Below are 46,341 nucleotides of genomic sequence, written 5' to 3' on the forward strand. Positions count from 1 at the left end.
TCGGCGCGGACAATGGACAAGGGATGGGGGACCCGGCGCAGAGCCGCCGCGGTCCGACTGCCGGTCCACCGGGCGGCAGTCGTCTGTCTGGGGCGGACATGACGGCGCACAAGAGTACAGAAAGCCTGTTCCGGATCATCGGAACAGGCTTTCTGCGGTTTCTCGTCCGGGCATTATGTCCGGGCATTATGACTATGCGGACAATGAGGCGGGACGATTACAGTGTTGAGGATATGGCGTGTGATGATAGCACGCAGGCACGCAAATTGCGATGTGGGCCGCCCCTGTCAGGCAACGGCCGGACAGCCCGCGGCGTTAACGGACGGCGCCCGCACCGGCCCGGGCTTTGAAGACCGCCGCAGGCTGGGGCATCGCCTTTCCCGCCGACAGGGCAGCGCACTCCCGGAAGGCGGCATGACGGCAGCCGGCGCAGCGGTCTTTCGGAATGGCGCGGAGCGCCTCGTCGATCGCGTCGCCGGTATGCTCATAGAAGCGGGACGAACCGATCACATCGTACAGTCCCGTTCTGCGAAGCAGCTCCAGCGGCTGCGGCTGAATGCCGGAGACCAGCAGCCGGCCGCCCGACGCTTCCAAATCCGCAACCAGCTTCGCCAGATTCCCCTCGCCCGTCGTATCCAGGAAGGGCACCCGGCTCATCCGCAGCACGACGACGCCCGGCGGCTCCGGCCCAAGCCCGGGCATCGTCCGCTCGAACCGGTAGGCCGCACCGAAGAACAGCGGCCCCTCCACCGTGTAAATGCCGATCTGCGGGCAGTCATGGTCCTCGGAGACCATATGCGGCCCGACCTTCACCGATTTCGGATCAGGCAGCACCTTGGAGATCAGATGCGCCTCGCCCATCCGCTTCACGAACAGCACGACGGCCAGCCCGAGTCCGACCTCTACGGCAGTCGTCAGATCGGCGAACACCGTGAGTACAAAGGTGACGGCCAGAACCAGCGAGTCCCCCGTTCTCAGCTTGAGAAGCCGCATGAAGGAGCGGCGCTCACTCATGTTCCAGGCGACGACCATCAGAATCGGCGCCATCGCAGCCAGCGGAATGTTCGATGCCCAGGGCGCGAACAGCAGCAGAATCAGGAGGACGGCGGCGCCGTGAACGACGCCCGACAGCGGGGAGACCGCACCGCTGCGGATGTTCGTGGCTGTCCGGGCAATGGCGCCCGTCGCCGGAATGCCGCCGAACAGCGGGGCGGCGACATTCGCGATGCCCTGGCCGATCAGCTCGCGGTTGCTGTCATGCCGGCTGCCGGTCATGCCGTCGGCCACAACGGCCGACAGCAGGGATTCGATCGCCCCCAGCATGGCGATGAGAAGCGCAGGCCGCAGCAGCAGGTGAATCCGGTCCCAGCTCAGGACCGGAACATGAAAGCTCGGCAGCGTGTTCGGGATTGCGCCATAGGCCGAGCCAATGGTCGCCACCTTGCCGCTGAAGAACAGCGCGGCGACGACACTCGCCGCGATCAGGCCGATCAGCGAGGCCGGCACCTTGGGGGCGTAACGCGCCCCCAGCAGCACGACGGCGAGGCATACTGCCGCCGTGGCGATGCTGTACGGATTCGCCGTATAGAGGTGAACGCCGATCTCGCGCATGTTCGCCACGAAGCTCTCATGCCGGACAATTCCCTTCAATCCGAGGAAGCTGGCAATCTGGCCGGTAAAGATCGTGACTGCGATGCCCGCCGTGAAGCCGATCGTGACGGGCTTCGGAATGAATTGGATCAGCACACCGAGCCTGAGCAGGCCCATCAGAATCAGCAGGACGCCGGCCATCATGCCGGCAATCAGTAAATTCTCGTATCCGTATTCCGATGCGATCGCGAACAGAATCGGAATGAACGCCCCCGTAGGCCCTCCAATCTGAAACCTGGAGCCGCCGAACAGCGAAATCAGAACGCCCGCAACAATCGTCGTATAAATGCCGTATTCAGGCTTGACCCCCGAAGCGATGGCGAACGCCATGCCAAGCGGAATGGCGATCACCCCGACAATCGTTCCGGCGACAAGATCCTTGCGGAGCGTGCTCCATGTGCAGTCTGAATACCGTCCCCACCGTGCCATTATCCAAAACCTTCTTTTCTCTGAATATTTGATTATTTGAATATATTGGTCACGATACTCCTGTCACGTCTCCTTGTCAATCCAAAATCCTTCCCCAAAACGCAGGAAACCGCAGCGTTATTCGCTGCGGATTTCTTCGAGCAGGGAAATGGCATTCACCAGGTGGTTGTCAAAAATGCGCTTGGCCACCGCCAGCAGGTCCTTAATCAGAGGATCGCGGAGCGAGTAGATGACCGACGTGCCCTCCTTCACGCTGTTGACGACGTTCTTGGCCCGCAGGACGGCAAGCTGCTGGGATACCGCCGATCCCTCCGATCCCAGAATCGCCTGCATCTCGTTGACGGTCTTCTCGCCCTCGCTGAGCAGTTCCAGAATGCGGATGCGCATCGGATGCGCCAGCGCCTTGAAGAATTCACTCTTGAATTGCTGAATATCATTGTTCATATCGCTAGGCTCCTTACAGCTCTCTTCACTCTTCGAATCAAGTGTTCAGTACGCGTTCAGATCCGGAAGTACGGGATTCAACCCTGCCGGAGCGAACAACATCTCTTGAAAATTCTACAGAATAAGCGTTGCAGGCGTGCTTGTTCCTATAAGCATACCCGCCAAGGCCCGGACGCACAAGAGCGGACGCAATCCATCCTTCGCACGCTTCCCCGTGCATTTGGACAAGATTCGGGCTACAGAGAAGCGTGAAGCGCGGGATACAGACGCAGAGCGCCAGTCCTGATTTCCACCGTTCCCCCTACCGCCATCGGCTCCCCGATGCACTCGAACGGAATCTCCGATTCGCCGATCGTCAAATAGGCCGTTCCGTCCTCTTCAATGTCTTCGAGCGTCCCTCTCAGCACCGTCAGCCCTTCTTCCAGAGCAATGATCGGCCTCTCTCCGGGCGCGGGAGCGACGTCGACCCAGCGGATCAGCAGCCCGTCAAGCTCAAGCTCCACGTCAAGCTCTTCGCCGGGAGCCGGAACCGGCCCCAGCCACCAGCCCTTGCCCTCTCCGTAAGGCGAGCGGAAATGAACCTCAATTGGACGATGCTGATCGCGTACGGAGACGGACAGCACCGGCGGAGGGGAAATAATCGTAAGTTTCATAACCGGCTTCTCCTTTCCGTCATATCTTCTTTTTGTACTTCCATGAACACGCTTTGTCAATGTCAAAAAAGGGCACCCGGAAATCTCCGACAGACCCGATCATGCGAAAAAAGCCCCTCAGCCGCACTTAGCGGCCGAAGGGCCTGTTGCTTGTTCGTTTATTTACTTACCGGCTCGGCGCCGTATACCTTAACGTCCAGCGGGGCCGACAGGAATTCGCCCGCCTTGCCCGCAAAAGCCTGGAAATGGCTGCTTGCGTTATGCGCTTCAACGGCAGCGGAATCGCGCCAGGTTTCCACCATGATGAATGAATTGGAGACTCCCGCATGTTCGTACAGCTCGTAGGACAGGTTGCCTTCCTCCGCATGTGTAGCGGCAAGCAGATGTTGGGCTTCAGCCAGAAAAGCCTCTCTCTTCGCCGGATCGACCTGCATCAGTGCATGAATAATAATCATTGGATTATCTCTCCTCCTGTTTGGGCTGGTAATGTGTTGCGGCAAGGAACGGAATTATTTCCACTCCGCTACCCGGTCAACGGGCAGACGGACCGAAGCATAGCCTTCATCGGCAGCTTTGCCGACGGAGAGAAGCATAACCGGCACGTAGCGGTCCTTGTCCAGACCGAATGCTTCGGCAATTTGATCGCGCTCAAAGCCGCCGATCGGGTTCGTGTCGTAGCCATGCGCACGGGCGACCAGCATAAGCTGCATCGATACCAGACCGCCGTCGATCAGCACCGTTTCCCGTGTTACTTCAGGAGGCATAACGGAGAAATATTTGGAGAAGGAGGCCAGCTGTTTCTCCTTGACTTCAAGCGGCATCAGGCCGCGCTCGACAGCCGCACCGTAAATTTCTTCGGCGTAATCGAAGTTGTTCATGTCGCCGAATATGGCGATAACCGCCGCCGAAGTCTCGACCTGTGTCTGGTTAAAACGGGCCAGAGGAGCGAGCTTGGCTTTGCCTTCAGGGCTTTCAATAACAAGAAACCGCCAAGGCTGCATGTTGACGGAGGATGGAGCCAGCGTTGATTCCTCCAGAATCTGCGTCATTTCTTCCTTGCTGATTTTGACGGATGGATCATATTTGCGGATCGAACGGCGTCCAGCGACAACTTGCGTGAAATCGTTGTTAATCGGTGTTTTCATCAGTACAGCTCTCCTATCCAATGGTTTTTGTTTATAAAGCTTTCATATTGTGCAGCAGACGGGTCAGCACAGCCTCCGCCACCCTCTTGTCATCCTCGGGAAATCCCGCCAGCAGCGAATTCATGAAGCGTACCCTCTCCCCGCGATAGTGTCCGATCGTGGCGCGTCCGTGGTCGCTCAGCGAGACAAGCGTCGCCCGGCTGTCATCCGGATGGGTTCTCCGGACAATCATGCCTTTCTCCTCCAGCCCGCGAAGATGGCGGGTTACCGCCGCGGGATCGATACCGATCTTGCGCTGGAGAACATTCTGGCTGACGCCGTCCACGCGGTACAGCTCGTCCAGCAGACGGAGACGGGTGGGACTGATGCCCGCGCATTGTTCGAATTTCGGGGCCAGCGCCTTGTTAAGGTCTTGAAGCAGTTCAAAGATGCGGCGATCCGCCGGCTCGTAATCGGTCAAGGCGTACCTCCTCCCAAGAAAGGTTGTGCACAATCAATCTAGGCATACTCATCATACACGCGAATAATTGACCCGTCAACTATAAATTCGAAGAGGGTTATTTGCTGTGATTCAAAACAGCAATGCTCCGATTTGATCCGGTCGAGTCACTAGTGTAACCGCTGCGGAAACTGGATATTCACCGGCGGGATTCTCACTAACCAGCCTCATCAGCCGAGTTCTCATCAGTCGGGTTCTCACCAGCGATTTCTCATTTGTTGGCTATTGCGAATTCTCATTTGTTGGATATCACCAGTGAATTCTCACCGGCAGAGTATCCACTGATGGTAAAATCCACTGGCAGGGTATTCACCGGCGGGATTCGCCGTTAACAATTAACCCTGTTATTCATTGCGCGGTATCGCGGGAATGATAGCCGGGCGTGGGTTCGCGATTCGATCCTCTTCCGCTTCCTCTTCCTGACGAATCGGCTCCCGAGACCCGGCAAGCCTTTTCTCTTCGCGGCTCCACGCTCCGCACCGGCGAAGCGGCGAAGCGGTGCGCGGGCTAGCCGGCGTACCGCTTACGCAGCATATCGGCCGCCTCCAGCACTCGGCTGTCGCCGTAGCCGAGTCTGTAGCCGGACGCCTCCGCAAGTCCGGCTTCCGCCAGCAGGCGCGTGCCCCGCGCCTCCACAGCCGTCCGGACGCTGCGCGCGAATACGGCGGCCGAGTCCGGGCCGCCCAGCTCGCCGAGTCCGGCGATCGTACCTGGGCGCACGCGGGGATAATCCAGCTCCGCGTGCCCGCAGGCCGCTTCCTCATAGAAGCGGCGCACGATCTCGCCGCGCTCCGAACCGGAGCCGGCAACCACAACGAAGGCGTGGACGAAATAGGCATAGCTCTGCCGCCGCTGCGCGATGCCGCAGAACTTCCGTCCGCCGATGGAAAGGTCATATTCGCCGGGACAATAGGACCCGGCGATTTCTCCGGCCATGACCTGCGGCGCGGCGGCCGGATGGGAGAGCCCGACGGCTTCGGCGATGAGCGAAGCCAGCAGCCGGAAATCGCGGTGGAAGTCCAGCGTCCCCCGGCTCTTCGGCAAAATCAGCGAGACGTTGACGACCCCGCTGTCAAGGGGTACGGCGGCCCCTCCCGAGTGCCGGACCGCCGCGCGCAGACCCGCCGCCTCAAGGCTTGCCATCGCGCCTTCCGCGCACGGAAGGCGGCTGTCCCGGAGGCCCAGCGCCACGCCGCCCGTATGGCTCCATATGTGCAGCGAGGGCGGCACGAGTCCTGCGCCGACATCCCGGCACAGCGTCTCCTCATAAGCGAAAGGTAGCAGCATGTCCCCGCCCTGCATATGTTCAAATAATGCCATCTCGGCAGGAAGCTCTCCGCCTGCCTCCCGCTCTCTTCCGGCCCATTCCAGGGCCGGTGTAAATTCGCTGTTTCGTTCCATTTATCCGCGGACCACCTCCGGGCAGCCCTCCGCCCGCCTTCCTGTATGATCGCCAGCCCTTCTTCGTCAGGGAAGAGGCCAGCAAATCTTCTTCGTAATCGTATTCAATCGCCCGGTCAACCGGGTAAAATTAGAGTAACAGGCCATATTCCTACTGTACCAATGGTCACATTGTAGCGGATTTGCAGCCACGCCGCAAAACATTAGTGACCGTCCATACAGTCAAGGGAAAGCCCCAGCATAAATCGCCGCCCCGGGAATATATCAGGGGAGAATCATGGCGTGCCCCTCTGAGCGGCATCCATTTAGGAGTGATACCAATGACAACCGGCATAACCATCCAAAGTACGCGGACCAAAGGAGCGGAGCAATGGGAGCAGGCGCTGACGGAGCTGTACGACGAGTTTCTCCAATATGGGCGTCAGGCAGTGGAGGACTACGACAAAGAGGCCGTTCATCAGGCGCGCGTAGGCAGCCGGAAGCTGCTCACGCTCCTCTCGTTTCTCAATCCCGAAGACGTGACCGGGCTTCGCGGAGACTTCAAACGCACGCAGAAGGCGCTGGGAAAGGTCAGGGATGCCGATGTGCTGATCCCGGACCTCCGCATGCGCCGCAAGACCGCTCAAGAGGACGGCGAACGCAAAACCGCCAAGGTGCTAAAGGCGGTCCTCCGCCGCCAGAAGGCCGAGCGCAAGTCTATGCGGCGCAAGCTGTCCAAGAAGCTGCCGCCCCTGCTTGAAAGCGGGCAGGACATCAAATGGAACGCCTTTGTGAAGGAGCAGCTGCCTTCTCTCCTTCAGAATAAGGACGTCAACATTTCCCTGCGCGAGCTGGAGGTTGCCTTCGAGCAGCAGAAAAAGCGCTGCCGGGAGATTCTTAGAGGAGCACAAGCGGATTCCGGGGAAGCGATGGACGAGCTTCACCGGCTGCGTATTATCGCCAAACGCATCCGCTATATGGCAGGCGCGGCGTCCTTTGCGCTGGACCGGAAATTCTACGCATACGAAGAAATCTATAAAGAGATTCAATCCAAGCTCGGAGAAATCACCGACAAGCACGTAATGCTGAAGACGATGAGCAAGCTGGAACCAGACGAGCTGGAGGTGTCGCCCAAAGCCTGGGACAAGTTCCTGCATTCGCTTCACGATGAGCTTGAAGACGCGCTTCGGAACAATACAATCATTCCCTTCTCGCCATCTCCGGGCAGCGGACTGGCCCAGGAGCCGCCACAGCCAGAGCGTTGAAGGAGCAAGCATCCATTTTATCCTTACAGGTTGTTCAGACGGCTAGGCTATGAGCAGATGGCTTGAGGCTGGAGCCGCTATCCGGGGAAGTTAATCGCTTTCGGGTGTCAGCCGCCGATTTATAGACAAAACAAGGCGAAGGAACGCCGCTAAACGTTCCTCCGCCTTATTGTTTATAACCGTGCTCTCCGGCACCTGGCCCTGCGGGCCTCAGTCCTGATCGCTCCAGCCTTGCATGTATTTGTCCAATGCCCGTTTGGCTTCATGAGACCTGGCCTAATATGCCTCGGCCCCTTGCGGCCCGCCCTGCCCCTTAGCTCAAATAACGGCTTATTACGCCGGTATAGACAGGCTTAGGACTCAGACCGACAAGCTTCTCCACAGGCTGTCCGCCCTTGTAGACGACGACGGTCGGCAGCCCCATAACGCCCGCTTCGGCTGCAAGCTCGGGCAGCTCATCGCAGTCCACCTTCACGACCGATACCGCGCCGTTGTATTCCCGGGACAGATCCTCCAGAATCGGCGTCAGATTCCGGCAGGGCGCGCACCATTCCGCGCCATAATCGACCAGAACGAGACCGCCGCTTTTTACTTTTTCCCGCAGCCCTTCGGCACTTTCCGCATGTTGAATTGCCATTTGTCCATCATCCTTCCCTTGATTCCTCCTGTTCCTTCCGGATGGAGGCTATTCGCTCTTCCAGATTGTGCTTGATCTGCGTCAACTGATGCAGCTGGCGCTCAATATCGGCAAGCTTCGATTCATAAAGGGGCATCACTTCCGTGCAAAATGCCTCCTTGTTCTTCAGAACGCAGTTCAGAAACCCTGCGATTTCCTCCGTTGACAATCCCAGATTCAGGTACAGCTTGATTGTCTCCACCGTCTCCACGGCAAGCGGCGAATACTCCCGGTAACCGTTGGCCTGACGGACCGGGACAAGCAGACCTTGCAGTTCATAGTATCTCAGCGACCGGACGCTGACGCCGGTCTTTTGCGCGAGCTCGCTTATTTTCATAACAGTTCTCTCCGGATTCAATGAGAATGTTGGGATGCGAATGCCGTTTCATGCCTCAACCTGCGCCAGGCAAACGGCATCTTGCGAACAATTCCTGAGCAATGCGATAAGCAATCGATCAGGATACGGTTATTATAAACCCTGACACTGGTGTCAGGGTCAATCCTTTTTTTATCGAGACGAGGAGGTTATTATTCAATTGCTAAATGTCGCTGCTAACTCTGACTCTGTTGCTTCGGGATCAAGCCATTGCCCGATCACATCATGCGTATGTTTGACATCGTTCTCATCCAGAATGTAATACCATTGATCTGTATTCCTGCCTTCCCCTTGCAGCATATGACTTGTAATTGCAGGCGAGCTCCCTTCAAGTATTGCCTGTTGGGCAAGAGCCAGAACAAACTCCGGCTTCATGTTGGTTTTGAAATTTTCTCCGGCCATTTCGATGATTTTGGGGATATTGGCTAAATTGTTGAGCTTTCTCATCCGCTCCAGCATTGCCTTAAGAAAAATTCTCTGCCGCTCTGTTCGATTAAAATCCGAGTCCTCGCGGTATCTGACATACATTAACGCTTCTTTTCCGGAATAGATCGGTTTATTGGGTTCAACCCTGAGCTTCTCATGCAGCGGGTTTTTATTCTCAAGAAGCTTGGTTACCGGAAGTTCTACTCCCCCAACGGCATCCACGACTTCCACAAGTCCATTGAAATTAATAGTCGCATAGTAATTTACAGGCTCATTCAACAAATTTTCAACGGTATCCACAGCCATTTGCGGACCGCCATACGAATGTGCGGCATTGATCTTCGTATTTTTCCGCGCGCCTTTAACCTTATCCGCTCCTATAATTTCTGTGTATGAATCACGCGGAATCGAGATGAACAGAGCCTTGTTGTCTTTGGGTCGAATAACGGTGTAGATAATAGAATCAGATAGCCCGTTTTCATTCTTCCGCTGATCGGTCCTGAGCAATCCTGGAAGCTTGTTTATGGAAAATGTCAATTTGACAAGATCGCTATTTCTGATATACTTGTCATAACAACTATTTATAGAGAAAGAAGCGAGGAATTTGGAGAAAGAGCGTTTGTGGAACCGTCATTTTCTGTCGATATGCTTCAGCAGTTTTTTTATTTTTACCACCTTCTACATTCTTGTCGTGACACTGCCTTCCTTCGTGTTGGGAGAGCTTAAGGGAAGCGGGCAAAATATCGGGCTAGTGACGACCGTATTCGTCATCGCCGCCGTCATCGTCCGTCCGCTTACGGGTCGCTGGCTGGACGAAATAAACCGGAAGGGCCTTATCGCGGGCTCGCTGCTGCTGTTCGCCGTCTGCTCCGTGCTGTACCTGCTGGTGCACAGCTACGGGGCGCTGCTCGCGCTGCGCTTCGTCCACGGCATCTCCTTCGGCATCGCCGCCACCTCCACCTCGGCCGTCGTGCTCGATCTCATTCCGGAGAAGCGCAAGGGAGAAGGGATCGGCTACTTCACGCTGTTCATGAGCCTCGCGATGGTTATCGGCCCTTATATCGGCCTGACAATTACCGAATACCTGAGCTACCGGGTCCTGTTCGCTGCGATCAGCGTCTTCGCCGTGCTTGCCGGAGTCTTTGGCCTGTTGGCTCAAATTCCTGCCCACGTCCCTCGGCCGGACACACTCGGCAGCTGGAATATCCGGCGGTATTTCGAATTTAAAGCCATTCCGGTGTCGCTGTCGGGCTTTGTCCTGGCCTTTGCCTACGGCTCCATGTCGACGTTTATTTCCGTCTATGCCAAATCGATAGGGCTGGGGAATGTCGCCAGCTATTTCTTCATCGTGTTCGCGGCGCTGGTGCTGATCTCCCGCCCCTTCACCGGACGTCTGTACGACCGGAAAGGCGCGCATATTCTCGTGTATCCCGGCATCCTGCTGTTCATGATCGGCATGCTCTGGCTGAGCCAGGCTACGACGGCCCCCGCTTTTCTGGCAACTGCCGGTCTGGTCGGCCTCGGGTACGGTGCCATCCTGCCGAGCTTCCAGACGCTGGCCATCCAGTCCGCTCCGATGCATCGGCGCGCGCTGGCCACCAGCACTTATTTCGTGCTGTTCGATCTCGGCTTCGGACTCGGTTCCTATCTGCTCGGCATCGTCGCCGCCAAGACCGATTACCGCACGATGTATCTGTGCGCAGGCCTCATCACTTCGCTGGCGTTGATTTTCTATTACTTCCTTCATCACCGCCTGCAGAAGCCGGTTAAGGAATCCGCTCTGGAGAGCTTGTCTTAAAAGAGCCGCACCACGCACAGGCGCCTTTCCTTCGGTAAGCAGTCCGTGAAAAGCACATCGATATTCATACCGATACCATCATATTCAGTTGTTATGTGACGCCAAAGTGTGCGATACGTTCATATTTCAAACTCAGCATCCATCTTAAGCCTTATTCGCAAGGAACCAAAAATGGTGTCCTCCGCCATCAGTGATGACGGCAGGACACCATTTGCTTGTTCAGGCCGTAGCCATAGCCTTCAGCTCTTCTTCCCGCCTTTGATGAATCTCCACATCGCCAGCAGGCAGCCGATCAGGCCGACGCCGAGCAGAAGCTGCTGAACGACGCCGAGCATGGCAGATTTCTCCGACGGGATCTGGCTGCTGATGACAATCAGCAGGATCGAGACGGCGACGGCAAGCACATTTTTACCCTTCATAATTCTCTCCCTTGGGCGGTCCGGAAGCCCCTCTGCTTGATGTTCCCATTATAAAGGAATTCAGGAACAGAACAAGAAAGTCTTCGCGAGGCGATCGCTGTTCCCAGGGAAATCCGCCCTTAGCGAATCAAGCCGTCCGGTCAGTCGCCCCGGTAATAGGCGTTGAGCGCAGGGTAAATCCGGCGGTAGCGTTCGTAAAGCCCGTTGTACGCCTCATGCCTGGACGCGGACGGCTGCAAGGTCCGATCACCATCGGCCAGCTTCTTGGCCGCTTCCTTCAGCGATCTGAAACATCCGGCTCCCGCGCCGGCCAGCAACGCGGCTCCCACCGCAGCAGCATCACGGGTCCGCAGGACTTGCACATCCTTTCCGAGAACATCGGCGAGCATTTGGCACCACACCGCATTCCGGCTGCCCCCGCCTCCGAGTTGAATCCGCCTGATTTCGCCGCCTGCGGACTCGAACATCTCCATGCTCTCCCGGATATTGTAGGCGACTCCTTCCATAATGGAATGCAGCAGCACCGATTCATCCTGCCCGGTGGACAGCCCGAGCCAGGACGCCCGGTCCCTGGGGTCGAAATAGGGCGTTCCGCTGCCCCCCAGGAAGGGAAGGAACAGCAGGCCCCCGCTGCCCGGAGGAATACCCTCCATCTTCTCCGACCAGGCCGACAGCTGCGCATAATCGTCTTCGCCCATCGTCTTCTTGCCCGTAAGCAGCCGGTATCCCCAATCGACGCCCAGACCTCCTGTAAAAATACTCCCCATCGCGTACATCGTGTCCGGCAATGCGGAAGGATGGTAGGTTACGCCTCCGGGCGATTCCCCGGGCAGCTCGCCGACGCTCCGGACGACCTGGGCCGAGGTGCTCAGCGTAATAGCCAGAACATCCAGCTCCACCGCCCCCGTTCCCAGTTGGCTGCAAGCCATATCGGCTCCGCCTGCGATGACTGGCGTTCCCTCGGGAATACCAGTCAGCCGGGACGCCTCCGCCCCAACGCGCCCGGCAACATCGGCGGAAGCGTGAAGGACGGGGAAGCAGCCGGGGGAGAGTCCCAGCTCGGCGATCAGCTCCGTATCCCACGCCTTGCGGCGCGGATCGAACAGCAGGCTGTTGCCGGCATCGGTATAATCGGTGGCGATGGACTCCGTGAACAGCAGGCGGACATAATCCTTGGGAAAAAGGATCGCCCTCGTTCGTTCAAGCTCCTCCGGGTGATGGCGCTTGATCCATAGAAGCTTCGAGGCCGCAAAAGCGTCGATCGGCTCATTGCCGGTCATTGCCTTCATCCGGGCGCCGAATTGACTGCGGAGATAGGCCGTCTCCTCGGAGGAACGCCCGTCAGCGATGAGAATGCTCGGCATCACCGGCCGGTTATCTTCGTCCAGCAGCACCGCGGCGCTCATATGCCCCGAGAAAGACAGAGCAGCGATTTCCCTGCCGCCTGCCGCTGCAAGGCATTCCCTCACGGCACGGACCGCAGCCGTTCTCCAGATGTCCGGGTCCTGCATGACCCAGCCCGGCCGGGGAGTCAGCGTCTCGGTCAACGCCGACGCGGAGGCGGCGATGACGCCTTCCGCCGTCATCAGGATCGCCTTGACCGCCGTAGATCCGATATCAATTCCGAGCAGCAATCTCTCTTCCGCCATCTTGTTTCACTCCTTTGCCCATCCGTCTCTTACAGATGCTTGATCCGGCTCCGGTACTGCTCGATATAGCCGAGATTCCGTTCGGCCCCGCCCGGGATATTGCCGCTGACGAACACCGGCGGCTCAATGCCGCGCTCCACCAGCTTCTCCGCCGCGCCGGCCATGACCATATTGAGGATGACGCTGCCGACAACCGTGGAACCGGATGACATCTTCATCGTTGAGGAAGGAATCTGCACCAGCGCGTCTCCATGGGGAAGATGGTTGTCGATCACCAGGTCGGCGATTTCCGCAAGTCTGACGCCGGACGGGTGGCGCGGCGGGTCCGTGAAATACGATGAGGAGCAGAGGGCGATAACCTTGAGTCCCTTCGTCTTGGCGGCTTGTGCCATCTCCACGGGCAGGCTGTTGATGCCAGAGTTCGAGATGATGATCATCACCTCGCCCGGCACAACCGTGTAGTTGTCCAGAATATGCTCCGCATAGCCCTGCATGCGTTCAATCTTCGAGCTCTTGACCGCCCCTTCATGCAGCATGACGCTGGTCTCGAAGATGGCGTTGACGGGCACCATTCCGCCCGCCCGATAGAACAAATCCTCCACCAGCAGATGGGAGTGGCCGCAGCCGAATAAATGCACCAGCCCGCCCTGGGCGATCACCTCCGCGATCCATTCTGCGGCGGTGCCGATGCTGCCTTGCTCCTGAGCCTTCACCACCTCAATCTGTGCAATAATCCGGTTAACAAATTCATCCGCGAGTACAGTCATAATGCAAGTCCCCTCTCTCGGTCGGTTATCTGGTACTCGTTAAAGCCTGTTATCGTCTTGTGGTTCTGGTTCTGGTTCTGGTTCTGATTCTCGTTCTGGTTCTCGTTCTGATTCTGGTTCTGACACTGGCAGCGCAACACGCCGCTTTATTTACAGAGTCTCCGCCCCCTTGGCGTCACTCTTGTTCTTCTCATTATCCGATATTGTCCGGTATCCCCAGCCGGCCGAAAATGTCGTCTGCCTTCCGGACATGCCATGCGGCTCTCGCAAGCGCCGGCTGGCCGTGTCCGGGCAGCAGCAGTTCCGGCGACAGCAAGGCGAGCCGTCCGATGCTGGCCTTCAGCTTGTCCAGACGAAAGTCGGATGTGCCCAGCATGGAGATTCTGCCGCCGTACATCACCGTATCTCCGCTGATGAGAACCGGCGGCCGTCCTCCCCTCTCCATGTAGAAGCACATATCATAGCCGGAGTGTCCCGGCGTATGCAGCGCGGTGAAGGTGCACTCCCCAATGTGCAGCCTTGCGCCGTCACTCAGCAGAATGTCCGGGATGCAGGGCTGCCAGCGGTAATCGGGCGGATAAAAGCCCGCCGCCCTCGCCTGCGGAAGGTCGATGGCGTCCTCGTCGGCCGCCGCAAGCGACGGTGCCGCCGTGTCCAGCACGCATAGCTCAGCCCCGGTGATACGCTTCAGCTCGGCCGCGCCTCCGGAATGATCCGCATGAAGATGGGTCAGCAGAATATGCGTAATTTCACCCGGTTCAAAGCCGCAGGCGCCGATGTGGCGGACGATCTGCTCCGTCTCGAGCCCTGTCCCGCTGTCGATCAGAATACCGCCGCTGCCCGTGCCGATCAGGTACAGGTTGCAGTCGGCTTCATGCGTCCAATCGAAGCCCAGACGACCGCTCCCAACCAGATAAATATCGTCCGAAATCCTCATCCTACGGCTTCACCTGCACAATCATCTCCAGCTCCACGGGAGCGCCGAACGGAAGCTCGCTCGTCCCCAGCGCCGCCCGGGCGTGGCGCCCGGCTTCGCCGAATACCTCGATCAACAGCTCGGAGGCGCCGTTAATAACGAGCGGCTGCTCGCCGAACCCTTCCGCCGAGCGGACATAGCCGATTACGCGCACGATCCGCTGCACCCGCTCCAGCGATCCAAGCACCGCCTGGATTTCGCCGAGACAGTTCAGCGCGGCGAGCCTGGCGGCTTTTTTCCCTGTCTCCACATCCATGTCCGCACCGAGCCGACCAACATAGTGCATGACCCCGTCTATCTCGGGCGTCTGCCCCGAAATGAACAGCAGCTCGCCGGCCTGAACCCCGGGAACGAACTGAAACCTGGGCGGCACATCCGGAATTTCTATATTCAGCTCTTTCAGTCTTTCGGCAATGGTGGAGGCTTCCTTCATAGGTTATCCCTCATTTCCCGTATATGTTCCGGACTCTGAACGCCTGATGCCCCGAGCCTTGCTTGCGCCTGATAGTCCGATTGCCGGATTGAACGGAGCCCGATGCTCCGGACGACTCTCATTGCCGCCAAGGCGGAATTTCAACCATGCGCCGGGTCCGGGCCGACTCCGCTATGGCGTCGGCGATTTCCAGCACATGCACCGAATCTTCAAGCGGCATGACCGGCGAAGGCTTACCTCCGCCGATCATGGCGGCGAAATGCTCAAGCTCGGCCCGGATCGCCCCGCCGATCCCGTCATGCGCCGTCGGCCAGAGTGTTGTCTCCGGCTGCTGAATGCCCTCTTGCAGCCAGAGGGACAGGCCGGAATGGGCGAGCTGATAGCTGGCCGTCCCGGCTTCGCCGATCACCTCGATCCGGGCGTCGATCGTCCCGTCCAGCTCCAGCGTCTCGGTCAGGTTCTGCGGGGCGCTTCCCGGAACCATCCAGCCGGAATCCAGCGAAGCGATTATGCCGTTCTCAAATTCCAGCACCGCCGAGAACAAATCCGGATAAGTATAGCCGCCCGGATGACTCTCCATGGCGGATACCCGGATGCACCGGCAGCCGGCGTACCACACCATCAGATCAAGCTCATGCACACCCGATTCATAGACGGGATGCACCCGGTTCCCGAAGCCGTGGAACCAGCTCCGGCTGAAATCGCGCTTGCTGCGGATCGCTGCGATCCGACCCAGCCTTCCGGCTTCGATGCTCCGCTTGATCGTATAGTAGGGCTGGCTGAAGCGCGATATGTTCCCGACCAGCACCTGCCGGCCGGACGCTTGCTGCGCCGCCAGAATCGCCCTGGCCTCGTCCGCCTTGACGGACAGCGGCTTCTCAACAATGACGTGCTTGCCGCGCCGGAGCGCTTCGAGCACGAGCGGGCCGTGCGAGCTCTCGTCCGAGACGATATCGACCGCATCGAGATCGTCCCGCAGCAGCAGCTCCGCCGGATCTGCGAAGCAGCTTTCAGGTGCGAAGCCGAAATCGGCTCCCAGCGCCCGCAGCGTCTCCGGGTTCACATCGGCGGCTGCCGCCACGGTGACGCCCGGTATCTGGCGCAGAACCCGGAGATGAAGCCGCCCGAACCGCCCGGCGCCAATGAGTCCTATCCGCATCGCAGCACCTCCCTGTTATGGCGTCTAGCCAGCATCTTTTTTATCCCGAAGCGATCACTTCTCACCGTTCTCTCCGTTCTCTGTCTGCACATATTCCTCTGACTGCTTGGGCTGCCCGTACTGCTCTTACTACTAACTACTCCTGTCACTGCTTCCTCTGTTCAGCAGCTTCCGCCGGCTCAGGCAGCCATCCCCCGCAAGCCGTCTCATTTCACCGCCCCGGCCGTCAGCCCCTTGACGAAGAAGCGGCCGACAAAGGCGAAGAAGACGACGACAGGCAGCAGCGTCAGCACGGCGCCGGCGGTTGTCCAGCCCCACCGTACGGTGTACTGTCCCATAATGGCGTTCAGCCCAATGGGCAGCGTGCGGAGCGCGTCGCTGGAAATAAGCACGGAGGAGAAAGCGAACTCCGTCCAGGAAGTGATGAACGCGTAAATCGAAATCGTCGCGATGCCGGGACCGATCAGCGGCAGAATAATCTGCACCAGCGTCCGCATCCGCCCTGCACCGTCGATTGCCGCCGCTTCGTCAAGCGCGATCGGCACGGAATCGAAGAAGCCCTGCATCAGCCACACCGAGAACGGAGCGGCGAATGTCACGTTGATGACGATCAATCCCCAGAGCGAATCGACGAGGTGAATGTTCGACATCATTTGGTATACGGGGACCAGCAGCAGTGTGCCCGGGAATACGTAGGTGGCCAGAATGAGCCGGGAGACCAGCTTGCGCCCGGGGAATTTCATCCGGTAGATGGCGTAGCCCGCCGGAATGACGATAAGCACCGAGCAGAGCATGGTCCCTATTGCCACCCAGACGCTGTTTCCCAGGTTGGTGAGATAAGAGGTCTGCTCCAGCAGCTCGCGGTAGGACTGCACCGTGAATGATTTCGGGAACAGGTCCGGCTTCAGGATCTGGCTTGCGGGCTTGAAAGAGGAGATCACCACCCAATAGAACGGAAATACGATCAGAAATGCGATAACGATGCCGAAAAGAGAACGGACCGCTTTCATGTAGGAGCCACCTGCTTTCGGAATTGATAAAGGCCTGCTAATCTTCCTTCGGGCCTGATATTTTGATGAACACGGTGACGAACACAATCAGGAACGCCGCCGTAATGATCGAGGTGGCCGAAGCCTTGCCGATCTGGAACGACTCGAAAGCTTGCTGGTAAATGAACACCGGCACCGTGGTTGTCGCTCCCGCCGGTCCGCCTTTGGTCAAAATATAAATCGTGTCGAATATATTGAACGACCACAGGGTGCCGACGACGCCAAGCGCGAAGGTAATGGGACCAAGCGATGGAAAGGTAATGGTCCAGAACTGCTGCCACTTGCCTGCGCCGTCGACATCCGCTGCCTCATAGATTTCATGCGAAATAGTGGACAGCCCCGCCAGCACGATTACCGCCATGAAGGGGAACCAGTGCCAGGTATTGATAAAAATCGTAATCGGCAGCGACCATGTATTGTCGCCGATCAGATTGACCGGCTTGTCGATCAGGTGAAGCGACTTCAGCGCATGATTCAAAATGCCGTAGGAACCGTTAAATATCCACTGCCAGAAAATCGTGACCACGATGGTCGGTATGACCCAGGGAATGATCATCCAGGTCCGCGCCCAATTCTTGAAGCGCCCCGGCTTGTTGAGGAGCAGCGCGATGACGAAAGCCAGCACGGTCTGCGCAATGCCATTGCCCAGCACCCAGATCAGGCTTTTGCGCCAGGCGGTCCAGTATGCCGGTGACGATAGGGCTTCCCGGTAGTTGTCGAACCCGACATAAGAGCCTTTGGTTCCGACAAATCCCGTATTGTAGAAGCTTTCCCGGACAATGCTCAGAAGCGGGATGAATATGGTGACGATAATCCATATAACGATTGGCGCGACCAGCAGGTAGGGCACCAGCTTGGCCGCTATATTTTTTTTGCCCAGCACTTCCATGACTTCACCCCTCTGTATTCCTCCGCAGACGGCGGAGACTTGAGCTTCGGGGCCGCCAAATGGCAAGAGGAACCCGAAACGCAGCTTATAGCTGTAATGATGTATCGTTTTATCTCTGGAACGGATCTTTAGGATTTCTCCGGTTCACAGGTTCCTGCCACAACGGAGCGGGAACAGTGTTCCCGCCCGTGTGTGCCAAGATAAGGCAGATTTACTTCACAGCGGCCTCAATCTGGGACTGTCCCCACTTCACGGCATCCGCAGGAGACATGCCTTTGCTCGTGATCTGCTCCAGCGTCTGCGCGATATAGTTCGGTCCGGCAACCTTGCCGATCTTGCTCGATACGCCGTCGGTGAAGCCGAACAGGGCGCCTTTGCCGGCCGCGTCGATCAGAACCTGAACCTGCGATTTGTACTTGCTGATCACCGGATCATTCCAGAAGCTGTCGGCCTTGCTGCCGTCTTCCGTTACCGGCAGGAACAGGCCGGGCTCGGCGTTGACGAAGCTGCCGTAAGTTTCGGGCTCGAACAGGTAATCGAAGAATTCGGTAATGGCTTCCTTCTTCTTGGCGTCGTCCGTCAGAACCATAATGCCGTTGGAGTAGTAGATGCTGCCCTCTTCCCCGCCGTCTGCGACCGGCATCGGCACGACGCCAAGATCGCTGGCCGGGCGGCCGGATTCGGATTCGAAGGTGGAGAGATATTGGCCTTTCTCAATCGCCATGGCTGCGGTTCCGGCGTTGAACTGCGCCTGCGGCTCGCCCCATGTATACGTATTGCTGTCCGGCGGAGAGAATTTCAGCAGATCGCTGTACATCTGGTAAGCCTTGACCGTCTTCTCGTTGTCGAAGGTGACTTTGTTGTCGCCGCTCAGAATGCTCTTGGCTCCGGCGGTGATCATGAAGCTGTACAGCACCTGATCCGTCGCCATCGATTTCGAAGCCGGCAGTGCAATGCCGTAAGTGCTGTCCTTGGTCAGCTTCTCGGCATCCTGCTTCAGCTCATCCCAGGTCTTGGGCGGCTGGAGTCCGGCTGCGCTGAACAGATCGGCGCGGTACCAGAGCGCTTGAACCATTCCGAACACCGGTACGGCCCAGGTATGATCCTCATATTGGTACGGTGCGAGCGAGGACTGGGAGAATTTGTGTTTCTCGTTCAGGGAAGCCACGATGTCGTCAACCGGCTGCACGACGCCAAGCTCCTTGATCAAGGTAGTGTAATCGGGAATGGTGAACAGCAGATCGGGTCCGTTGCCGGCCTGGATGGCGGCGGGGAATTTCGAATAGGCGTCATCCCAGCTCTGAACCTGGGGCGTGATCTTGATGTCGGGATGGGAGGCGTTGAATTTATCGATGATCTCCTTGAACCGGGCTACCCGGTTGGGCGGCTCTTCCATATGCCACAGTGTCAGCTCTGTCACGGAACCGGAGCCTCCCGATGAGGACGGGGACGCGCTGCCCGACGCTCCGGTGCTGCTATCATTTCCGCCGGAGGAACACGCCGACAGAATCGCGGTAAGCGAGGTTGTCATTGCAATCAGTATGGCCCAGCCTTTGAATTTCTTGTTCATTCTCTACTTCACTCCCATTTCGCTGAATTTTATCGCTTCGGTCATGTCCTTGAGGCCATGTCCCGTTACAACCGCCACAGCCGTCTCTTGGCCGGATATTCTTCCTTCCCGGTACAGCGCAGCCAGTGCTGCGACCGACGCCACCGAGGAAATTTCAGCCAACACGCCTTCGCGCTCCGCCAGCAGCCTGCGGAAGGCCAGCAGCTCCCGGTCCTCCACCGCCACCGCGATGCCGCCCGATACCCGGATGGCCGACAGCGTCCTGGTTCCGTCCGCCGGATAGGTCGTCAGCGGATCGGCGATGCCCGAGGCGACGGTATGGAGGCCGCCTTCCCAGGGCGACACCTCCAGCTCGCCCCGCTCATACGCCCGGACAATCGGCGCACAGCCCGCAGCCTGCACACCGATCATTCGGGGCAGCTTCGCCGTGTAACCGGCGAGCTGCAGTTCCCGGAAGCCTTTGTAGCAGGCCCATAGCAGCGGCCCCGCCCCGATCGGGACGGCGATCCAGTCCGGCGCCGCGCCGAGAGAAGCCATAATCTCATACGCCAGCGTCTTGTTGCCCTCAATCGCATAAGGATTGAGGTAGGTCGACGTCAGGTTGAACGCCCCCCGCAGCTTCGCCTCCTCGCCTGCCGCTCTGTAGGCGTCGCCGAAGTGCCCTTGAACGCGCCGCAGCTTTGCTCCATACGCGGTCATGGCGGATAGCTTCTCCGGCGGCGTACTCTCCGGCACATAGATCGTGCAGGGGAGCCCCGCCCTGGCGGCATACGCGGCGGCAGCTACGCCGGTGTTGCCGGTCGAGGCGCACACCGCTTCGCTTAGCCCCATCTTCCTTGCCGCTGTCAGGGCAACCGCCAGCGCCCGGTCCTTGAATGCAAGCGTGGGATTGGAGGACTCCATCTTCAGAAGCAGCCTCTGTCCGCCCTCTTGCGCAAGCAGTCGGCGGGCCTCCAGCAGCGGAGTATTCCCTTCTCCCAGCGTGACCGGCTCTGTTCCCGGCGGCACCGGCAGCAGCTCGCGGTACTTCCAGATTCCCGGCTCCGCGCGGGCCCACATCTCCGGAAAGCCGATGCGTCCGAATATTTCGCGGTAGTCATACTTCACATCCAGGCTGCCGCCGCAGCTATCGCAGAGATAGCGCGGATGATCCCGGTAGACGGCTCCGCAGCGGGTGCAGCTAAGACTGTAGGTATGCAAGACGGCTCCCCCTTCTCTTGTTGACCAAACCACTAAACTGCGTTGTTTGAGGAATTATTTGGTGGCCCTCAGTACTCGCTAAATACTCGCCGGCCTGCTTAGCCCGGCCAATCCAACGGCTGACGGCATCTCACACGCACAGGGCGTAAGCGGTCCTGATGTAGATCCGGCAGGCCTTTTCAAGCTGCCCCGCCTCGATATACTCCGCATCCGAGTGCGCCTCTTCGATGCGGCCCGGACCGCAGACGACCGTCTCGGGGCAGCAGGCCTGGAGCAGCGCCCCGTCGGTCCAGAATTGCAGGCCGACGGGGACGCAGGCTTCCTCCGGCTCCTCCGGGAATTCCTCCCGGTAGGCCGCCAGCAGTCCCCGGACCAGCTCGCTGCCTTGCGACGCCTGAAGCGGGCCGTGCGGGACGCCGTGGAAGTTGTCCGTCAGGCGGACGCTTCCTTCGAAGCCGGGATAGAGCCTCGCGGTCTCTGCCAGCGTAAGCTCCAGCTCCGCGAGCGCCGATTCCGCCGTCTCGCCCGGAATGAGCCGCCGCTCGAAGGCGACACGGCAGGCGGAGGGCACAATGACGGGCCTTGTGCCGCCCTCGATCATGCCGACATTCAGCGTCGGCGATCCCAGCAGGGGATGGCTTCGCCGCGCCAGCTCCGGAAGGTAATGATCCTGGAGGTACGAGATCCAGCGGGATGCGCGGTAAATGGCGTTAATCCCCTGCTCCGGCACGCTTCCATGTGCCGACAGGCCCGGGAACTCCGCCTCGTACCAAGCGACGCCCTTGTGGGCGACGCCCGTCTTGAGGCGGGTCGGCTCGCCGACGATCGCATAGTCGGCCAGGAATCCCCCGGAGGCGAGATGGCTCGCTCCGGGGCTGTACGATTCTTCGCCGGCCGTCGCAGCGAAGATCAAATCCCCGGCCAGCGGCAGCCCGCTGCGCCGAAACGCGATCAGCGCCGTCATCATCGCCGCCAGCGCTCCCTTCATATCGACGGCGCCCCGGCCGTATATCCGCCCATCCCGCTTGCGGGCGGTGAACGGCTCCGTCATCCCGTAGGGCGGCACCGTGTCCATATGGCCGTTCAGCAGCAGCGACGGCCCTCCGCCGGTGCCGGGAAGACGGGCCACCACATTGAGGCGCCCCTCCGGGGTAGGCAGGATGTCGCTGGCTATGCCTTCTTCCTGAAGCCGTCCTGCGATGTAAGCGGCGGTCGCCTCCTCCTGCCCCGGCGCATCCTCATGGCTCTCAATGGCGACCAGCCGGGCCAGCAGCTCTTCGGTCTCTTCGGCGGAGACCAGCCCCAGGGGGGCGCCGGTCATTCCGGCCGGCCCCATCCGAATTCCTCCAGATACTCCTTCGATTCCTCGGCTACCCGGTCGAAGTCCGTCATGCTGACGCCCGACGGATCGCCGACGCCGTACAGGCCGCCGGTCTGGAAGCCTTCCCACTCGACGGAGCTATAATGCTTGTACCCGACCTCCTTCAGCGCTTCCGCCATTTCGCGGAAGTCGACGAAGCCTGCGCCGAACCAGACATGCTGCGACTGCATGATATTCGGGAACCCGACCTCATCCTTCACATGCGTAACGCGGATACGGTCGCCAAGCTTGCGGATCGCTTCCTTGATCGGCATCCTCGGCTTCACGGTCGTGTAGAACGTGCCGACATCGACGCAGGCATATACATTGGGACGGTCGACCAGTTCGAACAGCTTCAGCATATCGTCGATGTTGTTGATCAGCGTACCCTGGATCAGCTCGATGCTGACGTCGATATTCCTAGGGGCGGCGTAATCGGCCACCTCCTGCGTCGCCGTCACTACCTGGCGCCATGCCTCCTTGCGGGTGATCAGATTATACAGAGGCGGGTCGTAATAGCCGTCGCCGATCAGCGTCACAACGGTTCCGGCGCCCATGTCGGCGGCGGCGTCGATCGCTTTTTTAAACTTGGCAATGCCGTTCTCCCGGTCAAAATAACGAGGGGTCACGAACGTCGTATGACACCCGATCGAGGAAAAAGCCAATCCCGTCTCGTCCATCGCCTTGCGGATGCTCTTCACCTGGTCAACGTATTCATGCGGATAAATTTCCTGAATCTTCGGATAAATGACATCAAAGCCCTCATAGCCGTAAGAAGCGATCTTCCGGATGCACCAGTCAAGCGGCTTGTCTCCCCAGGAATTCCATGCCGGTCCGGCGATTTCCAGTCTGCCCCACGGCATGTTCGGCCAGATTTCAAACGACATCTTCAAATGATCGGTCACAAGCAGCCCTCCCGCGTATTAAATAGTATTAGACATTCATTTCGATCGAGAACTTGTAGCGGTCTCCCCGGTATAGCGATCTGACGTATTCCACCGGAGTGTCCCGGCCTTCCGTATAAGTAGTCCGTTCGATCAGCATCATGGCATCATGCAGTTCGATTTCCAGCATGCCCGCCTCGTCTTCACGCGCAAGCGCCACCTCGATGGTCTGCTCCGCTCTGACGAGCTTGAGCCCGCACACATCCTCCAGCATTTGATACAGCGAAGCATTCTCCATGTTCATGCCGTACAGCGTATGCGCCAGCTCGTAGACGAGATAGGAGCGCTCCAGCGCCAGCGGCTCGCCGCTGGCGGTCCGGATGCGGAACAGCTCGATAACCTGCTGCCCTTCCCCGATTCCGAGCCGCTCGGCAATCCGGCGGCCGGCCGGAACAATCTCCATGCTCACGACCTGCGCCCCCGGAGACAGCCCCCGTCCCCGCATGTCTTCGCTGAAGTTGGTCAGCCGTGTCAGCGGCTGCTCGATCTTCGGCTTCGACACAAAAGTGCCGACGCCGCGCTGTCTGTACAGCAGCCCCTCCTGCACCAGTTCGTTGATCGCTTGCCGGACCGTGAGCCGGTTGATTTCAAATTCCTCCGCGAACTCCCTCTCGGACGGGATCAGTTCGTCCACCTTATAGGACCCGGACTGGATTTCAGTCTTGATCAATTCCTTGACCTGGTGGTACAGCGGGACAATGCTTGTCTTGTCGATTGTCCCTTTGGCAGGATTCATACCATCACCTGTTTTCTAATATTTGGGGTAGACAATTAGTTGTCTATACCAGTTGATGGTGTTAATTATAGTGACGCATCTTTTAGCCGTCAATGCTTTATTTCAAATTTTCAGTTTCGTTCGTCAGACGAAATCAGCGTATTTTCCATATCTGCGTTATATTAATTGACATGGTGTAAGGCGAAAGTTGTTATCCGGCGGCGCAGAGGCGGATTTCCGCCTTCAATGAAGAAACGGCCCCTCCCTTCCGGGAGAGACCGTTCCTTCAATATATTCCAGTTGTCGTAATCGAGAAACAAGCTACGCAATCAGCATCAGGATGACGAGCACAATCAGCAGCATCTCGATCACGCTGAGACTGATGAACAGCAAACGGATCAACAAAGAGGCGGAAACAAATTGTCCCTTGTTGATCCCCTCTCTTTTGCGCAAATAATCCATGGTCGCTCCCGCCACCACTCCGCCGCCCAGCAGCACCGCCAGAATACCGGCGACCGCAGCCGTGATATGACCGACTCCGCTGTACCGGTTATCGCGGAATACAAGTCCCGCCGCCAGAAACCCAAGACCCACCAAAGCAATAGCCGTCCTAATCCAGGCCAGATAAGTCCGCTCATTCGCGAGATGCTGCTGAATATATGCCGCTTCATTCCCCTGATCTTTCATTCCGTTAACCTCCTGAAATGTTAAAACCCTTAACCCATCAGCACATTGATGGATCAAGGGCTTATCTATCGCGCCGCCGATCCTTGCGCATCCAGGTTAAGAACCGGCATCGGCGTTCTTGGCATTCAACAGCGCACGCAGCGTCTGCTCAAGCTCCCGGACAGGCAGCGACTCCAGCAGCACGGACTGGAATGTTCCATAGGCGCGGTCCACCTTCTCCTGTCCGAGCGGCGTCAGCGAGGTGTAGATGCTCCGGCGGTCAGCCTCGCAAATATGCCGCTGAAGCGCGCCGCAGCCTTTGGCTTCAAACCGGCTGACCAGCCGGGACATCGCGCTCTGGCTGAGGCCCACCATGGACTCCAGCTGCTGCAGGCGCAATTTTTTGCCCGGAGCTTCCGACAAGAACAGCAGCATATAAAATTCCTTCAGGGACATCTGATGCTTCTCCTGCAGCGCCTGCTCCAGCTTTCCAGCCGTGTTCGCCTGCATATGCGTCAGGTTCAGCCAGCCGGCCACAAGGCCACCGTATTCTGCCATATCCATAGTGTAAGTTCCCTTTCGTCTATCCTGAAAATAACTGCGCCCTCCAAAGCGGGCCCGGTTATGATAACATTCACTCGGGCAAGCCGCCATCGGACCATCCCGGCCTATTTATCATGGATGGCGCCGCGAAATGCGGCCTGATATCCAAGGCTGCTTATATTATATCATCCGTTCCTTTTTTGCACACCGCCCGGACAGCGGCCCATGGCCGGATGCCTGCCTGGAGCCTGGACGCTTGTCTGGAGCCTGTACGCTTATCGGCAGACTATTTTATTTCCCCTTGTTCTTGCTGAGAACCTTGACCGTGCCCAATGTGGCGCCCCCGGGAATGCGGAGGATGGCGCTCTTGGACGTTCCGATCCGCTGCGAGGTGTAAATGCCGGTATGCCCCGAGAACAGATAGCTGACCAGGCAGGCAATGAACATATAGATCGCGGCTTCCGAGCCGAACAGCTCAATGCCCATCAGGAAGCAGGCGATCGGCGTGTTAGCCGCTCCGCAGAATACAGCGATGAAGCCGAGTCCGGCAAGAAACGGCGCATACAGATGCAGGAAGCCGGACAGCGCATTGCCGAGCGTAGCTCCGATCGCGAACAGCGGCGTTACCTCGCCCCCCTGAAAGCCCGCCCCCAGCGTCAAGGAAGTGAACACCAGCTTGCCCAGAAAGGCAAACGGTGAAACCAGCTCCGTGAAAGACTGCTGGATCAACGGAATGCCAAGCCCCAGATAGTCCCGGGTTCCGACGATGTACACAAGCGCAATCACCACAAGTCCGCCGACCGCGCTCTTGAGCATGGGGTTCTTGAACAGCTTTGTATACCAGCGTTTGAGCGCATGGGTCAGTTCGCTGAACAGCGTGCTGGCCAGCCCGAACAGAACCGAAGCGATCACAACTTTGAGGACGACCGCAGCCGTCAGAGCCGGAACTGCGCCGATATGGTAGTGGATATGGGAGACGCCCCAGAACCGGGTCGTCACGAGATTGCCGATAAAGCTGGCGACGAACGCGGGAATCAGCGCCTCATGCGAGATCAGCCCGATCGCCAGCACCTCAAGCCCGAACACCGTGCCCGCCAGAGGCGTTCCGAAGATGGAGCCGAAGCCGCCGCTGATGCCGCAGATCAGCAGAATCCGGCGGTCAGCCGCGCTGACGCGCAGCGCTCTGCCGAACCATTCGGCAAGACTGCCGCCCATCTGCACCGCCGTCCCTTCGCGGCCGGCCGACCCGCCGAACAGATGCGTTACCAGTGTGCCGAACAGCACGAGCGGAGCCATGCGCAGCGGAATCGTCTCATTCCCGTTGTTGATCTGCTCCAGAATCAGATTATTGCCCTTGCCGCTGCTGCCGCCGAATTTCATATAGAGATAACTGACCAGCGCGCCGCCCAGAGGCAGCAGGAACAGCAGCCAGGGATGATCCAGGCGGACACCCGTCACATAATCCAGACTTTCCAGAAATAACGCCGAGGCGGTCCCGGCCAGAATGCCCACTCCCCCGCCCAGCAGCGTCCATTTGAGCAGCGTGCCGAGCAGCGCCGCATATACCCATCTGCCGGCCAAAGCCTCCCATTTCTCTCTCCACATCTTCATCCTCTGTACGTCCTTTCTTCCGCAGGCTGCCCCCATAATAAAACAGACTCCTACCAGGGAATGAAATCCACTGGTAGGAGTCATCAGCCTTGCGGCGGTTATGGCGAACTCCATCGCCTTTCATCAGCCCGGTCACTTGCGTCAGACCGATTCTATAGCATTTCGGCGGCGGCGTCAATAAAACGGCGCATAGGCGCATAGTGGTTGCATAGTAGGCACTAGTGCGTGCTAGTAGGCGCTAGTGGGCAACATGGCATGGCGCTTCACAGACCCGCCGAAGTATTCAGGAGTAATCTTCCTTGCCGAGATTCCTTGGAAGGAGCCAGGCGGTGACGGCGGCGCAGCACAGGGCCAGCCCGAGCAGCCACAGCTTATCGTCATTCCACACACCCTTCTGCATGCTGAAAAGGTAAAAGGGCCCGGTGTACTTGCCTTTCGACATCCAATCGATCAGATACCAGGCGAAGGCCGCGATAAACCCGCCCGCAAGATGGCGGAAGAGTACGGCGAGCAGCAGGCCGAAGGAGCCCAGAGCGACAGTGGTGATCCATACCCCGGAAGCAAGCGGCAGATCGAAGGAAGCTCCCTTAAGCCGCAGCAGGCCGAAAAAGATGGCGAGCGAAAGGCCCGCATACCCGGCGCTCAACAGCCAGCGCAACAGAAACGTAGCGGTATGGGACCGCCGTTTGGCGAGCAGCGTCTCGCCGATCCCGCCCGCGTCGAGGACGGCGAGCGGAGGCAGAAGCAGCAGGCCGGCAAGGCTGGCGAAGCGCTCTCCGTAGAGGCCCGCTTCGCCCGGCCCCATGAAGGCGGCATTCGAGACCGCCGCCATCACGGCGAGCAGGAGCAGCGCGGCAAGCCAATTGTAAGAAGCGAGCAGGCGGAGATTGCGCAGCGCGAGCGGAACAAGGAGCGAACCGCCTCCGCCACTCCGCCCTGGGAGCCGGGCGATGTCCGGCCTGCTCATCGGCTCCCCTCCATGGCGGCTGCTGCGCTTCTTCCCCTACGCCTGCGGCTGCGGCCCACAGCGCGCCCGCTGCTTCGGCGCCGCTCCCAGAGGAAGGATGCCGCTGCGACCATCGCCAGCGCCAGGACGCTCATGAAAATGCGGTTTGCCATAATCTCACCGGCGGAATGCCGGTAAGCATCACCCTGGGCGGCCGTATTGAAGCGGATGAGGAGCTTATAGAGACGGTAGTCTCCCATCAGGGGAAAGACCGACACGATAAACCAGGCGAACTGCAGCGGGACGGCAGCAATGCCGCTGCCGAACACGGTATAGACCAGCATGCCAAAAGCGGTGGTCGCCCAGACGGTTGGCAGCAGCCAGCCCGCGCCATAGGCCAGAAAGACGGGGAGCGCCTCGCCGAACGCCGATGCGCCATCCAGCGCTGTCGCGGTCTGCCAGGCCGCGACGACAGAGAGCAGCATATAGACGAGCGAAACCATGACAGCATAGGCCAGAAAGCGTGCTCCGACATAGGTGAAAGCCCTGATCCGGCGGCTGGCGATCAATTCATGCATCCGGCTTGAACGGTCGCGGCTCAAGGCGAAGGCGGCCAGGAAGACCGGGAAGACTCCGGCGGTCAGACCTACATAATCGCAGAAGAGCCGCGCCATGCCGGGATAGACCTGCCCTTCGGCAAGGCGGTTATGGTATTCAGCTGCCTGGACCCGGTACTGCTCCATCGCCTGTTCATAGGTTTCAATGTTTTCAGCGAAGGTAACGGCATCCCGCATATAGTAGGTCCAGCCTCCAAGCTTCTTGTCCAGACCGGCGGCAATCGCCTTCACGTTCTCTGCCGTATACGACCCTGGATTCGACTTCACCTGTTCCATCTCATCAATCGTACTGCGCATATTCGTCCTGTCGTGATCCGACAGCTTTGATTGGTGGGCGAACATCCCGAATACGATACGCTGATTCATCCAGCCGTTCCGCAAATCCTGCTGCAAATACTGGATGTAGCGCTCGGCGATTTTGCCGGGGTCTGTTATTTCCATCCACCCATAGACAGGCATTGGCGGCGGGGCTTCCATATCGGCCGGAGGCGCCTCCCCGTCCGCCGGGGTCTGGGCCTCTTCCCCGGCGCTTGCCGCGGCGGCCTCTGCCTCTTCGCCCGCTCCTGCGTTTGACGATCCGTCCTTCGCCGCGGCGGCCCCTGCTTCTGCGCCCGCTCCTGCGTTCGACGATCCGTCCTTTGTCGTGGCGTCCGGCGATGCGTTCATCGTCGCCGCTTCCGCCGATCCGACTTTCGCTGCCGCATCCGCCCCAGCAGCACTCGCACTTCCGGCCTCCGCTGCTGCCTGAGCGGGAGCGGTGGAAGTCTGCTCCGTCTGCTTCTTAGGCGGAACAGGCGCCCGGCCCTCTCCCCAGCTCTCCGAGGTGGCGTAGTTGGTCCCATAGAAGAGCACCACCACGGCGATCAGCATATAGAAGACCAGATTCCGGCTCAACATGCGCATTTCCTTGAAGACAAGCGCCGGGAAGTTCATAGCGCAGTACCCCCTCCCTTGCCGACAAGACACAGATAGCCGTCTTCCATAGTCGGCTCGGACGCTACAGCGTCCGGGAACGGCCGCTCCTCCGCCAGCAGGCGGACCTGCATGGATGAACCTGCCGCAACGGCCGACACGACCTTATAGCGGCTGCCGGCAGAAGCCCATTCCTTCTTGTCCATCTCCGTCTGCCATACTCGGCCCCTTGCCCGTTCCGCCAGGTCTTGGGTATTGCCCTGAAAAGGTACGCTTCCGCCCTTCAATACCGTGACCTCGCGGCAGGATGATTCCACGTCTTCCACCACATGCGTAGACAGGAGGACGACCCGCCCTTCCGCGAATCGCGCCAGCAGCTGGCGGAACCGGATGCGTTCCTCCGGGTCCAGCCCTGCGGTCGGCTCGTCAACGATGAGCAGCTTCGGCTCATGAAGCATCGCCTGGGCGATCCCGAGCCGCCGCTTCATCCCCCCCGACAGCGCCCTGACCTTCGCCTTGCGGTGTGCGGTCAGGTTAACCTCCTCCAGCAACGTATCGATCCGCCGCTTGCGTTCAGCCGCTCCCTTCACGCCGGATAGCAGCGCGAGATAGTCCATTGCCTCCGCGACTCTCATTCCTGGATAGAACGAGAACTCCTGAGGCAAATAGCCGACAAGCTCGCGGATACGTCCTTTGTCCGCAAGCGGAACGCCGTCGATCTCAGCGCTTCCGGACGTAGGGGCAAGCAGGGTTGCAAGCAGACGCATCAGCGTCGTTTTTCCCGCGCCGTTCGGACCGAGCAACCCCTGTATACCCTCTTCCCAGGTCAGCGTCACTTCCTCCAGCGCCTGTTTGCCTCCGTAACGTTTACTCAGCTGCTTCAATTTCACTTCCATCACGCACTCTCCTTCTCTCACCCGGGGGGCTTGTCATTCATTCACGAATTCCAATCTGCTCCAGTGTCGCTCCCAACCCGATCAGGATAACGGACAATGTGAAGACCGATCCCAGATCGAAGGCATAATGCCGCAGCACAAAATAACCCCCGGCCAGACTCGCCGACGCCAGGGCAATTTGAATGCAATTCCGCCGCCACAGCCTGCGCTGGTTCAGACGTACCCGCTCCGCTTCCAGACGGTCATATTCCATGATCGACGCTTTGACATAGATGCCGCGGAGGAAGCTCTCCTCATCCCCACTCTTCCCCGCATTATTGGAATACGGATCACCGGTTAACAGATTCTTCCCCTCCGCTCTTCCATTGTTCGAATGTTCGCCTGCCATACGGATCGTCCTCCTCCTTCTCCATGAATTCTCTTAACTGTCTTCGCGCCCGGTGCAGCATCACCCGAAATCCCGCCGAGGACTTGCCCAGCACCGCTGCCGCCTGCCGGGGAGTCAGGCCTTCCACATCCACAAGGTAGACCGCCGTCCGGTAATCATCCTTAAGCCCGTCCAGACGTCTCTCCCATTCATTCCAGTCCTCGCCGGCAAGAAAACGCTGTTCGGGTTCTTCCGCCGGATCGCTCCGTTCCCGGATGAGCGCTTCTTCCACCGACCCGCCGCACTCTTTCCTCCGTCCTTTCTTCCGCAGATAATCCAGGCATTTATGACGGACCAGCGTGAAAAGATACGTCTTGAAGGAGCTGCGGAAATCGTATTTGTCCGGATAGACGTACAGGTAAGCAAAACAGTCCTGCACAAGGTCCTCGGCAATGTGATAATCATGCACATATTGACGGGCGAAACCCACCGCAGGCTGCCGGTAACGGATGACGAGCGCTTCAAAGGCGGTCCGGCTTCCCGCGGTAAACTGCTTGATCTGTTCTTGTTCCGGGTCCATGTCCGAGCCTTTCGCCCTCCCTTCCTTCCGGGTTGTCCTCTCTTATTCGCCGCAGACGCGCAAATCGTTACACTGAATACTGAATATTGTGTTTGCCGCCGCCAAACATGGCCGAGTCAATAACCACACCATACCCCGGACATAGCCGAAAATAAAGTGAAAAAGACCCCGCCGTAGTTCGCCTCATTAGGAGGCGCAGCGGGATCTTTCGTTTTCTTAAAGTCTATCCTGTTCTCTTATGCAAATTTTCCTACTCAAAATTAATTACTCAAATTCTCTTGCACCAGCCTTTTGCTCTCCCTGCCAATCCTGGAGAACTCATGGGCTGCGCCCTTATTTCAGGTACGTTCCCGTCACTCCGATTCCGCCGCTGCCGTTAAGGACGTAGACCCGTGCATTGCCTTTGCCCGAGCAGTTTAGCGTGATGGTGCCGTTCGTCACGGTCTTGCGGTCGCCGGTCACGGCGTCCACATAGGTTCCGCTCGGAATGCCCGTGAAGGTGGCGTCGCCCGAAATCGTGACGAGAGCGAAGCTGTCGATACCCTTGGCAGTATCGGTATATCTGCGTTTGAATGCCAGATTTCCGGATACATTCTCCGTAGAGTATTGGCCTTTCTGCAGGGCGGGAACCGCTCTGCGGATCAGGTTCAGCTGACGGATATGCTGCGCCAGCGGATAGTTGAGCGATTCAGCGAGCGTGCCGGTTGCATTCGTGTATTTGCCGTAATCCTGAACCGTTACGCTGCCCTCGATGTGATCACCGAAGTAGGCGCGGCCGGTTGTGCTGAGCGGCGCGTTCGGACCCGGGTCGATGACCTTGCCCTTCTGGAATTCAATTTCGGAGCCGTAGAAAATGGCCGGAATACCCCGGAAGGTGAACATCAGGTCGAGATTCTCGGCCCAGGTGTCCTGCGTGCCTGCGAAGCGCTGGTTCTCGGGCGCTCCGTCCGGCGCGTAATCATGCGAGTCGACGTACGTGACGTTCCAGGTAGCGTCATTATAATACTGGTCGCCGTATCTCATAGCGAACGCTTCCTGCGCACTCTTGAACGCCCAGTGCATCGGGAAGTCGATGACATCGAGGCCCGAACGCATCGAATAATCCGGTGCATGATACGTATTGCCGTTCAGGAACGCATTATTCGAGGTCGGCTGATTGGCTGTAGTCGAGTTGTCCGCCCAGTTCTGTTCAACCGACAGCTTGTTGGACTCATAGTCATTTTTGCCGTCGCCCGGATAGGCCTTCGATTCCTTCCACGTATAGAACGGCGTGGAGATCGCCGGAATGCCGCTGTTCCACACATCTCTGTAGCGGGTAGCTACTTCACCGAAAATGTAGAAGTCCGAGCCGCCTCTTGTCTTCCAGGCCGGAATGAAGTATTTGTTGAAAATATACCGGCTCACATGCTTCACGGTATCGACCCGGAAGGCGTCGACACCCATGTCGATGTACTTGTTGTACGTATCGATCAAATATTGATCGACCACCGGATTCTCGGTGTTGAGGTCTACGCAGTCTCCCGCGATCTGGCCGGTCTGCACCGTATACGATTCCCAGGAGAGGCTCTTCTCGGTGTGGTAAATGTTATTGTTGGTGGTCGCGTCTTTCATCAGCGCAATCCGGGCCTGATACTGCTGGTCAGGCGTCATCGTATCATAGTTCGCCGGCAGTTTATCCGTAATTTTGAGCATGTTGTTAACGGTGTCCGGCTTGGTTGGATCTTTTTTGAACAGCGGGTACAGATTCTCTTCCCCGAAGTTGCCTGTATGATTGACGACGATATCCTGAATGATCTTGAGGCCTTTGGCATGCGCCGCGTTGATGAGGTCCTGATAGGAAGCCCCTGCCGATTCATACCTTGGGTCCACCTTGGCAAAATTGATCGCATGATAGCCGTGATAATCATATCCGCTGGCGTTCTGTACAACCGGAGTAATCCAGATGGCGCTGAAGCCGAGCGCTTTGATGTAATCGAGCTTCTCGATCAGCCCCTTGAAGTCGCCTCTCCAGGCCGGATCGGAATCCGGATTCCCCGCCTTGGCGTCATCCCAGGCATGCACGTTATTGCTCGGGTCTCCATCGTAGAAGCGGGAGGTGATGACGAAGTAAATCGAGTCTTCGCGGAAATCGCCCGTATTCCCTACGTTATAGAAGAAGCTCTGCGTCGTCTGATTGCCGGCCCCGTCCACCACAAGGAACTTGAGGGTCGTCGTTTTGGTGACGAGGATGGATGGTCCGGTCAGTCCGGCCAAGGCATTGCCCGAAGTATAGACCTTGGAGCTGGTGGTCGGCTCCGTGCCGTTATCCGTATAGTAAGCTGTCGTTGTGGCCGCCTTGTTGTCCTTCAGGTTAAAAGAGACGCTGACCGACGAATCCGATTGGCTGACCGGCAGGTTCGCGGTAATCGTCGGCGCCGTCAGATCGGCGTTCAGGTCGATCACATAAGCGAAGGACGACACGCTCCCCGCCTGTCCGGCCGAGTTCACGCCAAAAGCTTTGATCGTCACGGAAGAGGACACCTGAATCGGTCCCGTATACAGAGTCGATGACGTTGTAGGCTCCGACCCGTTGGTCGTATAGTAGATGCTATCGCCCGTATTGGTGCTGGTCAGCGTCACCGTCTGGGCGGAATCATAGGTTTTCGGTGTCGGCGAGACGGAAATGACCGGGATCTTCGGCGTCTCCGGATTGGCGTTATACCAGACGTTGTCGGTATAGTACCAGCCTTCTGCTCCGCTGCGGGACAGATCGGCGGTCTGTTTGCCGCTGCCGTCATTGAAGATCACGCTGGAGCCTGTCGCTCCCGTAATTGTATAGCTGTACCAGCTGTTGCCGTCCGAATTCATGAGGATTCCCGGCCAGGCTCCGCTTGTAGGCACGGTTGTAGGGTTCAGATTCCAGTAGTGAATCCGGACGGATGAGCCCCAGGATGCAGGCTTCTTGAAATGAACCGTCAGCCCCGTAGCAGTCGCGGTTGGCGTGGCCGTGGCTGTCGCAGTTGCCGTAGCGGTTGGCGTAGCGGTTGGTGTTGCTGTTGGTGTGGCAGTAGGTGTCGCCGTTGGTGTCTCGGTAGCTGTTGGGGTAGCTGTCGGCGTGGCGGTAGGAGTAGCTGTTGGTGTCGCCGTTGGTGTCGCTGTAGGCGAGGCCGAAGGGCTTGGAGACGGCGAGTCGCCCGCAGTGACGGTGATGTAGTCGAGATTGACGTTGCCGCTGTCGGTTGAGTCGTATTTGTACGCAACCGTGTTGGCACCCGATACAAGGGTAAGCGCTTCCGTTTGTGTGCTCCAGGTGTTCCAATCAGCGAGGTTCGCCAGAGTGGTTTGCTTGGCTTTTGCTCCATTGACATAGATCGACAGCGTCTTCGCGCTTCCGGAGCCGTTGGCGTACCGAAGTTCGGTGTTATACGTGCCGTCCGAAGAAGCTTGAACAGTGAATGTCGTTACTGCTCCGGCTGCGGTGTATCCGTCGACGAAACCGGTTCCCGTGTAGCCGGTGTGATTGGTATTGACTTTGGCACCGCCCGACAGCGATGCGTTCTCGGCCTCGTACTTGCCGGCTGTGGGTACAATGACCGTCCAGTTCTTCCCGCCATTGCTATCCCAGCTGTCCGTAGGGGCAGTAATGTGGTAGCAGTAAGTCAGAGTCGCGCCTTCCGGCACATTGATCTTGGCTGTAAAAGTGGTGCCGCTCTTCGTCATTGCCGTATCGGTGATGGTCGACCAGTTATTCGTGGTCCAATGCAGTGTCACGGCTGTTGCCGACGTGTTGGTGTACGTAACGGTATAATCGGTATTGCTAGCTGAGGCTCCGCCGGATAAACCGAATAACAATCCGAAGAAGAGCGCAGTTGCAAGCAGAATGGAAATCAAAGACCTGGATTTTTGTCTTGCCAAGCTTACTACCTCCCACATTTTAAATTTGATGTACAAATCCCAGTGCTTGCGCAAACGTTTGCAAAAAGAAGTAAAAAAATTATATTCCTCTATAGCCTCCTCTCCGAGCTTGATAAAAAGACCATTGTATGCGTTTGCAAATAATAAAGATTCATTTCATCGGTTGTTGAACAAAGCTGGCATCCAATGGTGATTTCATTAATGAGTATATTCGCCCACCATTTCCCAGTCAATCCTCTTTTACATGAAATTTGAAAACGTTTGCGCTTAAAGAGGGTTTAAATCTGAATTTCATTTAAGACTCATTTAAGTAAACGGGCCTATTGTGGGGATATCGAATCGAGCTTCCAAGGAGTGACCCCTGATGAACAAGAAAAGAAAATCACCGAAAAAGCTGATTATCGGCCTTTCCCTTTCCCTTACCGCAATCGGCGCCACCGTGTACGGACTGGCGGACCGTTACTTAATCGAGCATGTGGAGGCTGTGGTCACAGCACCTACCGTTGCTTCGGGAACCGCGGCCGTAAGCACCGCCGATTCCACATTGGCTTCCGCCGGCGCAAGTACCGCACTCAGCTCCGGCTCCGGTACAAGCACCGGCTCGGATTCCGGGACGAACTCGGCAGCATCCACCGGCAGCGCGGCAGAGAACGCCACATCCGATGATTGGAACTACAACAGCGATGATGTCGATATCGCCGTCAAGAAGGTGGAGACCGGCAGCGGTTCGGACAAGATCACGTATTATGTCGCAGACGTCCAGCTCAAGAGCGCGGCGAATCTCCTGACCGCCTTTGCGGATAACGCCTTTGGCCGCAACATTATCGAGAACACTTCAGAAATTGCTTCCTCTAACAATGCGATTCTTGCCATTAATGGCGACTACTACGGCTTCCGCAACGACGGTGTTGTCATCCGCAACGGCACGCTGTACCGCAACGAGCCGGCGCGCGACGGGCTTGCCCTGTTCAGCGACGGCACGATGGACTCGTACAACGAGAAGGAGACTACCGCAGAGGAACTGCTGGCGAAGGGCGTCACGAACACCTTCTCGTTCGGCCCGGTTCTCGTGAATGACGGCGCAGCCGTCACCGATTTCGAGAACGTCAGCATCGACACGAACTTCGGCAATCGCTCGATCGACAGCGCCAACCCGCGTACAGGCATCGGCATCATCTCCCCCAACCATTATGTATTCGTCGTCGTCGACGGCCGGCAGGAAGGCTACAGCAGAGGCATGACCCTTAACGAATTTGCGCAGCTGTTCAAGGATCTGGGCGCCACCGAAGCATACAATCTCGACGGCGGCGGATCATCCACCATGTATTTTAACGGCAAAGTCATCAACAGCCCGGGCAGCAAGGGGCAGGAACGCGGCGTGAGCGACATCATTTTTATCGCCGAATAACCGGCAGTGAAGAAATATGAAGGAGGCAGACCATGACAACCGTATTGATTCCCGCTTATGAGCCCGACCGCAGACTGTTGTCCTTAATCCATCATTTGCAGGCGGCATGCTTCTCCCGAATCGTCATTGTCGATGACGGCAGCGGCGAAGCATACCGGGATATTTTTGACTCCGCCCGCGAAGCCGGCTGCACCGTGCTTACCCATGATACAAATCTCGGCAAAGGCCGGGCGCTGAAGACCGGATTCCGCTACCTGATCGATACCGGAGAGACCGGGAGCATCGTCTGCGCCGACAGCGACGGACAGCATCTGCCGGACGACATCAAGAAGATCGCAGATGCGGTGGAAGGCCGCCGGAACGAGATCGTGCTCGGGTCCCGGCATTTTACCGGCCAAGTTCCGCTAAGGAGCCGCTTTGGCAACAGTGCCACCCGCTTGGTATATGCGCTGAGCACCGGACACCGGATTCAGGATACCCAGACCGGCCTTCGCGGCTTCCCGGCGGGGATGCTGGACTGGCTGTGCCGGATTCCGGGCGAGCGCTTCGAATATGAAATGAACATGCTGCTCAGAGCAAAAGGAGACGGTTACCGGCTCCATGAGATTCCGATCGATACCGTATACCTGGAGAACAACAAATCGTCGCACTTCCGGCCGATCGCCGATTCCGTCAAGGTGTACGGCCCGATTCTGAAATTCTGCTCATCTTCGGTGCTGTCTGCCGTTCTCGATGTTGTCATGCTTCTGCTGCTTCAGAGCATGACCGGCAACCTGCTCTTCTCGGTCATCGGTGCCCGGCTGTGCAGCTCGGTCTTCAATTACCTGCTGAACCGCCGCTACGTGTTCAACAGCAAGCCGAAGTCTGCGTTCATCGCCTCGGCGCCGAAGTATTTTGCGCTGGTTGTGCTGATCCTGCTGCTTAACTACGGCCTGCTGCATGTGTTGAGCGAAAGCCTGGGCTTCCCGCTGCTCATCGCCAAGCTGCTGACGGAGGGCCTCCTGTTCGCATTCAGCTACTGGTCGCAGCGCAAATTTGTATTCTGACCAATATGAATCGGCCCATCTTGACAATCCGCAAGAAAGAGTTACATTTTAAGAAACCTGAAGGGGGAGGAACAGACATGACCATTATTGACACCATCAAGACCCGCAGAAATATCAAGCTGTTCAAGCCTGATCCGATCAGCGAGAGCGATCTGGCTTCCTGGCTGGAGGCGGCAAGCTACGCGCCGAATCACCGCATGAACGAACCTTGGGAACTCCTGCTTGTCGGAGCGGACACCCGGGCCGCACTGAAGCACAAGACCGACTTCGGCCAGGCGCCCGTCGTGCTTGCGGTGTTGTCCAGACCCGCGCCGACGCCATTCGAGCGCGACGAGAATGTGATGGCCGCCTCCTGCTTCGCTCAGAACCTCCTGCTGGCCGCCCATGGAGCCGGTGCAGGCACCTTTTGGTCTTCGCTCGGCGCTCTGCCCCATAATCGCGAAATTCTGGACGTGCCCGAAGGCTATGATGTCATCGGCGTCTTCGGAGTCGGCTATCCTGCGGAAGTGCCGGAGGTCAAGCCGCGGACCCCGGTTTCCGCCAAGCTCACCCGCCTGCCCTAACACCATACAGAGCTCAGGATGCAGAAGAACGGGATTAGCCGCCATTCCGGTGCCGGTTACCCTGTCCTTTCTGCCTCCCAGTCAATGAATCTTTCTGAGTCAACAAGGAAGATACAAGGTTATGAATTGGCCTAAAATCCGCCTTGGATGTGCGAATTCTCCATTTTGTGGATATGCCGTTACCCTTGCAGAGACTCACATATTTTGAGAAGAGAGATGTGGGACACTCAGAGATAAAGGGAGCGATGTCATGGCAGCCAGCTCAAAAAACTCTATGAATAAGCAGGGAGTATCCATTATTACCTGCATCAATCGCCACAGCTGTTTGAGAAACCTGTTCGATAATTACAGCAGACAATCTCATCCCAAAAAAGAACTTATCATCATTGTCAATAGCAACCGAATCCCCCTTGAAGACTATCAACTAATGGCCAAAAGGCTGCGCAATGCGCGCGTCTTCCGCATCCCGGAGCGCGTCTCTCTCGGTGCCTGTTTAAACTACGCCGCGGGCAAGGCGAAATACAGCTATATTGCGAAATTCGACGACGATGATTACTACGCGCGCTATTACTTGACAGACAGCTTGTTGTCCTTTCGCAGAACAAATGCCGATGTCGTCGGAAAACGGGCTCATTATATGTATCTGCAAGGCTCCAAGACGCTGATTCTCCGGTTTCCGCATGATGAGAACCGCCAGGCATCCCGGCTTCCAGGTGCTACTCTTGTCATAAAGCGCAATGTGCTGAACCGGGTGCGCTTTCCTGACAAGAGCGTCGGTGAGGATGATCTTTTTTGCATCAGAAGCAAGAAAAAGGGGTACAAGGTCTATTCAGCGGGCAGACATAACTTCGTGGCGATACGCCGGAAGAATTCTTCCAAGCACACATGGGTCATCAGCGGTAAAGAACTGATCGGAACGCCAGGGTGCTAAAGGTGAAAGATGCGCGGCGATTTGTGGGACGGGGGTAACCCCGTCTCTGTTCAGCCGTTCTCATGGCCGCACTTCGTCTCCAAGCTCTTCTTCGTTCTCTCCTCTGCATGATGATCATACCGCTTCTAAGCACATAACCCCGTTTGAAATCCAATCATATCCTTCAAAAATATTGTTTTCTTGTCATGCCAAATATATAGTAGAAAGAAGATGCAAGACCTTAGACCCACGAAGATCCTATGACTACAATTAACAAGAAGGTGTACAATATTGGGTTTGGAGGCATGGATTGACCTACTGCTGTTCTTTATCCTGTTCGCGCTGTTTATATATATTTTCGTTACCGTCACCATCACCAAGCTGCACAAGGTTTATTTAACCTTTCACTTTGCCATGATGATTTGGCCGTATTGTCAGTTCGTCATCAAGACGATCGACAACCCCGGCTATCAATTATTATATGTGAAGCTGGCATTTGTGGATTCGGCGGTATTGACGACAGGATGGCTGTACTTCACGATTCTCATTACCGGCCAAATCCGGTTTCTGCGGAGAAAAATATGGGCGTGGCTGTTCATTCCCACAATCATCGCCCTCTTGGGCATCATTGTGAATCCGCATGGCTTGTTTGTGCTCCCCTGGAACGGCGGATATGTCGAGAGAATCTATGGGCCTATCTTCTGGTTCTATATGTGCATTCTGGTATCATATCCGATCGCTTCGCTCTATATGATTTATCTGGCTCTGGCATCCGGTCGCACGCCCCGTAAAAAGCAGCAGATCACGCTTATGCTTAAAGGACTCATAGCCGTAACCGGTTTCCTTATGCTCGATATATTGCTGAACGTCGTGTTATCCGACTATCTGCCCGTCATCCCGGGGATGACCTCCCTTGGCATTTTGATATCGGCCATCTTCTTTGTCATTTCCATTAATCGCGAAAAAGTGCTTGATATTGTGACCATTGCCCATCAGGATATAATAGATACGATGGCCTATGGGATTCTCGTGCTGGATGACAATGAAACCGTGGTAGAAATCAATCAAGCCCTGCGCCCTTATATGAACTTGCAAATCGGGGACCGGTTCAACATAGCTGCCAACCTGCCACAAGAAGCGGATAATCTCAAAGAGTTCCTGCATTCCTACTATGAACATCCGCTGAAGGACTGTGAAATCGATATACATTCCCCCAAGCATCGCAAGTATCTTCATGTCCATGCCGCAGCCATCATGGTCAGTGATGAAATGGTTGGGCGGATCATTACATTCCAGGATATCTCCGAGCTGAGGCGCCTTCTTAATGAGACCAGCCATCAGAACCTCATCCTGCAAGAACGCAATGAATCGCTGATCGAGGTGCAGAAGGAGCTGTATCAGACGAACCGGAAGCTGAAGAAGATTGCGATCACCGACAGCTTGACCGGCTGTTATAATCGTCATTATTTGACTCAGAAGCTGGAGGGCGAGCTGATGAAATCCGGCTTCTATCAGGACCCGTTCGCCATCATCCTGCTGGATATCGACTTCTTTAAATCGGTGAACGATAACTATGGCCATTTGGCCGGGGATGAAGTGATCTGTCACACGGTGGAGGCGGTCAAACGTACTCTGCGTGAGGCTGATATTTTAGCGCGTTATGGCGGAGAAGAGTTTATCATTTATTTGCCTAACACGGACGAATCACTGGCGAGGTTCCTGGCGGAAGAAGTCAAGTCCAATGTGGAATCGAATGCGGTGCTCATCGAACATGCCCCTCATCCCATATCCATTACGATCAGCATGGGACTGTTGTCGATCCGTGAGTATCCGTTTGAGCCTCCTCAAGATCCCAAGATCCTGTTGAATGATTTATTTAAAACTGTAGACGAAGCCCTGTACCAGGCCAAAAATGAGGGACGCAACCGAATCGTCAGTCTAGCCAAATAGGACTGTTCCTCCCGTAAATCGCAGCCTTGTGCAGCTATACATATGATCGCCTTGTCTGCGGCGGCGGAAATACCTTCTACAAGATGGAAAGGAAGACTTATTCATGTCAAAATGCCAGGTATGATGCGAACGAATAACAAAACCGCCATCAAGTATATTTCCGTCATCGTCTTGTTTGTCGGTCTTCTCCTTGGCCTGCGCTGGTCGTGGTCCGAGCTCTTTCCTGTGTCGGAGCAGCCGCTGGCTGTCAATGGTGTACTTGACCTGCGCGGCCGGGACTTGGGGAAGTCCCCCTCATTCTCTTTGGATGGCGAATGGCAGTTCTATCCGGGCAAGCTCTTGTCCCGTCAGGAGCTGCGTAAGGCTGATAAGCCCCCCCGTTCCATTCAGGTCCCCGGAGACTGGAGCGGCGCGATGCCGAACGGCTCAAATTCCTCCTATGGGTACGGAACGTACCGGCTGCGCATTCTCGTCGATCCGCTCAAGGAACCTGTCGCCTTCTGGATGACTGACATTCGATCCTCATCTTCAGTCGAAATCAACGGAATAGACACGGCCAACTACGGAACAGTTGCGAAGAGTGCCGATGCATACAATCCCAGGAATATCTCCTATTCCCCGTCCTACACATCGGAAGGCGCGACAGAGATTGATTTGCTCATCCAGGCGGCCAATTACGATGATCCATACAAAGGCGGTATCGTGAGCTCTATTCGCTTCGGCTCCCAGGCGGAGATTGACTATGCGCGTTGGTATTCGATCGGCTTCCAAATGGTAGCGTTTATCATCTTGCTGCTTCACTTCGTGTATGCCAGTATCTTCTACCTGTTCAACCCGAAGGAACGGGCTTTGTTCTATTTCGGCCTGCTGACGCTAACGGTTGGAGTTGCGGTTATATCCGGTCATGATAACCTGCTCATGCTATGGGCGCCGATCAATTATACTTGGGCGCTGAAGATCAGGCTGCTCGCCCTCATGTGGCAGACGTTATTGATTCTTCTGGTTATCCGAAAATTCTCTTCGGCTCCCCCTAAGAACCAGGTGCTGCGCGTATTTATAGCCGCGCTTCTGTGCTACTCGGGATTTCTGCTGGCCGCACCGGCTTCAATGGTCTATGGAAGCGTCCATCTGGGGATCTATTACTTTTTTTATTTCTTTTCATTTGCCTGGTTTCTTCTTGTGGCGGGGATGATGATCTTCCGGGAGCGCACCGACAAGGACGCCGTCTTCCTGCTGCTGTCTTCCGCAAGCATCATTTCCAGCGTTTTCTGGGGCATATGGAATTCTCATTGGGCAGCTACTCCCGTCTACTATCCAATCGATATCATTTCGGCCATTATCGGATTTTCGGCATACTGGTTTAAGAAATACTTTCACAATTCCAACGAAAATACCGAACTGAACAAGCAGTTGAAGGAAGCGGACAGGCTGAAGGATCAATTTCTGGCCAATACGTCGCATGAGCTGAGAACACCGCTGCACGGGATCATCAATATTGCTCAGACCGTTGCCACCAAGGAAAAAGAGCGGTTGAGCGAAGCCAGCCTTAACGATATGAATCTGCTGATCACGATAAGCAGGCGTATGTCCTATCTGCTGGGCGATCTTCTGGATGCCGCGCGCCTCAAGGATCATCGCATCGTCCTGCAGCAGGATTCTCTCCAAATTCAATCGATCATTCCCGGGGTAATCGGCATGCTTCAATTTATGACCCGGGGCCGGCCGATCATGCTTGTTCACAATATTCCGGAGACGATGCCGCCGGTCATGGGCGACGAGAAACGGCTTGTGCAGGTGTTGTACAACCTGCTGCATAACGCTCTCAAATATACAGAGGAAGGAACCGTCTCGATCTCCGCCGAAGTGCATAACGGCCAAGCGGTCATCGAGGTTGCCGACACCGGGGTCGGCATGAATGAAGAGACACAGGCTCGGGTGTTTCTGCCTTATGAGCAAGGAGACTACGGGAGAAGCGATGGCAGAGGCATCGGGCTGGGATTAAGCATTTGCCGGCAGCTGGTGGAACTGCATGGCGGTCAGTTGTCCGTTCGCTCCGAACCGGGCAAGGGCTCCGTCTTCAGCTTCTATCTGCCGCTGGCGGACCCACCTCACTCCCCTCACCTGAATCGGACGGTTCCGCTGTACCGGGAAACGGAGGATCTGCCTGCCGGACTGGTTGTTCCGGACTCGGCGGCAAGCGAGCTCGCCGCAACCGCTCAAGTTCCGCCGCTGCTGAACGGCAGTCGTATCCAGATTCTCGCTGTCGATGATGATCCCATCAATCTGAATGTGCTCACCGGTATTCTCTCGACGGAGCCTTATCAGATCACAACCGCAGGTTCGGCCAAAGAGGTGCTGAACCTGCTCGGCACCCGGCCGTGGGATCTGCTGATCGCGGATGTCATGATGCCTCATATGTCCGGCTATGAGCTGACGCAGATTGTCCGTGAGCAGTTCTCCCTGTCGGAGCTTCCGGTACTGCTGTTGACCGCGCGCAGCCAGCCTGCGGACATCTACACCGGGTTCCTGTCGGGAGCCAACGACTACGTGACCAAACCTGTAGATGCTACGGAACTGAAATACCGGATCAGGGCCTTGATCACGTTGAAACAATCGATAAATGAACGCCTGCGCATTGAGGCCGCTTATTTGCAGGCGCAGATTCATCCTCATTTTCTGTTCAACACGCTTAACTCCATTATGGCGTTGAGCGATATCGACACAGAGAAGATGCGTATGCTGGGCGACGCCTTCGCCTCTTTTCTGCGGATCAGCTTTAACTTTCTCAATACCGAAGAACGGGTCAGACTCTCCCATGAGCTGGAGCTTGTCGAAGCTTATTTATATATTGAAAAAGAGAGGTTCGAGGACAGGCTGACGATCCAATGGGAGGTCGATCCCGGCATCGGGCTGCTCCTTCCGCCGCTTTCCATCCAGCCGCTTGTCGAGAATGCCGTCAAGCACGGTATTCTCAGCAAGACTAAAGGCGGTACGGTTTGTATTCGGATCAACCGGCATGACGGCTTCACTCGTATTGAAGTCACCGATAACGGCAAGGGGATGGAACCCGAGCAGGTTGCCAGACTGCTGAGTCCGACGCTGAAAGGAACGGGCGGTATCGGACTGTCCAATACGAACCGGCGATTGAAGCAGCTGTACGGTCAAGGCCTGTCCATTCTCAGCAAGCCCAATGAAGGAACCACCGTATCCTTTGTCATTCCGGACAGAGTTCCACCGAAAGTCAAATAAGATCCGCCGGATGCGGCTCGGCCTGTCAGGGTACAAGTCCATATATGGAGCCAGCCCTGCAGGCGAAGCAACCGGATGCCCGGTGGGGCGGTCTCGTCATCAATCGGGCACGTCAGTGCCTCTTGAGTATTGCTGGCATTTGGGGTATTATTACCGCAAAGATTGATATTGGCAGCGATGGACCAATAGTACTTGATTGTCTTGCTTCACAGCGATTCGGGGATAGTGGAAGCCCGGAAGAAGCATCAAGGAAACGGCAGTCCGGAGCCGGAGAATCGGCAAAAGAGGGCGACTCCTTCAGGTCGTCAACTAGGGTGGAACCGCGGGTGCAATAAGCTCTCGTCCCTGGGCATCGAAGACGGATGCCTTAGTGACGGGGGCTTTTTTCGTTATTTCACGGCATTCGCAGCAAACCACTTTACGAAGGAGTGTTTAACGATGAGCAGTACCGCAGCAATGGAACAAATCGTTGCGCTGGCCAAGCATCGCGGTTTTATTTTCCCGGGGTCCGAGATTTACGGCGGTTTGGCGAACACATGGGACTATGGCCCGCTTGGCGTGGAATTGAAGAACAACATCAAGCGAGCCTGGTGGAAGAAGTTCATTCAGGAATCCCCCTATAACGTCGGACTCGATGCGGCGATTCTGATGAATCCGCGAACCTGGATGGCCTCAGGCCATGTCGGCAACTTCAACGATCCGATGATCGACTGCAAGCAATGCAAGGCGCGCCACCGTGCAGACAAAATCATTGAGAACGCCCTTAACGCAAAGGGAATTGAAATGATCGTCGACGGCTTGTCGTTCGATCAGATGAAGGCTTTGATCGTAGAGCATCAAATTTCATGTCCGGAATGCGGCAGCCGCGACTTCACGGACATTCGCCAGTTCAACCTAATGTTCAAAACGTTTCAAGGGGTCACGGAGTCCAGTACCAACGAGATTTATTTGCGTCCGGAGACGGCGCAGGGCATCTTTGTCAACTTCAAAAGTGTGCAGCGCACCATGCGCAAGAGACTGCCGTTCGGCATAGGACAGATTGGCAAAAGCTTCCGGAACGAAATAACACCCGGCAACTTTACCTTTCGTACGCGCGAGTTCGAGCAGATGGAGCTTGAATTCTTTTGCAAGCCGGGCGAAGATCTCAAATGGTTCGAATATTGGCGCGGCTTCTGCCGTGAATGGCTGTTGACACTCGGCATGAAGGAAGATCATATGCGTCTGCGCGATCATTCGGATGATGAGCTGTCCCACTACAGCAATGCAACGACCGACATTGAGTACCGGTTCCCTTTTGGCTGGGGCGAACTGTGGGGAATTGCCGACCGGACCGATTATGATCTGAAACAGCATATGGAGCATTCGGGCGAGGATTTCAGCATCAACGAACAGGAATCGGGCGAACGTTATATCCCGTACTGCATTGAGCCTTCTCTTGGCGCGGATCGCGTCACGCTGGCTTTTCTGATCGATGCCTATGAAGAGCAGCAGCTTGAAGGCGACGACAGCCGCACCGTCCTCCGTCTGCATCCCGCGCTTGCGCCGTTCAAAGCAGCCGTATTCCCTCTTTCGAAAAAGCTTGCGGAAGGCGCGCAGCAGGTGTTTGCGGATTTAACCTCCGACTTCATGGTTGACTATGACGATACCGGTTCAATCGGCAAAAGGTATCGGCGTCACGACGAAATCGGTACTCCGTACTGCATCACCTACGATTTCGAATCGGAGAGCGACGGCCAGGTTACGGTGCGCGAACGTGACTCCATGACACAGGTCCGTATGCCCATAACGGGGTTAAAGGGATTTCTTCTGGAACGTATACGTTTCTGATTCGGAGTTAGCGGCTAGCACATTTATTAGATGAGTATATCAAGTGATTTAAGATCGAAGCTGACATCAAGGTCAGGTTTGGCGTCAGCTTCGATCATTCAATCAGGAATGATAATTATGTTTGTTCACCATGACCTTCCTCTTCACTTAACCTGCTCTTCCCACTGATTCTTTCTAACCTCTTTATACACATATATTTTATTATTAGCCTGTCCTTTTACAAATGAATACCCATCTTCAGTCCATTCTTCCAGAACGAAAAGAGAGAACAAATTTGCCTTAACCATGGGTACTTCCATTCCATCTCTGAATTGTAAATCGCGTCCCATTGGAAAAAAATTATGCCACTCCATTGTGCCCAACTTTTCCCCCAAGATGCCAGCATACCCGCCTCTCAGATGGTGGGAGCTAATTATTTTAAATCTATATTCGATCCAATCCTTTGAGAAAAAGGAGTATTCATAGTGTGTGTTGGGCTCTATAAT

Annotated in this window: 43 protein-coding genes and 1 riboswitch (1 of these 44 cut by a window edge); of the genes, 10 read left to right on the top strand and 33 right to left on the bottom strand. The window is 56.9% G+C overall.

Annotated elements, in window-relative coordinates:
* On the top strand, window positions 1-229 hold the 3' portion of the coding sequence (locus KIH86_RS09955) for a hypothetical protein (RefSeq protein ID WP_223084280.1). Its footprint begins 143 nt before the window's first position; only the last 229 of its 372 coding nucleotides appear in the window; the start codon falls outside the window, past its left edge; the stop codon is at window positions 227-229.
* Between the two features lie 86 nt (window positions 230-315).
* Here KIH86_RS09955 and KIH86_RS09960 read toward each other — a convergent pair whose 3' ends face one another.
* From KIH86_RS09960 to KIH86_RS09990, 7 genes are all read right to left on the bottom strand, one after another.
* Window positions 316-2,079, bottom strand: coding sequence for a SulP family inorganic anion transporter (locus tag KIH86_RS09960; protein ID WP_223084281.1), 1,764 nt, complete (start codon window positions 2,077-2,079; stop codon window positions 316-318).
* Window positions 2,080-2,196: 117 nt separating this feature from the next.
* Window positions 2,197-2,523: an ArsR/SmtB family transcription factor gene (locus KIH86_RS09965; protein WP_038693399.1), complete on the bottom strand. Its 327-nt coding sequence runs from the start codon at window positions 2,521-2,523 to the stop codon at window positions 2,197-2,199.
* A 236-nt stretch (window positions 2,524-2,759) separates the two neighbouring features.
* Window positions 2,760-3,176, bottom strand: a complete 417-nt coding sequence (locus KIH86_RS09970; RefSeq protein WP_223084282.1) for a hypothetical protein — start codon at window positions 3,174-3,176, stop codon at window positions 2,760-2,762.
* Window positions 3,177-3,334: 158 nt separating this feature from the next.
* On the bottom strand, window positions 3,335-3,631 hold the full coding sequence (locus tag KIH86_RS09975; protein ID WP_223084283.1) for a putative quinol monooxygenase: 297 nt from the start codon (window positions 3,629-3,631) through the stop codon (window positions 3,335-3,337).
* A 54-nt stretch (window positions 3,632-3,685) separates the two neighbouring features.
* Window positions 3,686-4,321, bottom strand: coding sequence for a nitroreductase family protein (locus KIH86_RS09980; protein WP_223084284.1), 636 nt, complete (start codon window positions 4,319-4,321; stop codon window positions 3,686-3,688).
* A gap of 31 nt (window positions 4,322-4,352) precedes the next feature.
* Window positions 4,353-4,781 (bottom strand): MarR family winged helix-turn-helix transcriptional regulator, encoded by a 429-nt coding sequence (locus tag KIH86_RS09985; protein WP_223084285.1) that lies wholly within the window; start codon window positions 4,779-4,781, stop codon window positions 4,353-4,355.
* A 546-nt stretch (window positions 4,782-5,327) separates the two neighbouring features.
* Window positions 5,328-6,221, bottom strand: coding sequence for a lipoate--protein ligase family protein (locus KIH86_RS09990; RefSeq protein ID WP_223084286.1), 894 nt, complete (start codon window positions 6,219-6,221; stop codon window positions 5,328-5,330).
* Window positions 6,222-6,541: 320 nt separating this feature from the next.
* On the opposite strand from KIH86_RS09990, the gene KIH86_RS09995 reads away from it, so the two are divergent.
* Complete coding sequence (locus KIH86_RS09995) at window positions 6,542-7,465, top strand: CHAD domain-containing protein (RefSeq protein WP_223084287.1); 924 nt, start codon at window positions 6,542-6,544, stop codon at window positions 7,463-7,465.
* 313 nt (window positions 7,466-7,778) lie between these two features.
* On the opposite strand, the gene KIH86_RS10000 is transcribed toward KIH86_RS09995, so the two are convergent.
* The 3 genes from KIH86_RS10000 to KIH86_RS10010 all read right to left on the bottom strand — a co-directional run bounded on the left by KIH86_RS10000 (window position 7,779) and on the right by KIH86_RS10010 (window position 9,480).
* Window positions 7,779-8,102 (bottom strand): thioredoxin family protein, encoded by a 324-nt coding sequence (locus tag KIH86_RS10000; protein ID WP_223084288.1) that lies wholly within the window; start codon window positions 8,100-8,102, stop codon window positions 7,779-7,781.
* 7 nt (window positions 8,103-8,109) lie between these two features.
* Window positions 8,110-8,478 (bottom strand): MerR family transcriptional regulator, encoded by a 369-nt coding sequence (locus KIH86_RS10005; RefSeq protein WP_038693389.1) that lies wholly within the window; start codon window positions 8,476-8,478, stop codon window positions 8,110-8,112.
* 195 nt (window positions 8,479-8,673) lie between these two features.
* Window positions 8,674-9,480 (bottom strand): LCP family protein, encoded by an 807-nt coding sequence (locus KIH86_RS10010; RefSeq protein WP_223084289.1) that lies wholly within the window; start codon window positions 9,478-9,480, stop codon window positions 8,674-8,676.
* A 67-nt stretch (window positions 9,481-9,547) separates the two neighbouring features.
* On the opposite strand from KIH86_RS10010, the gene KIH86_RS10015 reads away from it, so the two are divergent.
* On the top strand, window positions 9,548-10,741 hold the full coding sequence (locus KIH86_RS10015) for an MFS transporter (protein WP_223084290.1): 1,194 nt from the start codon (window positions 9,548-9,550) through the stop codon (window positions 10,739-10,741).
* A 239-nt stretch (window positions 10,742-10,980) separates the two neighbouring features.
* Here KIH86_RS10015 and KIH86_RS10020 read toward each other — a convergent pair whose 3' ends face one another.
* The 22 genes from KIH86_RS10020 to KIH86_RS10120 all read right to left on the bottom strand — a co-directional run bounded on the left by KIH86_RS10020 (window position 10,981) and on the right by KIH86_RS10120 (window position 34,903).
* The gene (locus KIH86_RS10020) at window positions 10,981-11,160 is read right to left on the bottom strand and encodes a hypothetical protein (RefSeq protein ID WP_038693385.1); all 180 of its coding nucleotides are present in this window, start codon (window positions 11,158-11,160) and stop codon (window positions 10,981-10,983) included.
* A 140-nt stretch (window positions 11,161-11,300) separates the two neighbouring features.
* Window positions 11,301-12,809 (bottom strand): xylulokinase, encoded by a 1,509-nt coding sequence (locus KIH86_RS10025; protein WP_223084291.1) that lies wholly within the window; start codon window positions 12,807-12,809, stop codon window positions 11,301-11,303.
* Window positions 12,810-12,838: 29 nt separating this feature from the next.
* Complete coding sequence (locus KIH86_RS10030) at window positions 12,839-13,576, bottom strand: SIS domain-containing protein (protein ID WP_223084292.1); 738 nt, start codon at window positions 13,574-13,576, stop codon at window positions 12,839-12,841.
* Between the two features lie 193 nt (window positions 13,577-13,769).
* Window positions 13,770-14,513, bottom strand: a complete 744-nt coding sequence (locus KIH86_RS10035) for an MBL fold metallo-hydrolase (RefSeq protein ID WP_223084293.1) — start codon at window positions 14,511-14,513, stop codon at window positions 13,770-13,772.
* A gap of 1 nt (window position 14,514) precedes the next feature.
* Window positions 14,515-14,985, bottom strand: a complete 471-nt coding sequence (locus KIH86_RS10040; RefSeq protein WP_223084294.1) for a RidA family protein — start codon at window positions 14,983-14,985, stop codon at window positions 14,515-14,517.
* 118 nt (window positions 14,986-15,103) lie between these two features.
* Window positions 15,104-16,144: a Gfo/Idh/MocA family protein gene (locus tag KIH86_RS10045; protein WP_223084295.1), complete on the bottom strand. Its 1,041-nt coding sequence runs from the start codon at window positions 16,142-16,144 to the stop codon at window positions 15,104-15,106.
* A gap of 206 nt (window positions 16,145-16,350) precedes the next feature.
* The gene (locus KIH86_RS10050) at window positions 16,351-17,154 is read right to left on the bottom strand and encodes a carbohydrate ABC transporter permease (protein ID WP_223084296.1); all 804 of its coding nucleotides are present in this window, start codon (window positions 17,152-17,154) and stop codon (window positions 16,351-16,353) included.
* A gap of 37 nt (window positions 17,155-17,191) precedes the next feature.
* The gene (locus KIH86_RS10055) at window positions 17,192-18,082 is read right to left on the bottom strand and encodes a carbohydrate ABC transporter permease (RefSeq protein WP_223084297.1); all 891 of its coding nucleotides are present in this window, start codon (window positions 18,080-18,082) and stop codon (window positions 17,192-17,194) included.
* Between the two features lie 211 nt (window positions 18,083-18,293).
* Window positions 18,294-19,652, bottom strand: coding sequence for an ABC transporter substrate-binding protein (locus KIH86_RS10060; RefSeq protein WP_223084298.1), 1,359 nt, complete (start codon window positions 19,650-19,652; stop codon window positions 18,294-18,296).
* A 3-nt stretch (window positions 19,653-19,655) separates the two neighbouring features.
* The gene (locus KIH86_RS10065) at window positions 19,656-20,852 is read right to left on the bottom strand and encodes a threonine synthase (protein ID WP_223084299.1); all 1,197 of its coding nucleotides are present in this window, start codon (window positions 20,850-20,852) and stop codon (window positions 19,656-19,658) included.
* A 130-nt stretch (window positions 20,853-20,982) separates the two neighbouring features.
* Complete coding sequence (locus tag KIH86_RS10070) at window positions 20,983-22,188, bottom strand: M20 family metallopeptidase (RefSeq protein WP_316503259.1); 1,206 nt, start codon at window positions 22,186-22,188, stop codon at window positions 20,983-20,985.
* The gene (locus KIH86_RS29505; protein WP_235775338.1) at window positions 22,170-23,117 is read right to left on the bottom strand and encodes a sugar phosphate isomerase/epimerase family protein; all 948 of its coding nucleotides are present in this window, start codon (window positions 23,115-23,117) and stop codon (window positions 22,170-22,172) included. The genes KIH86_RS10070 and KIH86_RS29505 overlap by 19 nt, the downstream gene beginning before the upstream one ends.
* A 28-nt stretch (window positions 23,118-23,145) precedes the next feature.
* Window positions 23,146-23,892 carry a GntR family transcriptional regulator gene (locus KIH86_RS10075; protein ID WP_223084301.1) on the bottom strand — a complete coding sequence of 249 codons (747 nt, stop codon included), beginning with the start codon at window positions 23,890-23,892 and terminating at the stop codon, window positions 23,146-23,148.
* Between the two features lie 300 nt (window positions 23,893-24,192).
* Window positions 24,193-24,558: a YidH family protein gene (locus tag KIH86_RS10080; protein WP_223084302.1), complete on the bottom strand. Its 366-nt coding sequence runs from the start codon at window positions 24,556-24,558 to the stop codon at window positions 24,193-24,195.
* A gap of 96 nt (window positions 24,559-24,654) precedes the next feature.
* Window positions 24,655-25,101: a MarR family winged helix-turn-helix transcriptional regulator gene (locus KIH86_RS10085; RefSeq protein WP_223084303.1), complete on the bottom strand. Its 447-nt coding sequence runs from the start codon at window positions 25,099-25,101 to the stop codon at window positions 24,655-24,657.
* A gap of 270 nt (window positions 25,102-25,371) precedes the next feature.
* Entirely contained in the window at window positions 25,372-26,691 is a 1,320-nt protein-coding gene (locus KIH86_RS10090; protein ID WP_235775339.1) for a voltage-gated chloride channel family protein, read from the bottom strand.
* Window positions 26,692-26,758: 67 nt separating this feature from the next.
* Window positions 26,759-26,818: riboswitch (Fluoride riboswitch) on the bottom strand.
* A gap of 156 nt (window positions 26,819-26,974) precedes the next feature.
* Window positions 26,975-27,658 (bottom strand): hypothetical protein, encoded by a 684-nt coding sequence (locus tag KIH86_RS10095; protein ID WP_223084304.1) that lies wholly within the window; start codon window positions 27,656-27,658, stop codon window positions 26,975-26,977.
* A complete protein-coding gene (locus tag KIH86_RS10100) occupies window positions 27,655-29,187 on the bottom strand; it encodes an ABC transporter permease (protein ID WP_223084305.1) in 1,533 nt (510 codons plus the stop codon). The genes KIH86_RS10095 and KIH86_RS10100 overlap by 4 nt, the downstream gene beginning before the upstream one ends.
* Window positions 29,184-30,062, bottom strand: a complete 879-nt coding sequence (locus tag KIH86_RS10105) for an ABC transporter ATP-binding protein (RefSeq protein ID WP_223084306.1) — start codon at window positions 30,060-30,062, stop codon at window positions 29,184-29,186. The genes KIH86_RS10100 and KIH86_RS10105 overlap by 4 nt, the downstream gene beginning before the upstream one ends.
* Before the next feature lie 37 nt (window positions 30,063-30,099).
* The gene (locus tag KIH86_RS10110; RefSeq protein WP_223084307.1) at window positions 30,100-30,450 is read right to left on the bottom strand and encodes a hypothetical protein; all 351 of its coding nucleotides are present in this window, start codon (window positions 30,448-30,450) and stop codon (window positions 30,100-30,102) included.
* Window positions 30,392-31,009: an RNA polymerase sigma factor gene (locus tag KIH86_RS10115; RefSeq protein ID WP_223084308.1), complete on the bottom strand. Its 618-nt coding sequence runs from the start codon at window positions 31,007-31,009 to the stop codon at window positions 30,392-30,394. Before KIH86_RS10115 ends, KIH86_RS10110 begins: the two co-directional genes overlap by 59 nt.
* Before the next feature lie 333 nt (window positions 31,010-31,342).
* The gene (locus KIH86_RS10120; protein WP_223084309.1) at window positions 31,343-34,903 is read right to left on the bottom strand and encodes an alpha-amylase family glycosyl hydrolase; all 3,561 of its coding nucleotides are present in this window, start codon (window positions 34,901-34,903) and stop codon (window positions 31,343-31,345) included.
* Between the two features lie 364 nt (window positions 34,904-35,267).
* Here KIH86_RS10120 and KIH86_RS10125 point away from each other — a divergent pair, with 364 nt between their 5' ends.
* The 7 genes from KIH86_RS10125 (at window position 35,268) to KIH86_RS10155 (ending at window position 45,856) form a co-directional block, all read left to right on the top strand.
* Window positions 35,268-36,311: a phosphodiester glycosidase family protein gene (locus KIH86_RS10125; protein ID WP_223084310.1), complete on the top strand. Its 1,044-nt coding sequence runs from the start codon at window positions 35,268-35,270 to the stop codon at window positions 36,309-36,311.
* A gap of 32 nt (window positions 36,312-36,343) precedes the next feature.
* Window positions 36,344-37,357, top strand: a complete 1,014-nt coding sequence (locus KIH86_RS10130; RefSeq protein ID WP_223084311.1) for a bifunctional glycosyltransferase family 2/GtrA family protein — start codon at window positions 36,344-36,346, stop codon at window positions 37,355-37,357.
* Window positions 37,358-37,434: 77 nt separating this feature from the next.
* Complete coding sequence (locus tag KIH86_RS10135; protein WP_223084312.1) at window positions 37,435-37,920, top strand: nitroreductase family protein; 486 nt, start codon at window positions 37,435-37,437, stop codon at window positions 37,918-37,920.
* A 274-nt stretch (window positions 37,921-38,194) separates the two neighbouring features.
* Window positions 38,195-38,851: a glycosyltransferase gene (locus KIH86_RS10140; RefSeq protein ID WP_407672260.1), complete on the top strand. Its 657-nt coding sequence runs from the start codon at window positions 38,195-38,197 to the stop codon at window positions 38,849-38,851.
* Window positions 38,852-39,121: 270 nt separating this feature from the next.
* Complete coding sequence (locus KIH86_RS10145) at window positions 39,122-40,780, top strand: histidine kinase N-terminal 7TM domain-containing diguanylate cyclase (protein ID WP_223084313.1); 1,659 nt, start codon at window positions 39,122-39,124, stop codon at window positions 40,778-40,780.
* Between the two features lie 120 nt (window positions 40,781-40,900).
* On the top strand, window positions 40,901-44,029 hold the full coding sequence (locus KIH86_RS10150; protein WP_262416483.1) for a hybrid sensor histidine kinase/response regulator: 3,129 nt from the start codon (window positions 40,901-40,903) through the stop codon (window positions 44,027-44,029).
* 438 nt (window positions 44,030-44,467) lie between these two features.
* Entirely contained in the window at window positions 44,468-45,856 is a 1,389-nt protein-coding gene (locus KIH86_RS10155) for a glycine--tRNA ligase (RefSeq protein ID WP_223084314.1), read from the top strand.
* 143 nt (window positions 45,857-45,999) lie between these two features.
* On the opposite strand, the gene KIH86_RS10160 is transcribed toward KIH86_RS10155, so the two are convergent.
* The coding region (locus KIH86_RS10160) for a hypothetical protein (protein ID WP_223110422.1) at window positions 46,000-46,341 on the bottom strand (342 nt) is incomplete at its 5' end.

It is taken from the genome of Paenibacillus sinensis (genome assembly GCF_019904155.1).
Lineage (GTDB): Bacteria > Bacillota > Bacilli > Paenibacillales > Paenibacillaceae > Paenibacillus_AQ > Paenibacillus_AQ sinensis.

Bases quoted from the DNA above. Each gene is read 5' to 3' on its own strand.
- KIH86_RS10000 (WP_223084288.1), bottom strand. From the start codon at position 8,102: ATGGCAATTCAACATGCGGAAAGTGCCGAAGGGCTGCGGGAAAAAGTA.
- KIH86_RS10095 (WP_223084304.1), bottom strand. From the start codon at position 27,658: ATGAGCAGGCCGGACATCGCCCGGCTCCCAGGGCGGAGTGGCGGAGGC.
- KIH86_RS09960 (WP_223084281.1), bottom strand. From the start codon at position 2,079: ATGGCACGGTGGGGACGGTATTCAGACTGCACATGGAGCACGCTCCGC.
- KIH86_RS10100 (WP_223084305.1), bottom strand. From the start codon at position 29,187: ATGAACTTCCCGGCGCTTGTCTTCAAGGAAATGCGCATGTTGAGCCGG.
- KIH86_RS09995 (WP_223084287.1), top strand. From the start codon at position 6,542: ATGACAACCGGCATAACCATCCAAAGTACGCGGACCAAAGGAGCGGAG.
- KIH86_RS10035 (WP_223084293.1), bottom strand. From the start codon at position 14,513: ATGAGGATTTCGGACGATATTTATCTGGTTGGGAGCGGTCGTCTGGGC.
- KIH86_RS10075 (WP_223084301.1), bottom strand. From the start codon at position 23,892: ATGAATCCTGCCAAAGGGACAATCGACAAGACAAGCATTGTCCCGCTG.
- KIH86_RS09990 (WP_223084286.1), bottom strand. From the start codon at position 6,221: ATGGAACGAAACAGCGAATTTACACCGGCCCTGGAATGGGCCGGAAGA.
- KIH86_RS10005 (WP_038693389.1), bottom strand. From the start codon at position 8,478: ATGAAAATAAGCGAGCTCGCGCAAAAGACCGGCGTCAGCGTCCGGTCG.
- KIH86_RS10060 (WP_223084298.1), bottom strand. From the start codon at position 19,652: ATGAACAAGAAATTCAAAGGCTGGGCCATACTGATTGCAATGACAACC.
- KIH86_RS10050 (WP_223084296.1), bottom strand. From the start codon at position 17,154: ATGAAAGCGGTCCGTTCTCTTTTCGGCATCGTTATCGCATTTCTGATC.
- KIH86_RS10150 (WP_262416483.1), top strand. From the start codon at position 40,901: ATGATGCGAACGAATAACAAAACCGCCATCAAGTATATTTCCGTCATC.
- KIH86_RS10090 (WP_235775339.1), bottom strand. From the start codon at position 26,691: ATGAAGATGTGGAGAGAGAAATGGGAGGCTTTGGCCGGCAGATGGGTA.
- KIH86_RS10070 (WP_316503259.1), bottom strand. From the start codon at position 22,188: ATGGGGCCGGCCGGAATGACCGGCGCCCCCCTGGGGCTGGTCTCCGCC.
- KIH86_RS10030 (WP_223084292.1), bottom strand. From the start codon at position 13,576: ATGACTGTACTCGCGGATGAATTTGTTAACCGGATTATTGCACAGATT.
- KIH86_RS10115 (WP_223084308.1), bottom strand. From the start codon at position 31,009: ATGGACCCGGAACAAGAACAGATCAAGCAGTTTACCGCGGGAAGCCGG.
- KIH86_RS10125 (WP_223084310.1), top strand. From the start codon at position 35,268: ATGAACAAGAAAAGAAAATCACCGAAAAAGCTGATTATCGGCCTTTCC.
- KIH86_RS10080 (WP_223084302.1), bottom strand. From the start codon at position 24,558: ATGAAAGATCAGGGGAATGAAGCGGCATATATTCAGCAGCATCTCGCG.
- KIH86_RS10110 (WP_223084307.1), bottom strand. From the start codon at position 30,450: ATGGCAGGCGAACATTCGAACAATGGAAGAGCGGAGGGGAAGAATCTG.
- KIH86_RS10020 (WP_038693385.1), bottom strand. From the start codon at position 11,160: ATGAAGGGTAAAAATGTGCTTGCCGTCGCCGTCTCGATCCTGCTGATT.
- KIH86_RS10040 (WP_223084294.1), bottom strand. From the start codon at position 14,985: ATGAAGGAAGCCTCCACCATTGCCGAAAGACTGAAAGAGCTGAATATA.
- KIH86_RS10130 (WP_223084311.1), top strand. From the start codon at position 36,344: ATGACAACCGTATTGATTCCCGCTTATGAGCCCGACCGCAGACTGTTG.
- KIH86_RS09980 (WP_223084284.1), bottom strand. From the start codon at position 4,321: ATGAAAACACCGATTAACAACGATTTCACGCAAGTTGTCGCTGGACGC.
- KIH86_RS10055 (WP_223084297.1), bottom strand. From the start codon at position 18,082: ATGGAAGTGCTGGGCAAAAAAAATATAGCGGCCAAGCTGGTGCCCTAC.
- KIH86_RS10045 (WP_223084295.1), bottom strand. From the start codon at position 16,144: ATGCGGATAGGACTCATTGGCGCCGGGCGGTTCGGGCGGCTTCATCTC.
- KIH86_RS10105 (WP_223084306.1), bottom strand. From the start codon at position 30,062: ATGGAAGTGAAATTGAAGCAGCTGAGTAAACGTTACGGAGGCAAACAG.
- KIH86_RS10025 (WP_223084291.1), bottom strand. From the start codon at position 12,809: ATGGCGGAAGAGAGATTGCTGCTCGGAATTGATATCGGATCTACGGCG.
- KIH86_RS10135 (WP_223084312.1), top strand. From the start codon at position 37,435: ATGACCATTATTGACACCATCAAGACCCGCAGAAATATCAAGCTGTTC.
- KIH86_RS10085 (WP_223084303.1), bottom strand. From the start codon at position 25,101: ATGGATATGGCAGAATACGGTGGCCTTGTGGCCGGCTGGCTGAACCTG.
- KIH86_RS09975 (WP_223084283.1), bottom strand. From the start codon at position 3,631: ATGATTATTATTCATGCACTGATGCAGGTCGATCCGGCGAAGAGAGAG.
- KIH86_RS09965 (WP_038693399.1), bottom strand. From the start codon at position 2,523: ATGAACAATGATATTCAGCAATTCAAGAGTGAATTCTTCAAGGCGCTG.
- KIH86_RS09970 (WP_223084282.1), bottom strand. From the start codon at position 3,176: ATGAAACTTACGATTATTTCCCCTCCGCCGGTGCTGTCCGTCTCCGTA.
- KIH86_RS10155 (WP_223084314.1), top strand. From the start codon at position 44,468: ATGAGCAGTACCGCAGCAATGGAACAAATCGTTGCGCTGGCCAAGCAT.
- KIH86_RS10140 (WP_407672260.1), top strand. From the start codon at position 38,195: ATGAATAAGCAGGGAGTATCCATTATTACCTGCATCAATCGCCACAGC.